Source organism: Colwellia sp. MEBiC06753, assembly GCF_053470325.1.
In genome coordinates this window covers 57,672-115,342 of record NZ_JBQMTM010000008.1, presented here as the reverse complement: position 1 = coordinate 115,342, position 57,671 = coordinate 57,672, and the positions used below count along the sequence as shown (strand labels likewise).

Genomic DNA, 57,671 nt, shown 5'->3' with positions numbered 1-57,671 from the left:
TCGGTTCTTTGCTTTATTAATATTTTGCCGAGTATTTTTGCTCAAGCTGGCAAAATAATCATCAAAATTGCTTGGTACATTAAGCGCACCAGTAGTGATATAAGGTAAATAATCCAGCTCAATATCAGCCTGCTGAAACCAAGCGCTATCTATTTGCGTAATATCAAGTAGCCAGCAACTAGTAGGTAAACACTTGCTGATGTCATCAAGTAGTGAACGACTCAATTCAACCCGAGACAATAATGCGCCAAGAGGCGCTTGAGACGGCTGAAAAACCATCCATCGTCTAGCCGACATTTGCTTAAAAATCCCAGCAAATACCATTTCTTGACCATCGAAACCTTGAACAATAACTTCGTCACCGGTTGCAAATACATTGATTAATGATTGAATGAAGCTAGCGCTTAACACCGCTTGGTTGTTGGTGAGATTGTTTAATTCATTCCACGGCTGAGCGATTTGCGAAAATGCTGTTATTGGGTAAATTTGCCAGTTTATTTTAGCCATTATTTACTTAAAACCTTTGCGATAAGGGCAATTTGTTCTCTAGTGAGATCCTGATGACAGGGAATTTGAATTAACCGCTCTCGGTAACTTTCTATCATCTGGTTATCGCTGTGACAGAATTCCTCCCAGCGTAAAATTTGTATACCTTGCTGTCTTATCGTATGAAATTCTTTCGGATCATGCAGTAAAAAAGGCAGCACGTAAGGCACAGTGTCTTCATCTAATGGAAAAAGCGGTACCCCTAGTGTTGACTCCATGAGTAGATGATAGAATTTCTGGTATAGATATCGACGTTTACTGACAGCAAAGTCAAAGTTCTCAAATTTAAGCTGAATTTTACTTGAGGAATAGCAACTTTCGGCTAAGTCTTGTTCGTCAAAATAGCGAAATGTCTTGTTATGTTGTTCAACGTTAACTGAAGTATCAGCATTACTTAATGCTGAATGTGGTGTTGTACTGCCTCGAGATTTAACAAGGCTCGCTATGTTCGATACTACATCAAATCTTCCTAAAAATTGCTTAATATCTTTTGCCAAGTTTGGTCTTGGTAACTTTTCAAAGCTATTAGACAATGCTTGATTGGCAAACCTTAACTTGCCGCCATCAACGCAACTAAAGAATTTATTTAAACTACAAAAGCTAGCGTCTGACGTAATGTTGCCATTGGTCAGTGGGGTTGAAAAAAACGCGTGGGCACAATCTTCAATCACACGAATATTTTCATTAACGCTAAGTTGCATTGCTTCAAAAATATTGGTTGGAAAACCGAAAAAGCGCACTAGCACAACAGCGGACACATCTGATGAAATAAGTTGTTTAAATCCCTCAATATCAACCGATAAGTCATCATTTAGTGAATAAAAAACGACATTTAGTTTTGCCCAAAGAAATGGTTCTATCATTGCAGGACAATGGTATTCCGGCAATAGCACCGTTTGACCTTCCTCTAATCCTAATTGCTTAATAATTAGAGCCAATGCTGAACGACCATTTTTAGTAAAAACACTGTTTTGAACAAATTGCCAAGTTATAGCTCGCTTACTTTGCGTAAAACTAAAATGCGCTTGGCTCGGCGTTGCCGTAACACTAGGTTGTGGGTAATTGCTGGAACAAGCAATAGGAGGATGAAATTCTAGCGCCACCGACATTAGACCATCCCCAATTGGTTCATGGTTAAACGTAAATGAAATTTTAACGGATTGCTGTCCCAAGGGGTAAAGCGCTTGAGTTGCAGTCGATCAGCCACCTTATTATTAACGCCCCAGTGTGTTGACACAGCACTAGCAAAGCCAGCATTTTGTACTTGCGTTACCGTTTCTTCACTGTAATCGTCGTGCAATTTACCATTGGGGTAAGCAAAATGAGCAATGGATTTATCCGCCCATTGCGCTAGCTGTTGTTTCGATTCTAGTATTTGCTGAAACTGCTGCTCTGCTGGCAACGTTCTTAAAATTGGGTGGTCTGTGGTATGAGCGCCAATGTCGACACCTTTATCTGCCAACGCTCGCACTTGAGCAGGGTTCATCATCCGACTTGGATATTCTGTTGCCTGATTGTCTTGATAAAGCTGATCAACCACGGCTTGTCGCTTTTGGAAATGTAAATATTTCACTTGAGCAATCAGCTTGTGTGCTAAGACAATACGTTCTTGCGTTGAATTAACGGCTTGTTGTTCCATGTTTAGCGCCGACAAATTAAACAAAGTACGCTGCTCGTCGCCAATTAAATCAAGGATGCGATCATTAAACATATTAGTGCCGCCAGCAAAATGCGTGGCAACATAAACCGTCGCGGGGATTTGATACTTAGCTAAGATAGGCTCAGCAACTTCAAGATTATTTAAATAACCGTCATCGAAAGTCACACATATGGCATTTACCGGCAACGTATTATTGTCTAACGCTGCTAACGCGGTGGTTAATGAAATTGGCTTATAGTATTTACTGATAAGTTGCATTTGCCAGTCAAACATTGCCGCTGTCGGTTCGCTCGGGCGCATTCGATCAGGCTCAGCAAGCACTTGATGATAAATTAATATCGACAAGCTTTTACTCGCCAACAATTGTCCCATTCCTTGTAAAGCTATATGTAATGGCTGCAAATTAGTGTTCCTTACTCATTGCCTTGTAACCATAATTCCAACACCACCATAATCCAAATAAGCTCGCCATAATAGCCAGCGTGAACGCTTTGGTGGGCAGACAATGCTTTGTTAATTAAGCTTTCGGACACTATATTACGGGCTTTAAATTGCTCTAATGCATCTTGCGCTATTTGTTTAAGCTGCTGATTTTCTTTAAGCCACACCCCAAACGGCAAACCAAAGCCATGCTTACTTTTTTCTAGGGTTTCATCAGCTAAAAAGCCACGACACGCATTTTTATAAAAATCCCGCAGCTTATTGCCTGGTAATTTTATATCTGCAGGAATCTGACAACTAAAATCAACCAACGACTTATCCAGTAGCGGATATTTCACTTCAACACCTGCGAGTTCACACATTTTATTGACCTTGACCAAATCATTATCGGCCAAGGTGAATTTCCAGTCTAAAAACAACATGTTGTCGACTGGGTGCTGCCCTTTAGACTCTGAATAACGTTGCTCTAATTGTTTAATTGGTAGCGATGTATCAACTTCCGCTAAAAATTCTGGAGTGAACATTTCGTTCAAGCCAACAATATTAATAAAGTTGTAGCTTTGCAGTCGTGCAGGTAACTGAACTTCTGCTTGACGAACATAGCTTGCCGCCTTACTTACCCCAGGAATACTCGCCATTACCGAATTATTTAAGGTGAAATTCATTACCTTGCGCAGTGCTGACGGTAATTGATAATACAATTCAAATTGCTTCTGTTTAGCGTAGCGTTCGTTACCAGCGAAAAGTTCATCGCCACCATCGCCAGCTAATAACGTGGTAATACCCTGCTCTTTGGCAAATTTTGCACAAAAGTACGCAGCCATTGATGAGGAATTGCCAAACGGCTCATCAAAATACTGCGCCACCTCAACAAATGCATCAGCGGCCTGTTCCGGTTGCAAGTAAAGTACCTGATGGTCAGTATTAAAATGTTTCGCGGTAATTTTGGCATATGGGGTTTCATCGTAGCCTTCTGCCTCAAAACCAATAGAGAAGGTTTTAGCTGGCTGCTGATGCTTGGCTAACATACCTGCCACGGTTGAGCTATCGAGACCGCCACTTAGAAACGCACCACAGTTGTCGGTAATATTGGCTTGAACGGCGCTATCTATTGTATCTAAGCATTGTTGGTATAGCTGGGCTTCATCATTAATGGTTTCAGCAAAGTTAGGCGCATATAACACTTGCTCAGTTTTATTGCCTTGGCGATCAAATATCACCGCTTTACCAGGTTCAAGCTTGTAGACATTTTCATAAATCGTCGTGGGTGACGGAATACAATGAAAATACATGTAGTTGAATATGGCTTGTTTGCTTAAAGTTAAAGGAAAACCCAATTCCCGCTTTAATTCTTTTAAAGATCCTGAAACAAACAATTGGTTGTTTTGAATAGTGTAATAAAATGGTTGTGACCCTACACTATCATTAAAGAACAAAACTTTATTAAATGACTTATCAAAGATAAAAAATGCAAAACGACCATTTAACACTTGATAGAAATTCTGAAGATTTAACTTGCAATATTGAGATAGTATTTCTTCCAGTTCAGCTTCCGAACACTTTGAAAAAGCGAATATCTTTACCTCGCTATTTTCCGCCAAGTTCATAAATCCTGAACAATGTATTTGCAATTCTATATCACCAAACTGAAAATTTTCGCAAATATAATTTGGTTCTTTCATTTCAGTGCTGTTAATGGAAAACATACTTTTAACTACTATCGTCCTTGGTTAACATATTGTTAAATAACCGTGCTAATTAGGCAATCAAAATATATAGTAGTGCTTTCAAAGTTTGAAATAAACGACAATATCTAATATGAGTCATTAAAATGGAATTAGTGAAGTGGACCTTCTATAAATCACTTTTGTTTTTCGCAAACAAATTTGTAAAATCACAAAATAAACAAATAGTCACTCTCTCTGCAAAAGAGTATTCGAGCTCATTTCAATGGGTGTTTTGTTCTACAATTGGTGAACTCAATGCTTGTTTAAATATTATAAAAGAAATAGACAAGCGAGGCTGTTTAGTATTGCTCACTGATAGGCAATGTTACACCGAAATCTATCAAACTAAATTTCCCAATGCTATTGTTATTGAACTTACAGGAAATTTTTTAGAGCCAAATATTCTGATTAAGCAGTTACCACCTGAAAATTTTTACATATGTGAAATTCCATGCCTACCAAATGATGCTCCTTGTCGACTTTCATACCACCTATTGCGTACTGTAAAAAAGAGCGGAGCAAAATTATTTTGTATAAATGCTTGGCTATATGAATATGAGCCATCTTGCAGACAAGATGCACTAGAACGTAAGTTATTTAGCACTGACTATGTCCAATTATTTGATTTAATTCTAGCTCAGACAGAGGATGTTAAATCAAAGCTTATTGCCAATGGCGCTTCTCAAAATAGAGTTAAGGTTACAGGTAATATGAAGCTTGACGCTTTAAAAGAAGTGCAGTTAATAAAGGGTGACTCTAAAATTTGCCAAGTTGTTGGATACTTTCAATCAATGAATAGTAAAGTTTTTGTTGCTGGTAATTTAAGTGGAGAATTTGAATACAAACTGATTATTGAAAGCTTCGCAGCACTATTAAAACACCAATCAAATTTAAAACTAATTCTAGCCCCCAGACACCCTGAAAAAAAAGAACAATTAGAAAAAATAACTACACTATTGGAGATATATAATTTGACCTTTGAGTCAATGTCACGTTTAACAGGGTTGCCTCAAGAAAGCAATGATGTTTTGCTGTTAGATACCTTTGGACAGCTTGGTGCTAGCTATGCCTGTGCTGACATAACTTATGTGGGTAAAAATCACAATATATTGGAGCCTTTAATATTTAAAAAACCAGTAATTGTATTGCCTAATTGGAACACGATGTATCCAAGTTATCCAATATATGAAATTGCCAAAAAAAATGACGTGCTTATACATGTAGAATCGGCTGAAGAGTTGGCAGCAGTAGTGTTAAAAATCATAAATAATACAAATAAATTGGATATGTTATCTACATTGGAAAAGTTAATCCCAAGTAGCTCTATAACTTCCAAAAACCTAGAGCTATTGTTTAAATAAACGTTATTAATTATTAGTTTAAGGGGAATTAGAATGATTTACTTTGAGTGTTTAGTGCTATTGAGCATATTGATTATCACGGCACTAGTTTTTTATAAGGTGAGAAAAATTCATCTTTTTTGTTTTGAGATTAACACAAAGCAAATGAGTTTGGATAAGCACCTATATGGACAAATAACTGCGTATTTAGAATTACAACAATTGGTACGCTTAAAGCATAGATTATCGCCACTTCGTGGTTGGGCTGCATCGCCTGATTTCCTACTAGAAATTGCCGAAAGCGCATTGCTTAACAAACCTAAAACTATCGTCGAATGTAGCTCTGGCTCTTCGTCGGTGATACTTGCACGCTGTTGCCAACTAAATAGCACAGGTCACGTATACAGCTTAGAACATGACCTCGAATTTTATGAAAAAACTAAGTATCAAATCGAAAAACATGGATTAACTGACTATTGCACTGTGCTCCATGCTCCACTTACGCCTTTAGAGAATTTTAATGGTCAGCCCTGGTACGACATTAGCCGATACAATGACCTACTTAAAGGGATTGATATGTTGATTATCGATGGACCACCTAATCAACCAGATATGTTAGCTCGGGAGCCTGCATATAACATGCTTAAAAAAAGCTTTAACAAAAATATCAAAATCTTCTTAGATGATGCTAATCGCGATGAAGAAAAAGAAATGCTAACTAAGTGGCTAAAAAAAGACAGTAATTTAATAGCAGAGAATTTACATTGCGAAAAAGGCGCTAAATTAATTTATTGGAAGTCATGATGCTGTTTACGATTGTCTATTCTACTATATGGATTTATTGAGTTAATGGATATTTTAATTATTACGGACAATAGGTTTTGGCGCCAAAGCTTAGGCTCTCAACAAAGAATCTTTGCATTAATGTCATACCTGAACCAGTTCTCTACTCTAACAATTTACTTTATTGGTGAGCCATCAGAAGATGATAGAGCACTGATCAGCACACTAGATATGGCAGTTATAATATCTCAGGAGCTCACTGAAGAAGAATTTTCGTTCATCGATAGTTATCGATTCGCTAAATCGTTTTGTGCGCTAGCAATAAATAAGCTGAAAAAAATAATTAATAAACCCAGAAGATTTACTCCTAGTTTAAATCACTACATAAAACACCATGAAATGAAAAAACTAAGGGCGTTTATCAATAATAAGCGCTTTGATGCCACCATAGTCGAATACCTTCGTCTAAGTTATTTAATGCCTATAGCAAGCAGCAAATCGAAGCTATCCATTATCGACACTCATGACGTTAGCTTTCTAAGGCACATCGCCTTCAATAAAAATAACGCTGCTGATGACCTACAAGTAAGTAAGCAAGAAGAAATCGCTATTCTAAAGAACTTTGATGCCACGCTCGCCATCCAACAAGAAGATCAACGTACTTATCAAAACGAAGGGGTCACAAATGTGATATATACTCCGCATGCTGTTGAGTTTTATCAATTACCACCTAATGTCACTGGTAAACTGAAACTTGGATTTTTGGGCTCTACGATGTCTTCAAATGTAGATGGTATTAACTGGTTTCTTAAGAGCATATTGCCATCGATAGAGGCTAAGCATGTTGAAGTATATATAGCAGGCTCTGTTTGTAAATATATTGAAGATGTTCCCCAAAATGTTTATTTATTAGGATTTGTAGAAAAGTTATCTGATTATTACAACAACATTGATATCAGCATCAACCCTATACGATTTGGTAGTGGATTAAAAATAAAAAGCGTTGAATCGATTTGCCACAATCGGCCTTTGATCTCTACCAACTACGGTGTGGAAGGTATGCCCGACAATGACGATTCTCCTTTTATCGTATGTAATCAAATTAATGAATGGGTTGATACACTCAACAAATGCCAGTCGGTTAATCTAATGCGGCAGTTAACCAACAACTGTGAAACGTATGCGAAGCAACATTATTCCATTCAAGCATGTTACTCAAACCTCAAGACCTTTTTAACTGAGGACACTCTTAATTAATCATGAAGACCCTTATTAATACTCTAAAAATCTACTTTAAGTGGTTTAGTTTCGAATTGAGAGGAATAACACCAAACACACAACAGCTTCCTCCAAATTTAAAGAGTGCATTGCTCACTTCTTATTGTTTACCGCCTCAATTCAATTCAGGCACACACCGTCCGGCTTCTTTGTTGAAGTATGCACATGAAAACGACTGGTGCCTAACGGGCATGACTAATCCCAATGAACAAGACATCTCTGAAGCTGGCACTGAATTATTCAACGAGCTCCCATCAAAGACCCAAATAGGCCTTTTTGTTAGCCATTATGAGCCCTCTAGTTGGCGATTTACACCAGAAGTTGATGGTGGCTTTGCTAAAGCAGTAGCATTAGCTAGTGCAATAATCGAGAAAAAACCAAGTATACTTATTGCCTCCGGACCACCATTTTATTTCTGGATAGCCAGTTTATGGGCAGCGAGAGTACTTAAAATCCCTTTAATTTTAGACTATCGAGATGAATGGTCATTGTGCCCTTTTAACTTTGTACAAAAGACCCCTTTTAATACATGGTTTGAAAAAAGGTGCATTAAACATGCAAAGCTAATTATATATACAACCCAAACACATCAAGAGGCACATGCAAATCAATTTAATATACCTAGCAATAAGCAAGCCTTGATATTTAATGGATGGGAAAGTGATAAGCAGCAAAGCCAATCTTCCAACGCGCTAATTTTAGAAAAAGATCGGATCAATATCAGCTATCTGGGTAAACTATCCGGCCATGTTGACTTAGCACCATTTTTTTCCTGTTTAACAGAAGTACTTGAAAATATTAAAAATAAACACTTTAAAATTTCAGTTAACTTTATTGGCGACAAAAGCCCACAAAAAATAAAAGAATTGAATCAATATATCGAAAATAAAGATCTGAAATTTAATATTAATATTTACCCGCAAATTAAACAATCTCAAACGATAAACCTCATGAAAGCATCAGATTACTTATTGCTACTTGGTAATAAAAATTTAGCTTCCTACATTCCTGGAAAAATTTACGATTATTTATCAACCAGAACTCCAATTATTGCCTACGGTTATGAAGGAGAGGTATCAAAGATATTATCTCAATTTAATCATTGCCAATTTGTTACAAATAACGACGCACACTCTCTTCAGCAGGCCCTAGCAATAACGAAAAATATGGATAAAGATAATGAGAAAAAGCTAGCCAGATGGCTAGATACCAAAACAAGAAAGAATCAGGCAAAGCTGTTTTTTAACGCGATAGAACAATCACTATTCACTAGTCAAACTTAACCATATTTCAAATTTTTCAACCTACTAGCGTCGTAAGTACTTTTTCGAATAATACCGCCTGCGCTCCACGTGAGTACTTTATAGCTGGCTTTTCTTGATTGATAAGAGACCCATCCATTAAATCAACAAACGCTAATAAACCTCGTATAATATCATTTTCATCTTTTAAGGATGAAATTTGTGATAATACATGGCTATTTACAATTAACTGTGCGGTATCTCCCTCTAATGGTGTTAAAGCTAGTATAGGTTTATTTACCCTTAAGTACTCATAAGCTTTCGCAGGTATTTGATAATTGCACCCCTCTGATTGCATTAATAACAGTCCGTCAACTTCGAACATTTCTCTTAGTGCCGATTTATAATCAATAGAAGGTTCAAGTTTAACAATATCATCAATAGCCATTTCCTTAAGTTTCGGCAAATATAGTGCATCATGTCCTGTCGCCCTAAGCCTTAATTCAAGTGAATTTGAAGATATAGTTCCTTTCTTCTTCAGCATGCTTATGGCTTCAAATAACGCCGTTGGATCACGCTCATGAGGGTAAATTACCCCACTATGCAATATCACTTTTTTCGTATTAGCTTGTTTTACCTGCTGAATCTTTTCGGTAATTTCATCAAATATCACTTCATCGTAACCATTAGGTATTATTTGCCAAAAACTTTCTTCTATTTCAGGAAATTTTTCTAAATAAAAAGCTTTGGCACCAGGTGCTGTTACAACGGCAGCTTTGGCATGCTTAACTATTTTTTGTTCAATCCACTTAAACAAAAACAGCTTCCTTTTATCCGCTGGATAACCTGGTTGAGCCATTGGATCTCGCAAATCAGCAACCCAGGGGATACCGGTTATTTTATGAAGTATATAGCCAATAATATGAGCTGAAGCTATAGGGTAGGTAGATACAATCACCGAAGGTTTATTTTTTCGTATAGCTTTTAAGCCACTTAATACACCACCAATTACCCAAGACTGCATATTGTCGGGCAACGCCATCCAAGAGAAATATTTACCTTTAAATGAGAAATGTTTAGCCGTATCTCGTGCAAAAGCCCTAATCACTTCAACCTTTTCAGGGATAAAATTATATTGAGCAGGCGACCATTGGTCATAGGCTTTAATATCGGCTGTTAATACACGTACTTGCCAACTATTTTCACTTAAATAGCGAGTAAAGGCTAAGGTTCGATGTACACCACTGCTTCCAAGTATAGGAGGGTAATGATAAGCAACATAAAGAACTGAATTTGAATACAAAAGCTTTACTTTCCGAACTTCCATTTAACGTTATATAAATGTTAATCTATTTATGGAAGTAAAAGAAGTGTATATTCCTGCACTGATGTTACTCAAATTAAACATCGAGTATTTTTTACTCAATCAGGCCAAATAGATAAATACTATAATCAACAGAGCCACTGACATGCAATTAAGAACATATATCGCTTTTTTATTCACCATTGCAATTTCTTTTGCTGCCAATGCTCAAAGAGACAATGAGTCATGCGGAATAATTTTAGGTAAGCCACTAACTAATGCATATGGCCCTTATGATTTTAGAGATCCTAATTATGCATCAAATGTTAATCTTGTTGTTGGTGCTCATTTCAAAAAAAACATAGAGCAATTAAAAAGCAATAAAGCGGGTACTGGGACAGCTCATGCCGATTTAGACTATACACTTAGGGCGTTACCAAATCATCACAGAGCTTTATATGCTATTGCAAAACTGGAGCGTCAAGACAGGGCTAAAGTAGCCGCAGATGGTATCTTTAGGCGTACAGAAATATATACCGCTGAATGTTATTTTAAAAGGGCGATATATTTTAGACCTCAAGACCCAATTCCACATATGCTTTTTGGAATGCATTTGCACTTAGTTGGGAAGCTAGCTGAAGCTGAAATAAATTATTTAAATGCTCTCAATATTGATCCAAATAACCCTGAGATCCTATATAACATAGGATTATTATATGTTGACTTGGGTGATATCGATAACGCGAAAAAATATGCGAATCTTGCATATGAAATGGGATTTCCCTTAGAAGGCCTTAAGCTGAAGCTTCTTGAAATGCAGCAGAAGAAATAGAGCTTAATGCATGATACGAAAAGCACTAGTTTATTCTTTCACTTCTAAATATATCACTTTAATCATTCAAATAGCTTCGACATTAATATTAGCTAGAATTTTAACACCAGAGCACATAGGTTTATTTACAATAGCATCAGCATTAACTGGTATAGCGCAGATGTTTAGAGATTTTGGAATCTCAGAATATTTGATAAAAGAAAAAGTAATAAATAGAAGAGTTTTATCTTCGGCATTTACAGCTTCAATTATTATTGCATGGCCAATAGCAACATTATTGATAATAGCATCGCCACTATTGAGTCTATTTTACGAACATAAAGATGTCGGTTATTTGATTACTATCTTATCGCTAAATATGTTTTTATCACCATTTGGTTCTATCCCTATGTCTGTGATGCGAAAGAACCTCAATTTCAAACCAATTTCTATCGCTAATGTCTCAAATACATTAGTCAATACATCAGCTTCTGTGGCCCTAGCATTTCTTGGTTTTGAAGCATATAGTCTAGCTATTGCATCAGTTCTCGGTACAGTTACGACAGTAACAATTATAACTCTGCATAAAAACGAAAAGACTCAATTCGGAATTGAATTTAGCGGAGTAAAAAAAGTCCTTAGTTTTGGAAAAAATGTTGGTGGTAGCAACATTATCGCCTATATCGCTAATAATATGTTGGAATTAGTAATAAGTAAAAATAATGATTTAGCCACATTAGGACTCTATAGCCGAGGTAAGTCAACCATAACGCTATTTAAATCTGCAGCAATAGACGCCATACAACCATTGATTTCGCCTTACTATGCTTCTGCCAGGAATCATCCAGAAAAAGCAGAGGGATATATATTAAGCACAAAAATTGTTTTGTACTTGTCGCTACCGTTTTGCATTACTACTGGAATGTTATCTGAAACGATAATTCAAGTTCTCTATGGCGCGCAATGGATGGACGCCAGCGTATACCTCAGATATATAGCAATTTCTTTTGTAATTTATACTATGAGTATGTTTTACGAACAAATTTTGACGACTGAAAATCAAAGTAAATTATATTTAAAGTTCAAAATTTCAATAGCAACTGCAAACATAATGATTGCATTAAGTTCTTTTTTACTTAGCTTAGAAGAAGTACTGATTTTACTTATCTTTTTATCCATCTTTCGATTACTTTGGGTTGTAAAATCGCTATCTAACATCATAGGGTTAAGTTATAAGGCATATATTTCGATGCTCAGTAAGCCTTTATTTATTTCAGGCATTTATACGTTAGTAGCTCTACCCCTTCTGTATTTGAATATAGAAAATAGCTTACTAAAACTAACTTTACTTATATTCCCCTGTTTGGTTTGGTTGTTCATGCTTTATATAGTTGACCGAAAAATAATTAATAAAATTTTTAATTTAAACCTTTAATAAAATTGATATTTAAACTTCATAATCACCATATATTAATGGAGCGTTACTCCTTTTTATTTTTAATTTTCGGTACTGCTAAAGCTCACGGTGTTGTTGAACATTTAATACGCTGATGATGGCCAACAATGCATAGAGCAATTCAAAATAGGCTAAGCTAACATTGAGTCCAGTAATTCCGTAAGCAACTAAAGCAAGAGATATTGCATTTGCTATATTTTTTAACCACTCAATATCATCCTTCTGAGCTTGCTGTGCAATCATTCTAACTTTTAAGTATCCTACTAATAACATTACTAAAAAAATAAATAATCCTATAAAACCAGCACTACTCAAAACTTGAAAATAAATATTGTGTGCTGCTTTTGGTGCAATGTATTCTGGAATTGGCGGTGTTTCAATAGGACCAAAATTCGGTGTTACTAAGCCATATGTGTGCCATAACACGGGATCAGTAGTTGCTTTAAATCCCCCACCTGTAAACGGGTTGTCAATAGCAATTAATGTAGCTATTTTCCATGCCCATAGCCGGCCAATAAATGAGCTGTCTTCGGCAGCCGCTGTTTCTACAGTAGCTTGACGTTCTTTCCAATCAGCTGGAGCGTAAGTATACATTACTGGTAATGCTATAACCGCTAACATAGCATAAAGTAGTTTTCGTTCAGAACGCCACCATAAAGCGATAGAAAGAATGGCTAATCCAATAAACCCACCTCTAGAATATGTGCCAACGATGGCAATCACATTAAGACCTGCTAGGGCCATCAATCCAAATTTCAAATATTTATGTTTAGTGGTATTCCATAGATATAAAATCAATGGAAGTGCCATATTTATAGCCACAGCTAAATCATTTCTATCTATTAATATTCCGGAACGACCAACAATGCGATGACCGCCCGCAGATAAAATAAACTTAACCGCCTCCATCCCCGCATAGGCTGAAAGACCCAGCACTATCGCCCAGATAAACGCATCAACATCTTTTTTAGTTTTTAAGGTAAGTGTTATAAAAAGAAAGATTGCTAATACTTTGGCAAACTCGTTGAACTTAAACCAAGCATAATCACTATCAACACGAATATTGAAAATTGTAGAGACCAACATCCAAAAACCAAAAAGCAACACCCAAAAATGGATTTTGGTAAAGGTGAATTTAGGCTTTTCCTTCCAGACAAAATAAGAAAGTGCCACCATTAATACAATGGTGAGGTTCAACCGAAAAATTTGCGAAAAACCAAACGCCCAGTTGGTAGGTGCCATTAAGGCAATCCAAATCCAAGCGGCCATACCGGCGGCGGGGCGTTTAAATGTATAAAAAATCGCAATGAATAAAAAAATAACCAGTAGCAAGTCACGCATTAATCTTGCTCCTCGTTTCCATTTTCATCTGGTTGTGCCACCCAGCGCATCAAGATCACCATAGCGACGATATCGGCCAATAAAAACAAACTATCAATCATAACTAGCCCACAACCTTACTGATCACATAGCGAAACTTACCCGATTGTTCAGCAGCAATTGAACTCACTTGCTCAACTTCAATCTCCACAGTATCACCAAGACGCTTTTTAAAACCTTGTGTAATTTGTTCTATCATTTCTTTAGTCAATTTATTAGTTGGCACCACTTGTACTGTAGTTAAGTCTAAACTTTGCTGAATAATTTTAAACGCTTCAATACCTTGCATTTCGCGCACAATATAAATTAACGCCAAACCGTGCATCATAGTGCCATCTTTAGCAACAACGAAGTCTGTAGTTCGCCCTTCAATATTTTCTAAAACAGGCAATCCTCGCCCGCATGCACAGTGCTTGGTACTGATAGTGCCAATATCACCGGTTTTATATCGAATAAATGGAAAATCTGACGTTGCTAAATGGGTAACAACAATTTCCCCACTTTCACCATCAGGTAAAACATTACCTTGGCTATCAATGATTTCAACAATAATATCTTCAGCAGATATATGCATACTGCCACTTGGGCACTCATGAGCAATAAAGCCAGCATCTCGGCCACCGTAGCCATTGGCAACAGGTGCGGCAAATACTTGTTCAATCAGTTCACGTTGGTACGGGTATAACCGCTCAGAAGTCACAAAAACCACTTTAATTCCTAGCTGAGTAAGGTCTATTTGATGGCTTTGTGCTGTCTTAGCAATTAGCGCATATACCGACGGGTAGCCGAACAGCATTTGAGGCTTTATCTGTTTAATTTGGCTAATAAACGCTAATAACTTAGCCTCGTTCATATCAAAAGCTGGCACTAAGGTAGAACGAAATAGTTTATCGCGCATTATCCGCACTTTATCTTGTGCGCCTAATTCAATTGGGGAACCCCAAGCAACAATTTCTTTATCGCCAATATCAACACCCCACCAACGAGTAGCGCGCCATTTTTCAGCAACATCATGACTAACTCGCTCATTAGTTAATAAAAAAGTGAGTGGCGTACCACTAGAACCACCCGTGGTAAATGGTTGAGTTGCGCCGGCTGTCGTTGATTTAATTGAATCAAAATTTGCTCTGATTGCTGCTTTATCAAGAAAAGGAAGTTTAACAAGATCGGCTTTAGTTTTGATATTACTAGCGGTTAAATCCAATTCCTTAAATACTTGCTGGTAATAAGGAACGTTGTTGATAACCTTGGCGATAAAGTCTTGCAAACGATATTCAGCGTCATTTGTAATTTCGTCTTTAGTTTGCCACTGACTTTGTTCTAATTTTTTCCTAATGCGAACGGTGTCGTGTTTTTTAAGCCATTCATGCAATGGAAATAGCACGGTAGATACTAGTTTAGTGTACCAATTAGCTAACATAATTCACCTGCTTAATGGCTTGTTGATAGCTTTGTTGTAATTTTTGCCAAACATTTGACCAAAAGAATTTTTCTACAGTGACTAAACCATTGGCCACTAATTTATCGCGTAAAGCCTTATCTTTTAAAGTGGATAGCGCTAAAGCAGACAGCTGATCTACGTCTTTAATATCCGCCAATAAAGCGTCTTGCAGATGACGCACTAATTTGGGAATGCCGCCGACATTGGTGGTTACCACTGGAGTGCCACAAGCAAGCGCTTCAATAATTGAATTCGGTGAATTATCAACAATACTGGTATTAAGCATTAGGTCGGCCGATTTATAAAGTGCACTTATGTCATCAGGCGCTAACCTGCCTAAAAATTCAACCTGCGAGCGAATAGCAAGCTCATCACATAAGGCCACTAGTTTGTCTAACTCAGGACCAGTTCCTGCCACTTTAAGTTCAGCCTGGGGAAACTGCATGAGTATCTTTTCGAAGATTTTAATTGCAGTCTCTACATCATAAATCGCTTCTAAATTTCGGGTAATAATAATGGTAGGCCGCATGACACTGGTGCGATTTTCGCAATTAAAGCGCTGCTGATTTAATACATTCGGTACCACACTAGCCTGTATACCATACTTGGCAAACACTTCTTGTAGAAAGCTTGATGGCACTAGAATTTCATCAACCAAACCCATCGTTTTTTTGACGCTTTGCCAAGACTTTGCAAAAAATTCATCGGCATAACCGCCGCGATAATTTAGGATCACTGGCTTGTTCAATTTTTTCGCAATACGAATAGCAGGTGCGGCAAATAAATGCCAAGACCAGCCAGAATTCGCCATAACGTGCACCACATCAACATCAGCTAAGCGTTTCTTTAGCTGCTTTTTATAGTCAAATAACCTAAACACAGCGCGCAGCATTGGTATCTTACCTACCCACGCCGGTTGATACGGTGCATTTACTTGGATTATCGATACGGTAAGCCCTTCCAGCTCTAGGAAATTGGCTAGTTGTTTGGTTTGGTTAGCCATGCCACCTGCTGGTGGCGCTAATGGCCCAACGATAGCGACGTGATTAACTTGCATTTAACGCCGCCAAATCATGATACACAGGTAAGTAATTACTTACACTTTTTTGCCAATTTCTTATTTTCTCTACATAGTCACGGCCATTATCTAACAACGCCGGCCATTGCGCTTGTTGAGCAAATATTGCGACAATTTTATCGGTTAATGCATTGATATCACCAGCTTCAAACAAATAGCCATTCTCGTTATCGGTAATCAACTCATGATGGCCACCAACGTTTGAAGCTAAAAATAATCGGCCCTGCGCCATTGCTTCTAAAGGTTTTAACGGGGTAACCAGTTCGGTAAGTCGCATTGATTTTCGCGGGTAGACCAATAAATCAATTAGTGAGTAATAATCACTAACCTCACTATGTGGTACTCGACCAGTAAATTTTACTTGGCGCTCTAACCCCAACTCTATAACTCGTGCTTTTAAGTGGGCTTCCTGTGGCCCGCCACCTACTAATAATAAAAAGGCATCGGGAATTTTTTTGAGCAACTCAGGCATGGCATCAACTAACAAGTCTAAGCCCTCATACGCATAGAATGAGCCAATGAAACCAATAACGGTTTTCCCGTGCAAATTATGCTGGTTGGCTAACGTCTGATTTTTTTCAGTGATCCGCTCAAACTGTTCAATATTAACTGCATTGGGAATTTCAGTGATTTTTTCAGGATTTACCCCCCGTGCAACCAAGTCATTTTTTAATCCTTGGCAAATAGTGGTCACAGCATCAGCATGCTTAACAACGCAAGACTCCAACGCTCTAGTTAGTTGATAACGCAAATCGCCTTCTTTACAGGTGCCATGATCGGCAGCGGCATCTTCCCAAAATGCACGAATTTCATAAACCACAGGTATGCCATATTTCCGTCCTGCTTTGATTGCAGCTAAACCGTTAAGCGCAGGAGAATGAGCATGAATAATATCTGGTCGTTCTTGAACAATTAATTGCTCAATGCGTTGTTGTAGTGGTTTAACAAGCGCTAACTGATTAAACCCAGGCAGTTTTGTCATTAAGCCGTTAGGTTTTTTGGTTCGATAAAAGGTCAAATCATCAACGACATCAACTTCTTCGTCTACATTGCCATGTTTGGGGCTAGTCACCTGAATAGTGTCAATACCTAACGCTCGTTGCTGATTTAATATTGAACGAGTGCGGAAAGTGTAACCACTGTGCAATGGAATAGAATGGTCTAATACGTGCAACACTTTCATTAGCTATGCACCTTTGCGTTGTCGTAAAAACGATTCAAACATCATTAACGTCCACAATGAAGCACTGTTGTCGCGCACACCTTTTACATGCTGACTGATCAAAGTTTCTAATTGCTGCTTTGAAAAATAACCTGATTCGGTCATATGCTTGCCAAGCAAGCCTTCATATAACCGCTCTTTTAACGGCCCTTTAAACCAGTTAGCCAGAGGTACGGAAAATCCCATTTTTTTACGATAAAGCACATCATGCGGTAAGTGCGGCTCCATCGCCATTTTTAAGCTCTTTTTACCGACGCCATTAACTAAATTCAGGTTAGTTGGAGTATGAAAGCCCCATTCAACAAACTTGTGATCCAAAAATGGCACCCGCACTTCAAGTGAATGTGCCATACTAGCTCGGTCTACCTTAGTTAAAATATCGCCCACTAAATAGGTTTTCATGTCTAAATATTGAGCTTGTTTAATTGGATCAAGTTTGGCTAACTTATCTCGATATTGGTCAAACACTGCCAGAGATGAATAGTCACCCAATTTAGTTTTAAAGTCTTCAGAAAATAACTTCTGGCGCTCGTCACGGCGCAAGATAGACATAGAGTTGTGATAGCCTTCAACGGTATCCATTGCCATCGACTGAAAAGTAGTTTTCGCTCTAAATACTTTTGGTGCCCAATCCATTTTTGGGTATAAGGCACCTAGCGGACCAAATATTGGCTTACGAATGGCTAGCGGTAATAAGTTACGAATTTTATCTTCATGACCATGTAAACGGTAACGGCCATAACCAGCAAATAGCTCGTCTGCACCATCACCAGAAAGTGCAACCGTGACATGCTTTCTAGCCAGTTCACAAACCCGATAAGTTGGCATTGCGGAGCTATCGGCATAAGGTTCGTCATAGAGAAACGCTAGTTTATCAATGAGATCAAAGTCATTTTGGTCGACCATTTCAATATGATGATTAGCTTGATAACGCTCTGCGACCATTTTGGCATAATCGGTTTCATTAAATTCTTTAACGTCAAAGCCAATCGAGCAAGCATCAACCGGTTCATTTTGCAATTGCGACATCAATGCAACCACCGCACTTGAATCAACGCCCCCTGACAAAAACGAGCCCAACGGTACATCGGCAATCATCCGAATGTTAACCGCTTCTTTTAACCGTTCTACTAATTGCTCTTTAATTTCTTTATCGGTAATGCCTGTGCCACCATCCGTTGGAATATCCCAATATTCTTGCTGCTCTGGTAATTGCGTTTGACCTTTATGGATGGTGAAGTAATGTCCAGGGCGCAGTTTATAAGCATGTTGATAAATAGTATGCGGCTCTGGCACGTAGCCAAACGTAAAATAATCTTCAATGGTGGTATCACGTAAGGTGGAGTCAAAACGCGGATGTTGAGTCAGCACCTTTAATTCAGAGCCGAAGGCAAAATGCCCATTATCAAGCAATGAAAAATAAAGTGGCTTAATTCCTACGCGATCACGTGCAACAAATAGGCTTTGTTTCGCTTTATGCCAAATTGCAAATGCAAACATGCCGCGTAAATAATGAACACATTCCTCGCCCCACTCGAGATAGGCATTAAGAATAGTTTCAGTATCGCCATCAGTATTAAATTTGTATCCCTTGTTAGCCAGCTGAGTACGCAAAAGTTGATAGTTATATATCTCACCATTAAATACGATTACTGCTTGGCCACAAGCACTCTGCATAGGCTGAGGGCTGCCTTCTAAATCAATAATCGATAATCGACGATGTGCCAATGCTAAGCCAGGTTCAAAATAGTAATCGCCAGCATCTGGACCGCGATGTATTTGTTTATCATTCATCGAGGCAATCAACGCCGGATCTATTGGTTGTTGATCGGTCACATGGAAAATTCCGGCTATTCCACACATTATTTCGTCTTCCTATCCATTATTCTGACTAAAAGTTTGATAAAGCCGATGATATTTTCCAACCATGGCTTCAATACTAAAATTTTCAATACAGTGTGCTCGTACCAACTGGCTATCGGCAGCAACACGATGGCTATCGTGACAATACATCAACATAGCAGCCTTCAGCGCATCAATGTCATTGACCGTAACCAAATGACTTTGTTGATGTTCAGGCATAATTAAATCACTGTTACCACCAACCTTAGTGGCAATAACGGGCAAACCTGATGCCATTGCCTCTAAAATAGTATTAGAAATACCTTCAGCTAATGAAGGCAAAATAAAGACATCCATTGCCGCCATCAATTCGGGGATATCACTGCGCATACCGGTAAACCAAATATCTTGAATAAAACCAGAAGCATGAGCCTGCTCTGTTAACTCTGCCATGAGAGCACCATCGCCAACAATAATTAATTTGGCTTTTTCGCTGCCGACTGATTTGCTTTGTTTTAAGGCAATAAAACTTGCTAATAAAAAACCTTGGTTTTTAATCGCGGCTAAGCGACCAACTGTACCAAACACAACGCTATCTTTAGCGATAAAGCCTTCAGGTAATATTGCTTTTATTTGATCAGCGCTATTATTTTCACCATTACTTTGTTCTGGATTTAGTCGCTCGGTATTAAACTTTTTAATATCTACGCCATTGCAAATTTGATTTATTTTGTCAGCGGGAACCTGAATTTTATTGATTAAATATTCTTTTGCCTCGCTTGATAACGCAACATAGCTTGTGATCAAAGGCTTAAAAAGCTTACGTAGTTTCTGATATTTAACATTTGTACCGCCAATATCGCTAGTGTCCCAGCCATGCTCACCATGAATACGAAATTTTATGCCAGCCAAGAACGCTGCTATCTGCGCTTCCAAAGGGTTAAGGTTACGAGAGTGACAGATATCAGGTTTTAATCGTCTTAATAACTTCCAACAACGGTACAGCCAACCTACCCCTCGCCCTGGCGCTTTATGTAAATTAAATATTTGATAGTTGTCAGTGTGAATTCGCTTAATAAATTCAATATCATGATCGGTTATACAAATAATTGAATGGCGATATTGATCCTGTGGCAATTGATTTATTAGATTTACTACGCCATTTTCTAGACCGCCCGTAGCAAACGAATAAACCACATGGGCAATATGTACTACTTGCTTGCTCATTACTGGCTACCCATCGCCAGTTGATAACCGCGATTTGCCTGGGCTAGTAAACTTTGGATAAGCGCTGGCTGCTCAGTATTTTTTGTTGATACCGCAATTACACTGGCCTTATTTGCCGCTCCCGACATGAGTGCAAATGCTTGGTATAACTTCACGTGAGTCTCACTAATTAATCGCATATCGCTAACTTGATACCAATAAACTATCGCTCGTTCTCGACCTTGAATATCACGAAGCAATAAGTATTGGTACGTATCTTCGCCACCACTGTTGGCAACATTATCTACTACCGTCCAACGTTCAGCGTCATATAACTGATTAGCATGATTAATCAGTTCGCCAACGTTTTGTTTATTAGCATATTGGGCAAAGGCTAATTCAACATCATCGTTTAGTAATACATGGCCATACGCCAAAGGCTGATTAAAAGCTATCCCCCAATCAGTTTTATCAACCGAAGGAAATTGCGTTAGTACTTGTTTGGCATGCGAAGGTACTTCAACCACAGGCATACGCCATTGCAGCAAGAAAGTTAAGCCGAGAATAAGCACTAAACTAGTCACCGAAGTTATCGGAGACACACCAAATCGACCTAAATTCTTAATTATGGGTGTTTGCTGCGTTACCTCTGTTTCGGTTTTATTACTATTACGCTCTGGATCCGCAAACTTACCGCCTATCCAAAACATCAACATAATCACAAAGCCAAAAAATACCCAACCATAAACCAAATGATCAGCCCCTGTGGCATATTTCATATCGGAATAATGAGCAATAATAACGATAAGATAGGCGCGGATACCGTTGGCAATAATTGGTAGCACTAATGAAAATAAGATGAAAATTAATTGTTTTTTGAAACTGTTATAGGTGAGGTAAGCAAATAAAGTACCGACTGCCAGCGAAGCAATTAAATAGCGAATGCCTGAACATGCGACTGCCACTTCAAATAGGCCAGTAGGGATTTGGATATAAAGCCCATCACGAAATACCGGAATGCCATGAACTTTCAACAGAAAAACGGTGATCCATGCAGTAATATCCTGCAACATAGGGATCAAGTTTTCGCCCATAGGCACAGCAAAAATTAGGTAAGCCAACGGGAATTTATACCGCCACGCTAACTGGTTGCCCAACATCATCCACAATACAGCAATTAATGCGACAACTGCAGACAATTGGCTTAGTACATTAATATCTGCTGCGTAGCTGAATAACCAGACAACACAACAACCCAACAAAAACGGTAAAGGTAACCAAGTGAACTGAGCGTGAGCGGATTGCAGATAATTCTTATCGCGATACAGTAACCATAAAGCGATTGGCAATATAAAATAACCATGTGCAAAAGTATCGGAGCGCCGCCAAATAGACTCCATACCTACTATTGCAGGCCAAAATATTGTCAGCCAACAACTAATCGCGACGAGTAAAAACAAGGCAAATCGTAAACTAAAAACTTGCATGTTTAACTCCTTGCTGCAACTGCTGACATTCTACGTCGAAAAGCTCGGTTAACGGCGTTAATGTTTGCTGCCAAGTAAAGTGCTGCAGTATCCAATTACGGTTGTGACAAACCTGTTCAGCGTGATTAACACAATCAACTACCGCTTGTGCAAAAGCATGCGGTTCATCGGCAATTTGGCATAGTGTGCTAGCCGAGGCATTAATGCCTTCCATTGCCATTGTCGTTGAAACAACGGGTTTATTTAACGCCATCGCCTCTAAGACTTTATTTTGAATACCGCGCGCAATTTGTAGAGGGGCGATCACGCAGGCAGACTCTGCGATAAACGGCCGCATATCGTTGACCCTGCCAGTGACAATAATATCAGGCTGTTTTTTTAGCGCCTGAATTTCTGCACTTGGGTTACCACCGGCAACGACCAGTTTAAGTGCCGGTTGCTTGCGCTTAACATCAGGCCAAGCATGTTCAACAAACCAAAGTACCGCATCAATATTAGCCCAATAATCCATAGCCCCGGTAAAACTAATAAATGGTGTTTGAGGCACTAATTCTTCAGGTGCATAAGCAGCACTCGGATCAAAGTAGTCAGTATCAACGCCATTTAAGATGCCATGAACTTTCGACTGATGCGCTTTATCTTGCCGTGCTTTAAATAACTGAGCTTCATCTGGAGAAACAAATAACGATGCATCAAACTGCTGACAAATATCATCTTCATATTTTGCCAATGTTCGATATTCGCGATTAAAGACATATTTCGCTAAAGCCGCTTTTTTCTCAGCATATTGTCGCCATTTATCAGAATCAACATCGACAAAATCAATTACTCGCTTAGCTTGGCTAAATAACGGGTTATCGCAATATTGCGCCATCGAAGATGAATAAATAAACACTTGTTCAAACTGATGTTCTTGCATTTTCTGCTGACACCAAGCGGCCATTCGCTGGTCGTAATAATATGGCAAGGTTATTGGCTTTCCCGTGACAAATGCCGACAGGCCTTTTAACTTTGATACCAGCTTATTTTGGTTCAAATAGAACAGTTCTTTACAGTGGTTCTTTAATTCAGTGACATAACGCTCATCGTAAGGGTCATCTATAAAGCAACCTAAATAAACATCAAAATGTTGATTAAGCGCCTTTAAGATATTAAAAGAGCGGATTTTGTCACCTTTATTCGGCGGGAAAGGGATACGATGACATAAAAATAATAGCGGTTCCTTGCTCATTTTTTCCTTCATATAAACATCTACCCTAAGTACTTGGACAAATGCGGCCCAAGCCACTGACTAACTTTCAGCGGTAACTTTTGCCACATTTTGATAAACAATTGATATTTTGGGTTATTCGGACTTAAGTTCGGCAAGCTATCCGCTTTCACCAAATGATAGTAATAGTGCAGAGGCTCAGGTGTCATGCCCCAATTCTTTTTATAGTTATAAGGACCACTATTATTTTTACTACGACCAAAGTCAAAGTAAGTAAAGCCTTTACTTCGCGCCTGACACATCACCTGATAATACATAAAGTCAGCACTTTTTAGGCCACGAGCTTTAGCGTTACCACCACCATAATAAGGGATAACCTGATCTTTAAAATAAAAATTCATCACGGCATTTGATGGCTGCTGAGCCTCATCGCGAATCAAGGTAATGTCAATTTGGCCATCAAAATAATGCATTAAGGCGTCAAAATAGCGTTTAGTAAATATTGGCGTACCAAGGTTGCGATAGCTGATCGACAACAACTGATAAAATTCATCGGTTTGCTGAGTGTACTCAGCAGTTAAATTATTTTTCAATGAATGACGAATAACAGCACGTTGCTTCTTTTTAACATTCGCTAAAATTGCTTCATCAGTATCGGCAAGCTCACAACCAAAAGTACTGTGCGCTTGTTTTAGTAAAAAATTATTTTCTTGCGGCTGGCGATAACGCAATTCCAAATAATCAACCGTTAACTTTTCCGCTAATTTGCAAGCATATTGCTCTAGTGCTTGTTTGATTGGCTGGCTATCAGCAATAGCGCCACCATAAACGCAGAATGGCGTGGAAATTAGCGCATGACCAAATAATTTACTTTTCACTTCCACTAAAGGCAGCACACCGACAATAGCATCTTCCTGTTTAGCAAAAAGAAAATAGCAGGCGTGATTAAACACCTCGCTGGCAATTTTCTGCCAATTACTTAAATGAAAAAAGCTCCCATCATCATGGCCAGTGACATAGTCATCCCACGCTTGGTGCTCTGAAACTAAATGCTGAATAATAATATTGGCTGACAACTTTACTTCTCTTTAACTTCCATTGTTTAAATAAACGTCTTGCATGGTAGACCATTGGTAATCTTCCAATAGCCTAACGATTTTTCGTTCCATTCTCGACAGGTTGATATAGTGCCTAATTTTAGACTTCAAAGGCAGCCCATTAATCCTTGGTTGCTCTGGATCTATCTCCCAAGGGTGGAAATAAAAACTATAAGGCTGTTGTTCTTGTGCAATAAATTGATCGATGCGCTTTTTAGAAAAGTTATAAGGGTATAAACGAAAATAGCCACCGCCGCCGATACCGGTATTTACACTGCCTTTACGAAGTGTAGGAATTGGAATTTCAATAATGCCTTCATCACGCTGATACTTAAATCGCGGCCAATCTGGCACACCATATAAATCATGTTCAATGGGGTAGGTACTAGAGCTATAAACAAAGCCAAGTTCAACTAACGTTTGGTAAGTCCATTGATTGGACTGATTAATCGAAAAGCTCGGTGCGCGATAACCAATAACTTCAACACCAGCGGCATCTTCTAACAGATGTTTGCTTTTAGTCACATCCTGCTTAAAGGCTTCAGGCGTCATTGCTATCGCTCTTTGATGATCATAACCATGGCTTGCTAGCTCATGACCTTGATCTGCGATAGCCTTGATCAGTTGCGGACATTGCTCAGCAACCCAGCCTAAGGTGAAAAAGGTTGCTTTAGCATTATGTTGCTCAAAAATTTCCAATAGGCGGTAAGTATTGCGCTCAACCCTTAACGGTAATTTTTGCCAATCACTTGAGGTAATGGTTTTTTCAAATGCTGAAACATGGAAATAGTCTTCAACATCCACTGTCATCGCATGCTTGCTACTAACCGACATTTTACCCTACCTACCTTTACCAAAAACAACGATTTCAAAGGTACGTATCAAAATCAGCAAGTCCAAAAAGAAGCTACGATGTTTAATATAGTAAAGGTCGTACTTTAACTTTTCCATGGCATCTTCTTCGGTGGCACCGTACGGATACTTTAACTGCGCCCAGCCAGCCAGCCCAGGTTTTACATTATGTCGCTCGTTGTAATATGGAATTGATTTAACCAAGTTCTGGACAAATTCAGGACGCTCTGGTCGTGGTCCGACAAACCCCATATCGCCACGCATCACATTGTAAATTTGAGGCAGTTCATCTATGCGATATTTACGGATAAAGTGGCCAATTCGAGTGGTTCTATCATCATTTTTCGATGCCCATTGCGCGCCATTTTGTTCAGCATCAATACGCATACTTCTAAATTTAATAATATGGAACGGCTGACCATCTAAGCCAACACGCTCTTGGCGATAGAAAATAGGAGCAGACCAGCCTTCATCAAGCTTGATGAAAATGGCTGTCAGCAACATTACCGGCCAGGTCAGTAAAAATAGTACAAAAGCAATAACGGCATTAAATAACCAATCTAAGGTATTACGTAAGTAGTTGGTTGAGGTAAAGCCATTGGAATAAATAACCCAGCTAGGGTAGATTAAATTGACGGCTATTTGCCCAGTTTCGCGTTCAATGAAATCTAAAATTTCGGTGATTTCAATGCCACGAATTTTGCAGGCAAACAGTTCATCGACGGGTAAGTTATTACGACGCTCATCACTAGCGACAACTATCTCATCAATATTATTATCTATAACGTAATTAACCAGTGAGCCATCTAATAAAATTTTGGTTTCACGAGTGATGCCAGTTTCATCATCGCCCTGCATTTGAACATAGGCATGTACTTTAAATGCTTGTCGATCGACATCTCGACGCATTCTACGCTCTATAATTGATGCTCGCTCTCCTGCACCAAGCACTAATACATTACGTTTATTAAAGCCAAAAAAGTCGATTCGAAAGGCGGCAAACCTTAAAGAAAGCATTAGTAATAAGCTAATCAATGAAGACAAGCCTAAGATTTCGATATCTAAAGAGAATTCACCATAAAGCGGATTTATAACAGTTGCAACCGTAAAACCAATGGTAATGGCTAATAAAATTCGACGAAAAAGCCCGCGAAAATTTTCCCGTAATTTCGAGTTATATAAACCTAAAGCAAGGCAGGATAATTGACAAATAAGCGCAAACACTAGGCCATAAATGGCCAATACATTTATCGGTACAGTAATAGGATCTGAAATGTTCAGCCAAGTATTGACATACACAGCAAGAAAAAAGCTGGCAATAAAGAGCAATAATTCAAATATAACAAGAGACTTGCTGCCCTTGGATAGATCTCGAAAAGTAGTGCCTGGCATATTGCTTATTTATTCCTTTAAACTTCAATTGGTACCGCTGATAAACATATTAATTTCAGCACGGCTAAAACTTTAACAGAGTTAACAGGACATTTACACAATTTAAATACTGTGTTGGTAATATTAAAAAATGTGCAACATTGAAAAAAATACAATACAATCGATTGGCGATAAAATTAAAACACCGGGTACAAAAAGGTATTAACCATGGAAAAACGATTTATCCACGCAATGAAAGCACTAATAGTTCTAGCCTTAGGTCATCTGTTAATGGCTTGTTCATCTGCGTCTTTGCCACAGGCAACCCTCCACCCTTCTAAAACAACTGATATTAACTCATATCGCTACCTAATTGGTGCAGGCGATTCTGTTAATATTTTCGTTTGGCGCAACCCAGAAGTTTCAGGCACCTTTGTGGTTCGCCCTGATGGTATGATCACCACTTCTTTAGTGGAAGATATTCCTGTTTCGGGAAAAACTCCTACTGAATTAGCACGAGAAATCGAGCAGGTGTTAGGTACTTATTTGCGTGATCCGATTGTTACAGTGACTGTTGGTGGGTTTGTTGGTCCGTTTAGTGAACAAATTCGGGTCATTGGTGAAGCTACACAGCCACAGGCAATCAACTACAAAAAGAATATGACATTACTTGATGTAATGATCCAAGTAGGTGGGTTGACCGAGTTTGCTGACGGTAATGATGCTGTGCTAGTACGTATCGAAAATGGTGAACAAAAACAGTACGCACTTGCTATTGATGATTTGCTAAAAGATGGAAAAATAGCAGCAAATGTCGACATGTTGCCCGGCGATATTATTATCGTTCCTGAAACATGGTTTTAACAATAAACGCAATTACCTGTAAGTAAAGAGGTCGGGAATGCAAGAATTACTTGAACAGATAGTTGACTATCTAAAAGGGATTTGGATTAAACGTCGTTATATTATTATAGCGACGTGGATTGTCTGTCCAATTGGTTGGTATGCAGTAGCGCAAATGCCTAATGTTTATGAGTCATCAGCACGGGTATATGTTGATACTCAATCACTGTTACGCCCGTTATTGCGAGGGTTAACTGTTGAAACCAACCCTGATACCCAAATACGTCTGATGGTTAGAACACTACTTAGCCGTCCAAATCTTGAGCGTATTTCTCGCATGACCGATCTTGATGTTCAAGCGACCACTAACGAGCAATATGAGGCGATTTTAGATAGCTTGAAAAAAGAGCTCACCATAACAAGTGCTGGTCGAGAAAATATCTATACTTTGTCAATTGAAAATAAAGAAGCAGAAGTGGCTAAAAATATCGTTCAAGCGGCCTTGACTGTATTTATTGAAAATACGCTAGGTGAAACGCGCAGTGACTCCGATGAAGCACAAAAGTTTTTAAATGCCCAAATTAGAGAATATGAAAATCGTTTAATTGCCGCGGAAAGCCGCTTAACCGACTTTAAACAAAAGTATGGCGGAAAAATGCTCGGCAATAGTGGCGGCTTTTATGCAGCGCTTAATCAAGAAAAAGAACAATTAGAGCGCGCAGAATTACAATTAGAAGAAGCCAAAACTCGATTAGCTTCAGCAAAAGCTCAACTTGCCGGTGAAGAGCCGGTCTTTGGCTTGTTTTCAAGCCGAGTACAAAGTAACAGCAGTGTCACCACCACTTATGACAGCCGAATTGAACAACTTGAACAAAATATGGATTCGCTGTTGCTTCGCTACACTGAAAACCATCCTGATGTGCGTGAAATGCAACGCCGATTGGATGAGTTGACAGAGTTACGTAAAAAAGAAATTGAAGAATATTATGCCTCTATTCAGTCTAGTGCTGAAGAAAGTGGTAGCGCCATTTCGAGTATCGACAAAAATCCGGTTTACCAAGAATTAAAAATTCAAGCAAACCAATATGAAAATGAAGTTGCATCACTAACCGTTCGCGTGAACAACTTTAGGTCTCGAGTACAAGAAATCGAAAGTCGTATTCACTCACTGCCGGAAATTGAAGCAGAATTAACGGCGTTGAATCGTGGCTACAATATTACCAAAGCTAAATATGAAGAATTATTGTCGCGTAAAGAAACGGCACAATTAGCACAACAGGCTGACGAAACCACAGACAAGATTCAATTCCGTGTGATTGATCCGCCTAGAGCAGCTACACAGCCTTCTGGGCCGCCTCGCTTATTATTCTTCTTAGGTGTGACTATTGTCGGTGTAGGTGCTGGTATAGGCTTATCTCTTCTAATGAGCCAAATCACACCAGTGGTGACCTCAGGACAACAGTTAACGCGAGCCACTGGTATTCCTGTATTTGGTACAGTGTCAGCGAATGAAAATCTTGGCTTACATCAATGGCATAAAAAGAAAACTATTTTATTCATGATATCGAATTTAATTTTATTAATGATTTTAATTGCGCTACTTAGCTATTTCGCTTTTCCTAACGCCATTCAAGCGCCAATAAAAGGAATTTTTAGTTAATGAGTACTATTGAAAAAGCACTGGCCAAACAAAAAGAAAAGCAAGCCGCTACGCAAGTTGAGCCAAAAGTTTCTCAACCAGAAATTAAGGAACAAGCAGCTTCACAGCCTACGGTTGCTATCGAAAACGATAGTGCTCAACCGGATGGAAAACTAGAAATATATATTGATAATGAAAAATTAACCGAACGCGGCTTTTTGCACAGTGGTGGCGATGCTCATCATCAGCAAGAAGAGTTTCGTCATATCAAGCGTAAGTTGATTAACAATGCTTTCGGCCCGGCTTCAAAAACTTTGCGTCGTAGTAACCTTATTATGGTTAGTAGTTCTAATCCAAACGAAGGTAAAACCTTTGTCTCGATTAATCTGGCATTGAGCATTGCCTTAGAACAAGATAAAACCGTACTACTAATTGATGCCGACGTATTACGCCCTAGTCTTCACCGTGAGCTAGAGTTTGAAAATAATACTGGGTTACTTGATTTTCTGTGTGGCGACACGACTGATGTTGCCGATATTATGTATCCAACGAATCTGACTAACCTGAAAATTATTCCCGCAGGTAAAGCCCATCATTTGACTAATGAGCTATTAGCCAGTGATCGCATGGTAAAACTTGCCGAAGAACTTTCTGCCCGTTACCCTGATCGTATTGTTATTCTTGACTGCCCGCCACTGCTTGGCGTTACTGAAACGCCGGTATTAGCGAGTTTAGTGGGGCAAGCGGTACTTGTTGTAGAAGAGTCTAAAACCAAAGTAGATGACATCAAACGAGCGACAGCACAACTTGACGAAGAGTTAGCCGTCGGCTTCGTACTTAATAAAACAATAAAATCCAGCAAGGAAGTATATGGCTATTATGGATATGGCTATGGTCGGAAAAGATAAGCTTGGTTATCTTTCCGTACTCGGCCTTCTCGTAAGCAATTTTTCATTAGCTGCTGACAGTAATATTGCGCCTTACATTAGTATTGAAGAAATTTTTTCAAATAATGTTGGCCTAGTTAATATTGACCCTGAGGATAGTTTTGTTACTCAAGGTAATGTTGGTATTAATAGCTCTTTCGATACGACGATAATCGAAGGAAATTTTGATGCTGCCTACTCCCACTTATTTTATAGCCATGATAGTAGCTTAGACAAAGGCTACGAATCTCTTGATGCTGATTTAAAAATCACGCCTTGGCGTAAGGGGCCAGCGCTAACCTTAACAGGTGGAGTCGCCAATGTTCCTCGAAGTCTAGGGGAAAATAGTTATTCCGACTTAATTTCAGGTGATACCGTACGCACGACCAATTATGGTGCAGGGCTTAGTTATCAAGTAACCAACTCTGATTTCAACCTCTCAATTTCGGGCCAATATGACGACCGACGTGCAGAAGATGGCATTGGCGAAAGCTATGGTTCAGGTGGCTCACTAACCTTTAGTAATGGCAGTGGCCATCGTGTGATTTTTTGGGACACTTCTGGCAGCTATAGCGATAGAAAAAATCAAGGTAGAAATGCCGAAAGTTATCAAATAGAAGCTAAATTAGGTTTAATTACCGGTTGGAAATTTAATCCATTTATTCGCTATTTTGATGAGGATTATAAAGGGCTTACCGGAAATCAAACGCTTAGCCAAGGAGCATCATTAGGTATTGGTTTACGTTGGGAACCCGTAAGCCAAATGAATATCGACCTATCATACAACCAAGTAGAAGATGATGAGCGTGGTGATGACTATGCTGCTGCAAGCTTTAACTGGCAACCAACCACTAGAACCTCAATATTCGCCAGCTATAATCAGCGTTTCTACGGAGATTCATATGGGCTTAATATCTCACACCGTAATAAGCGATTAACTAATTCAATTAGTTACAACGAAACAGTTCAAGCATTCCAGCGCGACTTTTTCGAAACGTTTATCATAGATACCTTATTTTGCCCGATTGATCAGCCACTTGTCGCTGAAAACTGTTTAGCAAGTTTGGATAATGTCTCAGACCCTGATCAATACACAGAATTAGCATTGCTTGGTGTAAGACCAATAGAAGATGATCAATTTTCATTGTTTAAAACCTTGTCATGGAATACAAGTTTAGCCTTACCGCGTACCACTTTATCGATGACTATTTCAGGTAATCAGCGCGAAGATCTTAATACTGGCGACACCCAAGAGTTTAACTCGATCAACCTGTCTGCTAAGCGACGGGTAAATCAGCGCAGTGATATTAATATTTCTTGGCAATTTACCCGGAATGAATATTTCACCTTACAAGATGATATTGGCGATCAACGTAACGATTATTATCGCAGTTATAATTTGGGCTATTCGCGCCAATTAGGTGAAACGCTGTCACTAGATTTCAACCTGAGGCATTTAGTTAGAGATTCGAATAGAGATGGCAGAAGTTACGACGAAACTCGCGCGACCTTATCAGTTAAAAAAGATTTTTAATCATGTATGAAAGTTACTATGGTTTTACTGAGCGACCGTTTCAATTAAGCCCAGATCCTCGATTTTTCTTTGCCACCAAACACCATCAACGAGCATTATCATATCTACAATATGGCCTTGATCAAAAAGAAGGCTTTATTGTGATCACTGGCCCTATCGGTACCGGCAAAACGACTATCGCCCGCAATATGCTAAACAGTATTTCGGATGCCGATATTGTTGCCGCACAGTTAGTGACAACTAAGCTGAATCCGGAAGAATTATTAGAGTTAGTATTAGCCGAATTTAAAATTCCTTATCAGGGCAATAGCAAAGCTGAAATGCTAAAAGCTATTGAAAGCTTTTTAGTGTCGCTCCATGAGCAAGGCAAGCGTGCATTGTTACTAGTTGATGAGGCACAAAACCTGCCTTCAGAAACCGTTGAAGAATTGCGAATGTTGTCTAACTTTCAATTAGATAACAAACCATTAATTCAAAGCTTTTTACTCGGTCAGGAAGAGCTAAAAGGCATCATTCAAGCGCCAAATATGGAGCAATTTAGGCAACGAATTATCGCGTCTGCGCACTTACAGCCGCTAAGCGTCGAGGAAGTTAAAAATTATATCAACCACCGCATTGCACAAGCAGGATACGACAAAGAGCCACTTTTTTCCGAAAAAGCATTTGAGCTTATTCATGAAAAAACCCTAGGCGTACCGCGTAAAATTAATATCTTTGTTGACCGTATTTTACTGTTTGGCTTTCTAGAAGAACTGGAAAGTATTGATATTGATGCCATCAACACCGTAGCTGAGGAAATGGGTGTAGAACTTACTGGTTCACTAAATGGCAACTTACCGCAAACAACACCAAGTAGTGACCAAGCGGTGGTGAATTCAACTGAAAACGTGGAAAATATTAAAGAAGTGCTAAGGGAAATTGAGGAAATTCTAGAAACATCAATTAAGCAAAAAGTGAAAATGGCACGCTATGTAGATAAATTGCTCAAACAGAAAAATCGTCAATTTGCTGAAGCCTCAGTCACTAGTGATAAGAATACTGACAACTAATGCAACACGGTTAGTTTGTCGTTGCGACAATAGTGAGGAATGGTGTTAAAATACCATTCCTATTAAATCGTTACGAATACCTATGTTAGTGCTACGTTCTATTTTCTACCGCTTATTATCTCTTCCAATCAAGCTACTGGTAAGGTGCAAAATTGTCCCCGACAGTTTGCCAGAAATTGACGCAACTAATGCCCACCAGCCAATTTTCTATATTGTGCGTCACCAATCAGCCAGCGATCTATTGTCGTTGCAAAAAGCCTGTAAAATAATGAACTTGCCTGATCCGCTAGGCAAGATAACTTTAAACGGTGAAACGTTTAATCGGACATTATGCTTAGAAAAACCAACTTCACTATTTTTCGGACGCAAGCACAACAAAACCGAGGCACTTAGCCAAGGTATTAAATTATTACGATTGCACGCTAAAGACCCAAATCTAGATGCTAAGCTCATTCCTGCTAACTTAGTTTGGGGCAGAAAACCCGCCATAGAGAAAAATAATGCCAATGTCGGTACGCTGCTTGCCGATCAAGAATCGCCAACACCGCTTAGAAAATTCTTCATTGTCTTGTTTTTAGGTAGACACACGCTGGTGAGGTTTAGTGAAGCGTTATCATTGCGGATAATGGCTGATGATCATGGCGCAGATAAAACCACAGCTCACAAGCTATTACGAGTTGCTCGCTTTCATTTCCATCGTCAAACCATCGCTGCTACAGGCCCAAGATTAATGCATCGTCAGCAAATGTTTACCGCGTTATTTGCTAACCCGTCGGTAAAACGCATGCTGGCTGATGAAGTAAAGTCTAAAAAAATCACAGAAGCACAAGCAAAAAAACAAGCCTTAGCCATGATGAACGAAATTGCTGGCGATTATCGTGAATCAATGATTCGTGTCGGCGAGCGCATTTTAAGCTGGCTTTGGAACCGATTATATAAAGGCATAGAAGTACACAATGCCAATAAGTTACGAGAAATCGCCCAAGATGGTCATGAAATCATTTATGTGCCTTGTCATCGCAGTCATATGGATTATTTGTTATTAACCTATGTGATTTATCATGAAGGTCTAGTAACACCGCGTATCGCTGCTGGAATTAACTTAAACTTCTGGCCAGCTGGTCCTATTTTTAGAAAGGCCGGCGCGTTCTTTATTCGTCGTAGTTTTGGCGGTAATCGTATGTACTCTACGATTTTTCGCGAGTACCTAGGCTTACTGTTTGAACGTGGCTACTCGGTAAAATATTACACGGAAGGCGGCCGCAGTCGCACTGGTCGCTTATTGCCGCCTAAAACTGGCATGTTAGCAATGACAATTCAAAGCTTATTGCGTGGCATCGATCGACCATTAACCTTAGTACCTGTTTATATTGGCTATGAACATGTAATGGAAGTGGGTTCATACCATAAAGAGCTCAGCGGTTCGAAAAAACAAAAAGAATCGATATTCGGTGTATTAAAAGCCGTTAAAAGCTTACGTAACTACGGTAAGGGTTATGTTAACTTTGGCGAGCCGATAAACATCAATCAATATTTAAATACGCATGTTAGCCAATGGAAAGATGCCATTGACCCAATTGACCCGCAAAAGCCTAGCTGGTTAACACCTACGGTTAATGCGTTAGCAGATGAGGTAATGACGGCCGTCAACCGCAGTGTTGCCATTAATGCGGTATCACTTACTGCGCTTATTTTATTAGGGACAGAAAACAAAGCACTAACTGAAGCCGCACTTAAAGATCAACTGGCATTTTTTATTGCGTTACAAACGAAAGCGCCATATAGCGCGGCCGTTACTTTACCCAATGAAGATGTTAACGGCCTAATTGACCATGTTAAAGCGTTGAATAAAGTCACTATTGAGCAAGACAACCTGGGCACAATCTTATCGCTAGACGAAATGGCAGCACTGGAAATGCGTTATTACCGCAATAACATACTGCACGCCTATATTATTCCATCTTTGGTGTGCCGTATTTTAGAGCGTAACGCCAAAGTTAATGCCGATAGTATCATTGACCAAGTACAAATGATTTTCGCACTAGTACGCCAAGAGTTGTTCTTATGGCAGCAGCCGGAAGATGTATCAGCACAAGTTACTCAATTACTTGAAACCTTGGCTGAACTTAATATTGCCAAAGAAAGCAAAGCCGGTTTTTGGTCACTCAATGATAGCACTGATGCTAAAGCTAAAATTCGCGTTATGGCAGAAGTGGTTGATGAAACATTGCAGCGTCTAGCCATTATTACCACCTTAGTGTCACGCTTAACCCCAGTTAGCAAAAGTGCGCTAGAAGATCAGGTAATTACTATCGCTAAGCGCTTATCAAAGCTTAACAATATCAATGCTCCTGAGTTTATTGATAAGAAAGCACAGTCATCATTAATTAATGTGTTAAAAGACTTGGGTTACACCCAAAATAATGAAGAAAAATACTTGATTGATACGCCGAAATTAAATGAACTAAAAGAAGTGATCACTAATTTAGTCGATATTCAGGTATTACAGAGTATTGCTCGTTAATTAGCATTAATTAGCGTTAACCATCAATAAAAAGCAGCTAACTTATGCTGCTTTTTTAATATCCCCAGTATTCAATCAAAATACCAATAAACACCACTAAACCAAAGTAGTGATTATTTAAAAATGCCTGAAAACAGCGCTCACGATTGCGATCTTTAATTAACATTTGCTGATAGCTGAATAAACCAGCGCCAATAACTAAAGTTAAATAATAAGGCCAGCCAAAGGCTAAAAGCTCTCCGACAGTAAATAAAATAGCTAGCACGCTCAGTTGTAATAAACCAATAATGCGGGTATCAAACTGGCCGAATAAAATCGCGGTTGATTTAACACCAATAGCTAAATCATCATCACGATCAACCATAGCGTACATAGTGTCATAGGCGACAGTCCACAGCAGGTTTGCTAAAAATAATGACCAAGCTATATAGCCCACTCCGCCGCGAAGTTCAGCAAACGCCATAATCATGCCCCAGCTAAACGCAGCCCCTAACACTACTTGCGGCCAATGGGTATAACGCTTCATAAATGGGTAGCTAGCGGCAAGCAATAGTGCAATGACTGAATACTGAATCGTTAGCCAAGACAAATTCATTACCAGCGCCAGCGCAATACCTATTAAAAAGCCAAACAGCATAATCGCCTGTTCACTGGTCATTTGACCCGAAACGAGTGGCCGCTGCTCTGTACGCTTTACTTTGCCGTCAACATGGCGATCTGCAAAATCATTAATCACACAACCGGCACTGCGCATAACAAATACACCCAAAGTAAAAATACATAGCAATATAAACGAAGGAAAACCATCGGCGGCAATCCACAATGCCCAATAGGTTGGCCATAGCAACAAATAAGTACCTATTGGTTTATCCATGCGAGTAATTTGCTTAATCGCTTGCCAATTTAAGGCGACACTACTCACGCTGTTACCTCCGATTGACTGTAAGCTAAGGCATCGGGTAAAAAGATTTCAGCAACGGCTAATGGCTTATCATGTAAAAAGAAAATAGAGCGGCGCCCCCAAAGTGATTGACTAGCAACACATCCTAAATCGCTCGCTAAAGAAGCTACAGTGGAATCAGCATCAAACTGTGCCACTGAAAACTCACCTCGAGTTAAATAAGGACTATTAAAAATTGCTTGCCCTAAAGGCATATTGCCTAAACCTGCGAGTTTGGCCTCGTCACCCGTCAGTGTCGCTAATGGCATAATGCTACGAGCAAATACTTGTGGCTTATCATCACAAAACAGTAATACTTCGCGAACAATTACTGGCTCACCAACCTTAATATGCTGACAAGCATCTTGCGGTAAACAAGCTTGTTCAACTTGACCAATGACTTCAACACGAAAATTAGTAAAATGGCTTTTTAACCGGGCAGTAAGCGAGCCTGCATCGTATAACCATGAATGCAAAACTGACGGCATGGAAATATCAGTATTGTCTTGCCATTGAGCAGATAAGGTAACTGGAAAAAAACGACTAAAATCTAACATATAAACATAAATCAAATGATGCTGGCGTCATAATAACAGGCTGAGCCTTGATTTCACTAGCTTTAGCGTAAAAATTGCTACCTATTCACAACAAATATCCACAGATAACTACCCTATTTTTTGTCATGCCGTTACAATAAGTTACATCGTCCCTAATTTTAATTTTGCTTGTAGTTATTTGTTATGAAAAAGCTGTCATTATTAATTGTTCTGCTGTTCAGTACACTTTCGGTAAAAGCCTACGATTATGTATATTTTGGCTTCCAGCCAGATATCATTACTAACTACGTCGCTGTAAAAAAGAAACTGGGCTACGTTCGTTTAACTGTCGAATTAATGATTGACGGTAGCAATAATTTAGAAGTGGTGGAGCATCATGCACCGCTATTGCGCGATGCCATTATTAATATTATTGGCCAGCAGCCAGAAGAAAAAATTAAATCAATTAACGGTCGCCATGAAATTCAGCGGGAATGTGAAGAGCAGGTTCAAGCGTTATTAAAGCAAGAAACCGGTCAACAATTGGTTAAAAAATTAATGTTTACTCAGTGGTTAGATAACTAACCACTGAGTTCTTTAACCAATCATTTATTAAGCCACTGAGTTATTTAACGCGTTTTGCGATAACCAACGCCATTAAGCAGCCCACCACTAGCCCCATTAAATGCGCGGTATTTGCCATATTAATTGGTAAAACATCAACATAACCTAATGCCAACCATATCAATAAAAAGCCCACAATAGGTTTAGACAGTTGCAAGCCTTTTTCAGGCATTAGCCAACCACTCCACCAAGCAAAACCAACAACGGCATATACAACGCCTGACAAACCTCCAAAGTTGGGGCCACTGACCAAAAACTGCCCCAAATTCGAAACAATTGCCGACAACAGAAATAAATTAATTATCACCGCGCGGCCAAACAACTTTTCAATAGCACTGCCAAGTTGCCACCACCACATGGTATTGAACGCTATATGCAGTAATGAAAAATGAAGAAAGGCTGGGCCAATTAAGCGCCAAGGTTCAGTTAACAGTTGCTCTACTGAAAGCTGCTGGAAAAAAGCTAAGGGCAAATATAGCGCCCTTGCAAAACCAAATTGAGCGCCAAGGTAAACCAGCCAGCAAATAGCAAAAACAATTAAGGTAAAAGCGCCAGCTTGCTTAAAAAACTGACTAAATAAATCACCAAAAGCAGATGTTGGCAGGGCTTGCGATACTTCAGCGTTTTGCCAAGCAGCTTGCTGATATTTAGGGTGATACGGTTGCAAGGCGAACTCGTTAAAAAGCTCAGCCGCCTGATGCAGTTTGCTTTGCTCGACTCTGATCCAAATGCCTGACGTGTCTTGCAAGACATCGGCATTAATTGTCAATGATTTGAGGTATTGAACAAAAAGCTCAGCAATGCTGCGTTGATCAACTTTAACCAGAGGCTCAAGATGCAATTCGTTCATTAGCGCTCAATATGATCGGGATATAAGGTCTGCCAACCGACAAAGCCACCATCAAGCGAATACACATCGCTAAAATCTAAGCTGACTAAATATTCCGCCGCTGGCTGACTTGAAACGCCATGATAACAACAAACTACCGTCGGCTTATCAAAATCGGCTTCTCGCACAAAATCCTGAATATTATCGTTGGTCAAGTGCACGGCACCAGGAATACGCCCTTGACTAAAACTGTTCGCATCACGAATATCTACCACCACAAAATGATCAGTATTAATTTGATCAACTAACTGGGCAGCAGATAAATGGGTAAAACTATTTTGCTCTGACATCGCTAAACCTATTAAACAAATATCAACATTATACGGGGAAATACCCGACACACAAAAAAGGCAAGCTTACGCCTGCCTTAACTAATTTCCACAGCGGGTTATGTTCAGGTTATTCCAGATTAGGTCCAATCTAAAATCACTTTGCCCGACTGACCTGAACGCATAATATCAAACCCTTGCTGGAAATCATCCACTTTAAACTGGTGAGTTAAAATTGGCGATAAATCTAAGCCAGATTGAATTAAACTCGCCATTTTATACCAAGTTTCAAACATTTCTCGGCCATAAATGCCTTTGATGGTTAAGCCTTTGAAAATCACTTGGCTCCAATCAATTGCCATGTCTTGACCAGGAATACCCAACATCGCAATTTTGCCACCGTTGTTCATGTTTTTTAGCATATCTTGGAACGCCATTGGCACGCCTGACATTTCCAAGCCGACATCAAAACCTTCTGTCATGCCAAGCTCGGTCATAACATCAGTCAACTTTTCTTTCGAAACGTTAACGGCGCGAGTAGCGCCCATTTTTCTGGCAAGCTCTAAACGATATTCATTAACGTCAGTGATCACGACATGACGTGCGCCCACGTGTTTAGCAACCGCAGCCGCCATAATACCTATCGGGCCAGCGCCGGTAATTAATACATCTTCACCAACTAAATCAAATGATAATGCGGTGTGCACAGCATTACCAAATGGGTCAAAAATCGCCGCCATTTCATCCGAAATTTCGTCCGGTAATTTAAAGGCATTAAATGCTGGGATCACTAAATATTCGGCAAAACAACCACTACGATTCACACCAACACCTATGGTATTTCGACACAAATGGGTGCGGCCACCACGGCAATTGCGACAATGACCACAAGTAATATGACCTTCGCCAGATACGCGATCACCTATGCTAAAGCCCTTAACTTCTTGACCAATACCAACAACTTCACCCGCGTATTCGTGGCCAACAATCATAGGCACAGGAATAGTTTTTTGTGACCATTCATCCCAGTTGTAGATGTGAATATCGGTACCGCAAATCGCAGTTTTTTTAATTTTGATTAGTAAATCATTGTGACCAAGCTCCGGCTTCGGAGAATCAGTCATCCAAATACCTTCTTTGGCATGTAATTTTGCTAACGATTTCATCATCAACTCCTAAATAACGCCTAATGATTTACCAATGCGAGTAAACGCATCGATTGCTTTATCTAATTGCGCTTTGGTATGTGCCGCTGAAATTTGTGTACGAATACGCGCCTGGCCTTTCGGCACAACTGGGAATGAAAAGCCAATGACATATATGCCTTCTGCTAGCAATTGATTCGCCATATCGCTAGCTAATTTAGCATCCCCTAACATAACGGGAACAATCGCGTGATCGGCGCCTGCACAAGTAAAGCCAGCGGCTTCCATTTTACTTCTAAAATAGCTTTGATTGTCACGTAATGTTGCGCGTAGCTCGTCGCCTTCAGCTAATAGCTCTAATGCTTTAATTGATGCTGAAACAATCGCTGGCGCTAAAGAGTTCGAGAATAAGTATGGGCGAGAACGCTGACGCAACCACTCAATCACTTCTTTTTTGCCAGAAGTATAACCACCAGAAGCGCCACCCATAGCTTTACCTAGGGTACCTGTGATGATATCAACACGCCCCATTACATCGCAAAATTCATGACTACCGCGACCTTTATCACCAACAAAACCTACGGCATGAGAGTCATCCACCATCACTAACGCATCATATTTGTCTGCTAAATCACACACAGCTTTTAGGTTGGCAATCACACCATCCATCGAGAACACACCGTCAGTGGCAATTAGCTTAAAGCGAGCGCCAGCTTCATTGGCTTCAATTAAACGCGCTTCCAATTCCGCCATATCATTGTTGGCATAACGGAAACGTTTAGCTTTACAAAGACGAACACCATCAATAATTGATGCGTGATTTAATGCATCAGAAATAATCGCATCTTCTGGTCCTAATAAGGTTTCAAATAAACCAGCGTTGGCATCAAAACAAGAAGAGTACAAAATGGTATCTTCCATGCCTAAAAATTCACTTAGCTTCTGCTCTAATGTTTTATGGATATCTTGCGTACCGCAGATAAAACGTACCGACGCCATACCAAAACCATGGTCATCTAAACCTGCTTTTGCCGCTGCGATTAGTGCAGGATGATTTGCTAAGCCTAAATAGTTGTTGGCACAAAAGTTAATAACTTCTTCGCCTGATGCGACAGCAATTTCAGCTTGCTGAGCAGTAGTAATAACGCGTTCCGCTTTATATAAGCCTTCCGCCTTAACTTGGTTAATTTGCTCTTGAATATGTGCGTAAAAAGTCGATGACATGTATTGCCTCGGTATTGTAAAGGTTGCGATGTTCATTAGCATTTCGCTAATGGCGGTTTGTTAAGCATTAGCTTAGCGCTGCATTTTTGCAAGCAAGCTGTTAATTTGGCGGCTATTTTACCCGTTTATTATTAGAGGTACAGTCCGATCAGTTAAATTTAGTAGCGCCAAGTGAAAACTTTTATTTGCATATACCTACACCAAACATGTGTTAACGCGTTATTTGGTTTGGTCTTTTAACCACATGGCAATGTCGGATGTTAGTGTGCGATTACCTTTTAGTAGACTTAGGCCAGTATTATTGCCTTTAAACAATTGTAGTTTACTTCGGCTATGGCCATTCCAGATAAATAACTCTTTGGTGGTTTCAAAGCTAGGGGTGTGATGGTATGAGCTAATAAAATACGTGGCGATATCATTTAAATTTTTATATCGCTCGGTATAGGTGCGGTCTAATTCTGGGGTTAACAATACCAAATTGGCGACATAGAAACTCTCTGCCGTGGTTATAGCGAAAGGCACTGAACAACTGCTCGCTATCAAGGAAATATGATTACTAGCATCTAAATGCTTACGTAAAAATTCATAAGCTAATATTACATCTTGTTGCCAATAGCTTGAAAGCTGCCCAAGTTTTGCTTGATAGTCAATAATATCATTGGTGTGACGCTTCATAGTATGATGTGAAAATTCATCAGATACGCTACGACCAAACCCTCTTAAGTCTAGCAACAGTGCATGATAGCCCTGTTCATTTAATTGTTGAGCAATAGTGGCAAACTCAGAACGGTCTGAATGACAATCATGTAAAAATAAAAAGCCATCTTGATGTTTTTTACCCACTAAATAATCAGCAGTAAGGGTAAACTCATCAACGGTTGTTAACGTGATTTCATGTTCAGGTGCTTTTTTAGTTGAAAGTGCAATCGCTTCTTGTGCATGAGTAATGCTAGCAAAAATAGTTAAATTAACAGCGACAACCAACAGACTTGATAAAGTAAAACGCATGAACATCAATAAACACTTCTTTCCATCAACATGGCTGTCAACATAACAAAGTCATAGCATTAGGGAAACTCCTATTCCCTACTTTTATTTGCTTGCTGATACATAGTTTGCTCGATACTAAGGTTGCTCGTTATAATGCCTTGTCTTTAACATTGCCCGTGTGAATATTTTGGCGTTATTTATTTATCGAATTGTTCTAATTTTATTATTACCCGTTATATTGTTAGCTGCCCTAATAAGATCGTTTAAAAATAAAGCGTATCGCCAACGCTTAAATGAACGGTTAGGTATCATTACGCAGCGTATACAAACTGGCGGTATTATTATTCATGCCGCAAGTGTCGGCGAAGTATTAGCATTAAAGCCTTTTATTGAACACTGTTTAAGTCAATTTCATCAGTTGCCAATTACAGTAACCACCTTTACCCCGACTGGCTCTGCTCAAGTCAAAAAATTATTTAGCAAAAAAGTTCAGCATTGTTACTTACCGCTCGATATTTGGCCTTGTACCAGTTTCTTTCTTTATAAATTTAAGCCAAAAGCCATTGTCGTGATGGAAACCGAATTATGGCCAAATCTAGCAGCTCAAGCCCATAATAAGAATATCAAGCAACTATTAATTAATGGCCGAATATCCGATAGTTCTTTCGGCAATTATCAACGACTTTCAGCATTAATAGCGCCATGCCTCAAAGCATTTGATCAGGTATTAGCCCAAAGCCAAACCAATGCTGACCGATTAATTGCACTTGGCGCACCTACAGCAAAATGTCAGGTTGCAGGGAACTTAAAATATGACCTAAGTATCAGTGCTGATGTCGTCGCTAAACAACAGCAACTTGCAGAGTTTTTGCCAACTTCAAGGCCGTGCTGGTTACTTGCGAGTAGCCATGATGGCGACGAAAAACTGATTTTAACCGCTTTTCAGCAAGTACTTAACACAACACCAGAAACATTATTAATCATAGTGCCTAGACACCCTGAGCGCTTTAATGCCGTTGAACACTTAATAAAACAACAAAATTTTCGCTACCAAAAGCGCAGTAACGAACAAAGTGTGACCTCTGATACTCAGGTTTGGTTGATGGACTCATTAGGGGAATTAATGGCGGCCTATCATTTTGCCACGGTCGTCACTATCGGCGGCACCTTCTCAACCATAGGTGGTCACAATCCACTTGAACCCGCTCTTTATAAAAAGCCCATTATTGTTGGTGATGATATGGCTAACTTTAAAGAAATTGCTCAGCTCCTTAGTGAGCACAATGCAATGTTAACACTACCGACATCTGATATTGTAGAAATAAGCAACACGCTGGCAAGCCGAGTGACTAAACTCATCAATTCACCCGAACTAGCACAGACGTTAGGGACAAATGCTTATAATATTGTTAAGCAAAATCAAGGAAGTAGCCTAAAAGCTATTCAAGCCTTAAGAAACTTATTAAATCTTTAGTTACCATTAAATAGTAGTCATTAGAAAGGCGCCGTTAAAACGTGACTTCTGGATAAAGATCGGCAACCAGCTGTTTAATTTTATTCATTACTTGCTCAATGGTGATGTTATCCATTAAATCTTCGCCTTTAGCACGTATACCCCAAGGCAATTTAGCTAACGGTTGATGATGTTGTGCTTGAATCACGTGCTGATAGCAACTAACGACATATTGCTGATACAAATAAGGACCTGTGCGCATTGGATTACTATGAGCATATAACCCCACCACTGGCGTGCCTACCGTTACCGCAATATGAGCAGGGCCCGTATCAGGCGCAATAACAAAGTGAGCTAGCTTTAAGCATGCCGCCAATTGCTTTAGTGACGTTTGACCCACTAAATTAAGCAAAATATCCGGACAATTCGCCTGAATCATTGTAGCAAGCTTTTTCTCCAAAGCCGTTGGCCCGCCACAAATCACAACAGTAAAGCCTTTTTTAACTAATTGATGAGCAACCTCACCATAACCCTTGGCATTCCAATTACGCTCGGCTTTACTCGCTGCCGGACAGATAATCGCAATCGGCTTACTGCCACTTAGTTGCTCTGCCGCCCATAGTTGATCATCATCGGTAATCGGCATTTGCCATTGCGGAGTAATATTTTTAACACCTATCGCTTGAGCAAAACCCATAAAGCCATCAAGTACATGTGGTTTAGATTGCGCTGCAATTTGTCGATTGGTAAAAAGCCATTGCCCTTCTTTGGCCCTAAACCGATCAAAGCCCACTTTCACTTTAGCCTTGATCATTAAACTGGCGATGCTGGCTCTTAGTGCTACCTGCATATGTAGCAAAACATCGAACTTTTCTTTGCGAAGGGTTTGGCGTAATTGCCAGTAACCTTTTACACCGGCTTGTTTATCAAACTCCACAAACCGAACATTCGGCAAACCTTCTAACAGCATGGCTTCTACTTTGCCAACCACCCAAGTGATTTGACACTGCGGATATTGTCGTTGAATTGCCTGCACCATTGCAACCGCATGACACACATCACCGATTGCCGATAAACGTAAAATACAAAGTTTTTTAGGTGCAATTATTTGACCCGACATAGAGTTATCACCACAATAGGCAGCTGTCGCTAGCATTTAATTTGGGCCTATTATCTTGAACCTCGACGCAATTGTAAATTCTGGTCAAGCAATCTTAAAACAATCACCTCAACATTGGTGGTTAATTAATGCAGAAATCGCCAGTGATTTTGACCCCAATATGTTTAGTGCCGACTTCTGGCAACAACGCAATGCAGTTACTGGTACAGCAACGGGCCGGGGAACCACTTATTTTGTTCAGTTTAATAATCGGCATTGGGTATTAAGGCATTATTACCGTGGTGGTTTAATTGGCAAAATTATTCACGATAGCTATTGGTTTAGCGGTTTAAAAAATACTCGTGCCATTGAAGAATATTTATTGTTGGCCTACCTCAACCAACAACAACTTCCTGCCCCCAAACCTATCGCCTGCCAAATCATAAAATCAGGGATGCATTATCGCGCCGATTTAATTTCTGCGCGCATTGAGCATGCGGAAGATTTATCGACCTTGCTTACTAAACAGACGCTGTCCGAGACTTTATGGGGTAAAATTGGTGAAACTATTGCTAAGTTTCACCAACATCAGGTTTATCATCACGATTTAAATATTCACAATATTTTAATCGATAACAATCAAAAAATTTGGTTAATTGATTTTGATCAAGGCGCGATAAAATCAGGCGAGGGTTGGAAACAAAGTAATATTGAGCGATTACATCGCTCATTTGTCAAAGAGAAAAATAAGAACGCTCAACTTAATTGGCAACAAGCGCAATGGCAATATTTGCTTAATGGCTACCAGAGCACTGCAATTTAACGCGAACCAATAAAGCCTTGTCGTTTAACCTAGCTGGCTAAACGTGCTTCACTATGACGAGCAAGGTATAAATCTCGCGCTTTTATAAATTCCGGCAACGCGCTTTCAGTCGTATATGGGCGAATAATCGCTAAGATTTTTAACACGCCTTCATAAAATACTGACGCATCAATTTCCGCTTCTAAGGCCTGAGTTTGATAAAAGCTTAACCAAAACGTATTGACTATACGTAACACACTAACAATATCAGGCAACTCTTCATCCGAGAATTTAATCATCTTGGCATCACGTAGTGAAATCATCATATCGCTCACGCGAGTGCTGATAAGGTGTTGTACTTCAACATATTTTTCGCGCAATATCGGATTTTTTGATAACAAAACTGGTAAGTTTGCATAAAAGAAACGAAATTTAGACATCGCCTGAAATACTGCATCCATATAATGAATAATCGCATCTAATGGCTTCACATCAGGTTTTACCGTCGGAAACGTATCAAGTAACAAGTTACGTGCATACTCTTCATAAATTGACAAAATAATGTCTTCTTTATTGCGGAAGTGGTAATAAAGGTTGCCAGGGCTAATGCCTAAGTGAGCAGCAATATGGTTAGTTGTGACATTTCGCTCACCTTGCTCATTAAATAATTCAATACTCGCTTGAATAATTTTATCCCGCGTTTTCATGATCAATTGATACCCCTTTATTACCTATCGGACTATCATACTATCAAAATGAAATTAACTTAAAGTATTTACTCAAAAAACTTCATGGCTGACGGCCAAAATGTTTACAACTACATAGAAAATCAACGCTTGTTGCAAGAGCAGATAACTTAACTAATACTTAGTGGCAACAAGATATTGATTGCAGCGACTAAAATACTCACCAGTATTTCTGCTTGATAGCAGCCCACGATGGCATAGGCTAACCATGATATTTCGAATGATAGGCTTAGTGATTTGGCTTATTATTAGCCCTGTATTTGTTGGTTACGCGCCAGATGAATCAATGAAAGAATTGCGCCACGCGGTGAATACTCCTGACTCTTTGCCCTACCCTTATTGTGATCATCAAGAGCTACAATACAGCAATCATACAATATCTAGGCATTAAGAATTGCTATTTACTCAAACACCGCATATCTTGACACGTGTCAGTATTATTAATGAGATAAGGAATAATCATGCTAGAACAATGGCATAAAATGGTCACCAATCGCGATGCAAGCCAACTTAGTCAACTAATTGCCGAAAATGCAGCATTACACTCTCCTGTAGTTCACCGCCCAATTGAAGGCAAAGCAATGGTTAAATTATATTTAACCGCAGCTTTTCACACTTTTTTAAACAAACACTTTCAATATGTTAGGGAGTTTCAGGCAAACAATAGCGTAGTTTTAGAGTTTACTACCGAAATTGATGGCATCTTCATTAACGGTATCGATATGATCACTTGGAACAATGAAGGCTTAATTACCGAATTTAAAGTGATGATCAGACCGTTAAAGGCAGTTCATTTGATCAACGATAAAATGACCGAGCTAATCAATCAATTTAAAGCCACGCAATAACTTTGAAATTAATATCTGCCGCCACTAAAATATATTCACTATTTTAATTAAGAACTTAATCATGTCTGTAAAAGCAATTTATCCCGGTACTTTCGATCCTGTCACTAATGGTCATACTGATTTAATTCATCGCGCCAGCAAATTATTTAGTGAAGTGATTGTTGGTGTAGCCTTTAGCCCAAGTAAAAAACCATGCTTTGACTTAGATACTCGAGTTCAAATGATTAAAGAAGTGACTAAAGATTTAGATAACGTCACTGTCGTTGGTTTTACTGGCTTGCTAGTCGATTTTGCCAAAGAACATCAAGCCAAAGTACTAGTACGTGGCTTACGAGCGGTGTCCGACTTCGAATACGAATTTCAATTAGCCAATATGAACCGCCGCTTATACCCAGAGTTAGAAAGCGTATTTTTAACGCCTGCTGAAGAAAATTCATTTATTTCTTCAACCTTAGTTAAAGAAGTTGCTCTGCATAAAGGCGATGTCAGTGAATTCGTTCATCCGGTAGTAAAAACTGCCCTTGAAGCCACCATGAAATAGCATCAACTAGTAACAATAAGCTATTGTTGGCAGCTCGGACAATAAACCGAGCTGCGGTTAGACTGTCTGACTTCTTCAAGTAAGGTTTGACAATTAACACATGGCTGACCAGCTCGACCATAAACATTTAGCGATTGTGCAAAATAGCCCGGCTTACCATCAGCCTGAGTAAAGTCTTTTAGCGTAGTTCCACCTTGCTTAATCGCCGCCGCCAGTACTTGCTTGATAATATCGGTCAGCTGATTATATTGCTGCTCTGATATTTTATTCGCAGGCGTCGTTGGCAAAATACCCGCCAAAAATAATGCTTCATTCGCATAAATATTGCCTACACCAACCACCACTTGATTGGTCATGATAAAGTTTTTTACTGGCATGGAGCGCTTGCTCGCCTTGCTAAATAAGTAACCATGACCAAAATCATCAGTTAACGGCTCAGGCCCTAAATGCGATAAAATACCTTGCTCATCTTTATTATCTGCTAGCCATAACACCGCGCCAAAACGTCTTGGATCGTTGAGCCTCAATGCCTTGCCATGGTCAAAAACAATATCAACATGATCATGCTTAACTGGTGCTAAGCCCGCATCAATCACTCGAATGGTACCCGACATCCCCAAATGAATTAAGATGCTACCTGAAGCCAGATTTAACATCAGATATTTTGAACGACGAGACACTGATATCACGGTTTCGCCTTCTGCCTCAGCAATTGCTTCTGGGATTGGCCAACGTAATTGACGTTGTCGAACAATAATCTGCTTAATTTGTTGATCAGTTACGTGCGGGCTTATGCCCAATTTGCAGACTTCAACTTCAGGTAACTCTGGCATAACTACTCCACTAATAAACCCGAAGGAATTAACTGCTTATACATAGCTTCAACTAAGGCGAAATAATGATTGGTTTGATGATTATGAATAATCAGTTGTTGATCAACGAGATACAAACTAAATAGTTGAATACCTTGCTTGCCAGCCAATACCATGCTGATAAATAATCCAGGCTGCTGACGATCAATGGTAATGTCTACTTGCTGACCTTGTAATTGCTGCCATGCCGCCATCATTTGTTCGACACGCTGCATACTAATTTGCGGTTCTGGCAATACATGCCAACCTTGACCAACCCGCTCTATGGTCAGTTGCTGATCAATATTCATGGTTAAAATAACTGCGTGCTCACCAAGAACTGACTGTAAGCCATAACTCGCAGTAGCACTTTCTTCATCTTTATTAGGTTGTGTCAGGTTAATCAATAATATGAAACCCATTACCGAAAAGATAATAACATTATTCCAAGCAGCGCGAGACAGTCTCATAATCAACTCATTAAATATTAATTGCTACTATCATACTGAAACTTAACAATTAACAGTAGCAATGAAACAAGAGTTCATAATTTTCAGGCAATAAAAAACCCAGCGATAAGTGCTGGGTTTTCGTTATTCGAACAAGCAAAATTACTTAATTTTAGCTTCTTTATAAATTACGTGCTTACGTACTTTAGGATCGAACTTTTTGATTTCCATTTTCTCTGGCATTGTCTTTTTATTCTTGTCAGTAGTATAAAAATGACCTGTGCCAGCAGAAGAAACTAAACGGATTTTATCACGCATGATGATTCCTTAAACTTTTTCGCCACGTGCACGGATATCAGTTAATACTGCATCAATGCCTTTCTTGTCGATAATACGCATACCCTTAGGAGTAAGACGTAATTTAACAAAACGGTTTTCACTCTCAACCCAAAAACGGTGAGATTGAAGGTTAGGTAAGAAACGACGACGAGTGGCGTTTCTCGCATGAGAACGATTGTTCCCTACAACTGGTTTTTTGCCAGTTACTTGGCAAACTTTAGACATTTGAGTCACTCCAAAATTAATTTCAGCTCGAGCTATCTTTCCCCGCGGCCGTCGCCTTGGGATCCTGAAAAAGGTGGCATATTATAGTGAAAGTAAAAACTGATTACTAGTACTAATCAGTTTTTAACCGAATCTTTGCTAAAAATTCTTATAATTCAATTTGATATATAATTAATTGAGCTTTCAATTTCGCTTAAAACAACAGCAAGCTGCGGGATTTACCAACAATTTTAGATCGTTTTTGATCCAAGCAAGGTTGCTAATTGTTGTTTTTGATCTTGTGAAGCTAAGTGCTCAATCAAGATTCTAATGATATGAGATTTTGCTAAATTAGACTCACGGGCAAGCTCATTAAGCTGTGCTATCGCATCTTCACTTAAGGTAAATGTTGCATGCCTAAACGGACGATTACTTTCTTTAGATTGCTCTTTTTCAGCAACTTTTTTCTCAGCAAAAGCAATGGCCTGATCTAGGTTTAACGCGTTTGGTGCTTCTTGCTCTCCACGTTTAACCAGCTGAGGCGTACCTTTAGCATAGTTTTCAGCATCAGAGATAAATTCATCGACGGTAAATTTTTTCTTCTTTACCGCCTTACCCTGACCTTTTTTAAGATCAGTTAAACTCATGAGAGTCATCCGGTTTCATGGCAAGCAACTCTTCAGCAATCGCAATCATTTCTGCTGCTGCTTTACCGCTTGGTTCATTTTCTAACACTGAAGCGCCAGATTCTTCACTGTCATCATAAATATTACGACTATAGGTCACCGCATCTAGTACGTTTATACCATATGATGAACACACTTCTTTCGCTTCAATAATGCGATTGGCTTGCGTTGGGAGCGCTGGACACTGAGTAATAACAAAAGAAGCCAGCATTTTTGGGTTAACCATTTTACAAGTACTTAGCATATCTTCCATATGTGGCACTGTTTTTAAATCGCGGCGCTTTGGTCTAAGTGGAATAATCACATGATCGGCCACCGACATCGCTGCACGTAGTGCTAAGTTATCTTGACCACCACAATCGACAATCACGTAATCATAGTGTTGATTTAAACTTAGTAAGTCATTCCGGATTTTACCGTATAACTGAATACAATTAATTGCGGGTAATGACGGATCAGTATTTCTCGCTTGGATCCAATCCGAAGTCGTACGTTGAGGGTCACAATCTACCATCAAAACAATGGCGTTTTTATGTTTTGCAAAATAAACGGCTAAATTTTGCGCTAGACAACTTTTACCACTACCGCCCTTTTCACCGCCAACTAATATCATCATGATGCTTATTTCCTATTACTACACGTAGAAACATCCGCGCAGGATCTACTTAACTATAGTTCAAAACTCTAATTTTTCTGAGTTTATGCTTGCTCGTCCAATATAAAAGCCACTTCAAACCAACCGGTATCTTGCTTAATACAACGTAATACCTTGCCGGCTAATTGCGTTTTTTTCGGGGTATTTGGTTTAAAAATAACCTTCACGGACGCATCTTCAATAAATTCAATATCACTGTCGATACGAAGCCCACCTCGCGAAAAATCGAGGCACGCGGTAGTTTTATGACGAACTTGGCCATTGGCGTCCGTCCAAACGATTTCAATCAGCTCTTTTTCCATATCAAGGCGAAAAGACTGGCGTCGTTCTATCTCATGGTTACTACTGTCGGTCATAAGATGTTCCTTGCTTATTCCATTAGTTCAATGGGTTGATTGCTCTATCGCACTAAAATTAACTGTCATTGTCTTGATATGCAACACTTAGTTTATATTAGTCCATGTTCAGCAAATGAATAGCATTGATTATCGGCAATAATAAAGTGATCCAGCACTTTAACCTCAATCAATGCAAGCGCCTGAATTAGGCGCTGAGTTATTTGTTTATCGGCCAAACTTGGCGTTAAAGTACCCGAAGGGTGATTATGAGCGAGTATTACTGCCGCTGCTTGTTGCTTTAATGCGCACTCGACAACTATCCTCGGATATACCGCCGCTGCATCGATTGTACCATTGAAAAGTCGCTCAAACCCCAAAACATTGTGTTGGCTATTAAGTAATATCAACCCAAACACTTCTCGTGATTCTGCTTTCAACTCTGAGACAAGATAGTGCTTAGTCGACTCAACACTTGATAAATATTGCCCTTGGCTAGCCTGTTCCTTTAAATAACGCTTAGCCATTTCTAAGCAAGCCTGCAATTGCACATATTTCGCTTGCCCTAAGCCATTGTGGCTACAAAACTCACTCTCTTTTGCTCGATAAATAGCGCTGATACTGCCAAAGCTGTTAAGTAATTGCCGTGCCAAATCGACAACATGGCAACCTTTAACACCAGTACGTAAAAAAATGGCTAATAATTCTGCATCGCTCAACGAGGACGCCCCCTGCCGCAATAGTTTTTCTCGCGGTCGCTCACTAGCAGGCCAAGACTTTAACATCCCTTTCTCCTTTAACAACTTCCCTGATATACTGCCCATCATTGGCATTAAGGTAATGACGCCCATCACTTTTTTAAGATTAGCAGCATATGCAAAGTTTAGAGAATAAAAACATCGTATTAGGTATTAGCGGCGGAATTGCCGCGTACAAAGGGCCAGAATTGGTGCGTCGCTTAAAAGAACAAGGCGCTAATATTCGGGTAGTATTGACAGAATCAGCAAAAGCATTTGTCACACCTTTGTCGTTACAGGCAGTATCAGCTAACCCTGTTGCGGATGACTTACTCGATCCTCAAGCCGAACTTGCGATGGGACACATTGAACTAGCAAAGTGGGCAGATTTATTATTAATAGCGCCAGCAACAGCAAATACTATTGCAAAGCTAGCCCATGGCCTTGCCGATGACTTGTTATCAACTATCGCCCTTGCCACTTCTGCACCCATCGCCATTGCGCCAGCTATGAATCAGCAAATGTGGCACAACCCAATAACCCAAGCCAATATTGGTAAATTAGCCCATTTTAGTATTAAACAATTAGGCCCAGGTGCTGGCGAACAAGCTTGTGGTGATGTTGGTTTGGGCAGAATGCTTGATGTTGGGGAATTAGTCGAACAAGTCACAGCGATGTTCAGCCAGCAAACGCTAAATGGTCAACATTGGGTGATTACCGCGGGGCCAACCCAAGAAGCGATAGATCCCGTTCGTTATATTTCTAACCATAGCTCTGGGAAAATGGGCTATGCCATTGCCCAAGCTGCGATCAATGCTGGCGCGAAAGTCACGTTAATATCTGGCCCAACTAAGCATACAGCTCCTTTAGGTTCAAAGGTTATTCACGTTACTAGTGCAGCAGATATGCATAAGCATGCGCTTGAGCAAGCACCCACAGCAAACATCTTTGTTGCCTGCGCCGCTGTCGCCGACTATCGTGTTGCCAAAATTGCCGATCAAAAAATTAAAAAGCATGAAGATGCGATGCAAATAAACTTAGTAAAAAATCCTGATATTGTTGCTGACGTTGCGGCTTTAACTGAAAATCGTCCGTTTACTGTAGGCTTTGCTGCTGAAACTCAAGATGTCGAAGTTTATGCAAAAGGTAAATTACAAAAGAAAAACCTCGACTTAATTGCTGCCAATAACGTTGCGGTTTCTGGGCAAGGCTTCAATAGTGATGACAATGCGTTAACCTTATTTTCTAAGACCGATACAATTGAGTTACCTCTGGCCAGCAAGACAGCTTTGGCGCAACAGCTAGTCACCGTTGTTGCAAACCATTACCGAGACAGAGCGTAAGTATTGACTTACTAACGTACAGTGATTACCGTCCCTAAAATAGTAAAAGTGGCTTGATGTTAAATACATGAAGCCGCTACAATCAAGCTCTAAAAAGATCAAAAATCGACAGAGAAGTCATTCATGACGACAAATGAAAAACCTAATCGCAAACAACAAATTCTTGAATGTTTAGCGTTAATGCTGCAATCAAGCCCTGGCCAACGTATTACTACAGCAAAATTAGCCGCAGAAGTTGGCGTTTCTGAAGCAGCGCTTTATCGTCACTTCCCTTCAAAAGCCCGTATGTTTGAAGGACTTATTGAATTTATTGAAGAATCTATTTTTTCTCGCATCAACTTAATTTTAACCGATCATAAAGAAGCACTTATCCGTTGCCACCACATATTGCACGTATTATTGATATTTGCAGAGCGTAATCCGGGCATGTGTCGCATTCTTTCTGGCGATGCATTAATGGGTGAAAACGAGCGTTTACGCGCACGTGTAAACCAATTTTTCGAAAAATTAGAGTCACAATTTAAACAAGTGTTGCGCGAGCGCAAACTTCGTGAAGGCAAAAGCTTTAGTATAAACGAACAGGCGTTAGCCAATTTGCTAGTCGCCTTTGCAGAAGGTAAAATTGGCCAATATGTTCGCTCTGGTTTTAGTAAAAAACCCAGCGATGACTTTAATGAACAGTGGCAATTTTTAATGGCCTCGAAATAATGTTCTTAAACGCCAGCTTGCTGGCGTTTTTATTGATACGTTTTTATAAACATAGGTAACCTAATGACGCAACTTGCGAATCTTACCCCCGCACCACTTTGGCAACTTTTTGAAAAAATATGCAGTATTCCGCATCCTTCTAAACATGAACAAGCGATTTCCGCTTGGATCCAGTCTTGGGCGAAAGAGTTAGGGATCAGTGTAAAAGAAGATAGCGTTGGCAATTTAATTTTGAAAAAGCCAGCAACTCAAGGCATGGAAGATCGTAAAGGAGTTATTTTACAAGCTCATATGGATATGGTGCCGCAAAAGAACAACGACACTGTACATGACTTTTTAACCGACCCAATCAAACCTTATCTTATTGAAGAGCAGGATGGTTTATGGGTAACTGCACAAGATACAACATTAGGTGCAGATAACGGCATTGGCCTAGCATCGGCACTTGCAGTGCTTGCCAGTAATGATATTGCCCATGGTCCACTTGAAGTATTAGTAACCATAGATGAAGAAGCTGGCATGACTGGCGCATTTGGCCTACAACCTGGTGAATTTGACGGTGAAATATTAATTAATACTGACTCTGAGCAAGAAGGTGAAGTATATATGGGTTGTGCTGGTGGTATTGATGCCAATGCCAGTTTCACCCTTGAATTTGTCCCTGTGCCAGCAGATTCACAAGCGTTTAATTTATCGCTATTTGGCTTAAAAGGTGGTCATTCCGGTGTTGATATTCACACTGGCCGCGCTAATGCCAATAAATTGTTAGTGCGCTTATTACTGCAAGCAGTAAAGCAGTTCGATATCCAATTAACCGAATTAAACGGTGGTAGCTTACGTAACGCTATTCCTCGTGAAGCAAACGCCAGCTTTATTGTACCTAATCAACATGTTGAAGCGCTAAAAACTGCAGTTGCTGACTATTTAACACAAGCTAAGCAAAACTTGAAAGCGATTGAAACAGACATTGATATGCTGTTAATTTCACCAGAAACCTTTGACGAATGTTGGAGTAAAGCAACGCAACGCAATATTTTAAATGCGTTAAACGCTTGTCCAAATGGTGTGTTACGCATGAGTGATGACATTGAAGGCATTGTAGAAACGTCACTTAACTTAGGTGTAATGCGCTGTAAAGGCCCTAAATTTGTCGCTCAAACGTTAATTCGAAGTCTGCATGATGATGGCCGTTTATCCGCAGAGGAATCAGTGCGCTCTGTATTTGAATTAGCTGGCGCGGCAATTGAGTTCTCAGGAGCTTACCCGGGTTGGAAACCTGATACCAGCTCACCGATCATGAAAGTAGTACGCGAAACTTATCAAAGTGAATTTGGCAAACTACCTGAAATTATGGTGATTCATGCTGGTTTAGAATGTGGCTTATTCAAAACCGCTTATCCACACTGGGATATGGTGTCATTTGGTCCAACTATTAAGTTCCCACACTCGCCAGACGAAAAAGTAAATGTTGAAGCAGTCGGCCAATATTGGCAATTACTGTTAGCAGTCTTGAAAAATATTCCTGCCACATAAACGCCTACACTCGACATCAATCAATGCTTGCTAGGTAGTTGATTGATGTCGTTTATTTTTCCTAAATCACCTGTTATTTTTTCAGTAATAGCATAGACTAAGGTCTAATGTTTCGAGTTTTTCGTCCCGAGTTATACTTAACTGGGAACAACTAAGCACATGCAGGTACAATAATAATGATTCAGCCTGATCAGATAATAATAGCTGATGATCACCCTTTATTTAGACAAGCTTTACTATCAACATTAACGCCTAAATTTGTCGGCTGTCAGTGGCTTGAGGCCGAAACCATTGCAGAATTAGAACAACAACTTGCTAGCCACAGTGACACTGATCTACTGATATTAGATTTAAATATTCCAGGTGGTCATGGTTTTAATAATTTAGTTAATATCCGCAAACATTACCCACATATACCTGTGGTGATCATTTCTGCGCATGAAGACAACGATACCATTGGTAAAGCCATCTCTTTAGGCGCCGTTGGTTTTATCCCCAAATCAACGCCAGTTGATACTATTTATGCTGCGATTATTGACGTATTAGCAGGGCAACAATGGCTACCCAGTCAATTTAATCAACAAAGTAATAGCGATGAATATAATGATATTGCTGAGCGAGTAGCGAGCTTAACCCACCAGCAATACAAAATTTTAATGATGTTTGCCGAAGGCATGTTAAATAAACAAATTGCTTACGATTTAAATGTCTCTGAAGCCACCATTAAGGCTCACGCTACGGCAATATTTAAAAAATTAAATGTTAGAAACCGCACGCAAGCCGTGATCGCCATCAGTCATTTAGATTTATCAGAGCTCGACATCAATCACTAATATTTTTGACCGCCGTGAAATGACTTTGCCGCCACAAATTACTTTGCGGCCACATAACGGCGATGTAATTTTTCAGCCAATTTTGCGCTAATCATAGCTCGCAATGCTGCAGGCTTCACCATTTTCCGCATATAGCCCATATCTGCGGCATTCGCTTTTTCACTAATATCCATTTCATTAGTAGCAGTAATTAAAATTGCAGGTAAATAAACATTAGTTAATTTGCGTAAGCGCTCAATCAAGGCAATGCCGTTCTCTGTTGGTGATAGCTGGTAATCAACTAATACAATATCTATGCTATGTCGATGCTGCTCAAACATCTGTATCGCGCTTTCAGGCGTATCTGCTGCTAAGACATTACAGTCCCAACTTGAAAGCATTTCCACCATACCACTTAACACATCTTCATCATCATCAATACAAAGTACGGTTATATTCCTTAACGTTACACTTGGTTGAGGTTTCTGAACCGGCACTTTACGAACAGCCGCTACCCGCGCCAATTCAATACTAAAACAACAGCCTTTACCTGGCTCTGACAGTAAATCGAGCTTATGTGATAGTAACTTACTTAGTCCTTTTGTAATGTTAAGCCCTAAGCCTAAGCCCTTTGTTGACAAGGTTTGCTCTTCTGTAAGTTGAGTGAACTCATCAAAAACTAATTCTTGCTTATCAAGTGGAATACCAGGGCCATTATCAACCACTTGGACGACGACATTTTTACCTTTTCTGCGGATACCCAATAACACTTTACCAGGGCTAGCATAACGAAAGGCATTACTTAACAAGTTTTGAATCATACGACGCAGCAATTGTTTATCGGAGTAAACCCATAACCGCGTTGGCACAACAACAAAATTAACTTTGTTATTCGTCGCTGACACCGAAAATTCATTGGCAATTTCTTGAAACAAATCGCTCAGTGCAAAGGGTTCACATTGCGGCTTAATATTACCACTTTCAATACGGGCTATTTCCGCAAGCTCTGCCAATAAATCATTAGCGACCTTTAACGAATGACTAATACTTTCAACCTGATGCTGCTGCTGATCAGATAAGTTTTCCTGATTCGATAACGCTTCAGTAAACAATCGGGCCGCTTCCAATGGCTGCATTAAATCATGACTACAGGCCTTTAAATATAGACTTTTTTTAACATGAGCTTGCTCTGCTTTCTGGCGGGCTAACCCTAATTCTTTATTGGTTTGTGCCAGTTTAACCGTACGCTCATTCACTAAGGCTTCCAAATCAACATTTGCTGCTTTTAACACTTGCTCGGCTTCGCGATATGGCGTGATATCTGAAAATAACATGACAAAACCACCATCGGGAAGCGGATTACCTTCTATGCGTATCACTTTGCCATCTAGCGCCCGTTCAGACTGATGCGAACTGCCTTTACGCAAATAATTTATTCGCTTCTGTACTTGCGCTTCGACCTCTCCTTCACCACATAGACCTCGTTCAACATTAAAGCGAATTAATGAAGCTATCGGGCAACCAATAAACACCAACGCATCAGGGTATTCAAAAAGATCGATATATTTTTTATTCCACGCCACTAAGTTGAGATCTTTATCAATAATTGAAATACCTTCACTGGCG

Annotated in this window: 56 protein-coding genes (2 of these 56 cut by a window edge); 22 read left to right on the top strand and 34 right to left on the bottom strand. The window is 39.6% G+C overall.

Features of this window, described 5'->3' with window-relative positions; genetic code table 11:
• The 4 genes in view from ACOB82_RS08510 to ACOB82_RS08495 are tightly spaced (at most 11 nt apart) and all read right to left on the bottom strand, a layout consistent with a single transcriptional unit that may run on beyond the window.
• A protein-coding gene (locus tag ACOB82_RS08510; protein WP_448212549.1) for a GNAT family N-acetyltransferase crosses the window boundary here: on the bottom strand, positions 1–507 show its start. Its footprint begins 519 nt before the window's first position; the window shows 507 of its 1,026 coding nt (coding positions 1–507); the start codon lies at positions 505–507; the stop codon falls past the left edge of the window.
• Positions 507–1,655, bottom strand: coding sequence for an aminotransferase class I/II-fold pyridoxal phosphate-dependent enzyme (locus ACOB82_RS08505; RefSeq protein WP_448212548.1), 1,149 nt, complete (start codon positions 1,653–1,655; stop codon positions 507–509). The genes ACOB82_RS08510 and ACOB82_RS08505 overlap by 1 nt, the downstream gene beginning before the upstream one ends.
• Positions 1,655–2,608, bottom strand: coding sequence for a polysaccharide deacetylase family protein (locus ACOB82_RS08500; RefSeq protein WP_448212547.1), 954 nt, complete (start codon positions 2,606–2,608; stop codon positions 1,655–1,657). Before ACOB82_RS08500 ends, ACOB82_RS08505 begins: the two co-directional genes overlap by 1 nt.
• Before the next feature lie 11 nt (positions 2,609–2,619).
• Positions 2,620–4,254: an asparagine synthetase B family protein gene (locus ACOB82_RS08495; protein ID WP_448212589.1), complete on the bottom strand. Its 1,635-nt coding sequence runs from the start codon at positions 4,252–4,254 to the stop codon at positions 2,620–2,622.
• A 224-nt stretch (positions 4,255–4,478) separates the two neighbouring features.
• Between ACOB82_RS08495 and ACOB82_RS08490 the strand changes: the two genes are divergently transcribed.
• From ACOB82_RS08490 to ACOB82_RS08475, 4 genes are all read left to right on the top strand, one after another.
• Positions 4,479–5,735, top strand: coding sequence for a 3-deoxy-D-manno-octulosonic acid transferase (locus tag ACOB82_RS08490; protein WP_448212546.1), 1,257 nt, complete (start codon positions 4,479–4,481; stop codon positions 5,733–5,735).
• A 150-nt stretch (positions 5,736–5,885) separates the two neighbouring features.
• On the top strand, positions 5,886–6,518 hold the full coding sequence (locus tag ACOB82_RS08485) for a class I SAM-dependent methyltransferase (RefSeq protein ID WP_448212545.1): 633 nt from the start codon (positions 5,886–5,888) through the stop codon (positions 6,516–6,518).
• Positions 6,519–6,563: 45 nt separating this feature from the next.
• On the top strand, positions 6,564–7,754 hold the full coding sequence (locus tag ACOB82_RS08480; RefSeq protein WP_448212544.1) for a glycosyltransferase: 1,191 nt from the start codon (positions 6,564–6,566) through the stop codon (positions 7,752–7,754).
• A gap of 2 nt (positions 7,755–7,756) precedes the next feature.
• A complete protein-coding gene (locus tag ACOB82_RS08475) occupies positions 7,757–9,058 on the top strand; it encodes a glycosyltransferase (RefSeq protein ID WP_448212543.1) in 1,302 nt (433 codons plus the stop codon).
• Positions 9,059–9,074: 16 nt separating this feature from the next.
• On the opposite strand, the gene ACOB82_RS08470 is transcribed toward ACOB82_RS08475, so the two are convergent.
• Positions 9,075–10,343, bottom strand: coding sequence for a glycosyltransferase (locus ACOB82_RS08470; RefSeq protein WP_448212542.1), 1,269 nt, complete (start codon positions 10,341–10,343; stop codon positions 9,075–9,077).
• Positions 10,344–10,485: 142 nt separating this feature from the next.
• On the opposite strand from ACOB82_RS08470, the gene ACOB82_RS08465 reads away from it, so the two are divergent.
• Together ACOB82_RS08465 and ACOB82_RS08460 are read left to right on the top strand one after the other, a co-directional pair.
• Positions 10,486–11,151: a tetratricopeptide repeat protein gene (locus ACOB82_RS08465; protein ID WP_448212541.1), complete on the top strand. Its 666-nt coding sequence runs from the start codon at positions 10,486–10,488 to the stop codon at positions 11,149–11,151.
• Positions 11,152–11,161: 10 nt separating this feature from the next.
• Complete coding sequence (locus tag ACOB82_RS08460) at positions 11,162–12,565, top strand: oligosaccharide flippase family protein (protein WP_448212540.1); 1,404 nt, start codon at positions 11,162–11,164, stop codon at positions 12,563–12,565.
• 78 nt (positions 12,566–12,643) lie between these two features.
• Here ACOB82_RS08460 and ACOB82_RS08455 read toward each other — a convergent pair whose 3' ends face one another.
• From ACOB82_RS08455 to ACOB82_RS08405, 11 genes are all read right to left on the bottom strand, one after another.
• A complete protein-coding gene (locus tag ACOB82_RS08455) occupies positions 12,644–13,927 on the bottom strand; it encodes a putative O-glycosylation ligase, exosortase A system-associated (RefSeq protein WP_448212539.1) in 1,284 nt (427 codons plus the stop codon).
• Positions 13,928–14,030: 103 nt separating this feature from the next.
• Positions 14,031–15,386 (bottom strand): phenylacetate--CoA ligase family protein, encoded by a 1,356-nt coding sequence (locus ACOB82_RS08450; protein ID WP_448212538.1) that lies wholly within the window; start codon positions 15,384–15,386, stop codon positions 14,031–14,033.
• The gene (locus tag ACOB82_RS08445) at positions 15,376–16,464 is read right to left on the bottom strand and encodes a glycosyltransferase family 4 protein (RefSeq protein ID WP_448212537.1); all 1,089 of its coding nucleotides are present in this window, start codon (positions 16,462–16,464) and stop codon (positions 15,376–15,378) included. The genes ACOB82_RS08450 and ACOB82_RS08445 overlap by 11 nt, the downstream gene beginning before the upstream one ends.
• Entirely contained in the window at positions 16,454–17,668 is a 1,215-nt protein-coding gene (locus ACOB82_RS08440) for a TIGR04063 family PEP-CTERM/XrtA system glycosyltransferase (RefSeq protein ID WP_448212536.1), read from the bottom strand. Before ACOB82_RS08440 ends, ACOB82_RS08445 begins: the two co-directional genes overlap by 11 nt.
• Positions 17,669–17,671: 3 nt before the next feature.
• The gene (locus ACOB82_RS08435; protein ID WP_448212535.1) at positions 17,672–19,570 is read right to left on the bottom strand and encodes an XrtA/PEP-CTERM system amidotransferase; all 1,899 of its coding nucleotides are present in this window, start codon (positions 19,568–19,570) and stop codon (positions 17,672–17,674) included.
• Positions 19,571–19,582: 12 nt separating this feature from the next.
• Positions 19,583–20,776, bottom strand: coding sequence for a TIGR03088 family PEP-CTERM/XrtA system glycosyltransferase (locus ACOB82_RS08430; protein ID WP_448212534.1), 1,194 nt, complete (start codon positions 20,774–20,776; stop codon positions 19,583–19,585).
• Positions 20,776–22,242, bottom strand: coding sequence for an exosortase A (gene xrtA / locus ACOB82_RS08425; protein ID WP_448212533.1), 1,467 nt, complete (start codon positions 22,240–22,242; stop codon positions 20,776–20,778). Before xrtA ends, ACOB82_RS08430 begins: the two co-directional genes overlap by 1 nt.
• Entirely contained in the window at positions 22,229–23,473 is a 1,245-nt protein-coding gene (locus ACOB82_RS08420; RefSeq protein WP_448212532.1) for a TIGR03087 family PEP-CTERM/XrtA system glycosyltransferase, read from the bottom strand. Before ACOB82_RS08420 ends, xrtA begins: the two co-directional genes overlap by 14 nt.
• Positions 23,474–23,493: 20 nt before the next feature.
• Complete coding sequence (locus tag ACOB82_RS08415) at positions 23,494–24,528, bottom strand: FemAB family XrtA/PEP-CTERM system-associated protein (RefSeq protein ID WP_448212531.1); 1,035 nt, start codon at positions 24,526–24,528, stop codon at positions 23,494–23,496.
• A gap of 12 nt (positions 24,529–24,540) precedes the next feature.
• Positions 24,541–25,383: an XrtA system polysaccharide deacetylase gene (locus ACOB82_RS08410; RefSeq protein ID WP_448212530.1), complete on the bottom strand. Its 843-nt coding sequence runs from the start codon at positions 25,381–25,383 to the stop codon at positions 24,541–24,543.
• A gap of 6 nt (positions 25,384–25,389) precedes the next feature.
• Positions 25,390–26,793: a TIGR03013 family XrtA/PEP-CTERM system glycosyltransferase gene (locus ACOB82_RS08405; protein ID WP_448212529.1), complete on the bottom strand. Its 1,404-nt coding sequence runs from the start codon at positions 26,791–26,793 to the stop codon at positions 25,390–25,392.
• A 207-nt stretch (positions 26,794–27,000) separates the two neighbouring features.
• Between ACOB82_RS08405 and ACOB82_RS08400 the strand changes: the two genes are divergently transcribed.
• The 6 genes from ACOB82_RS08400 (at position 27,001) to plsB (ending at position 35,287) form a co-directional block, all read left to right on the top strand.
• Positions 27,001–27,636 carry an XrtA/PEP-CTERM system exopolysaccharide export protein gene (locus ACOB82_RS08400; RefSeq protein ID WP_448212528.1) on the top strand — a complete coding sequence of 212 codons (636 nt, stop codon included), beginning with the start codon at positions 27,001–27,003 and terminating at the stop codon, positions 27,634–27,636.
• Between the two features lie 37 nt (positions 27,637–27,673).
• Positions 27,674–29,275, top strand: a complete 1,602-nt coding sequence (locus ACOB82_RS08395) for an XrtA system polysaccharide chain length determinant (RefSeq protein ID WP_448212527.1) — start codon at positions 27,674–27,676, stop codon at positions 29,273–29,275.
• Positions 29,275–30,162, top strand: coding sequence for an XrtA-associated tyrosine autokinase (locus ACOB82_RS08390; RefSeq protein WP_448212526.1), 888 nt, complete (start codon positions 29,275–29,277; stop codon positions 30,160–30,162). The genes ACOB82_RS08395 and ACOB82_RS08390 overlap by 1 nt, the downstream gene beginning before the upstream one ends.
• Positions 30,125–31,714 carry a TIGR03016 family PEP-CTERM system-associated outer membrane protein gene (locus ACOB82_RS08385; RefSeq protein WP_448212525.1) on the top strand — a complete coding sequence of 530 codons (1,590 nt, stop codon included), beginning with the start codon at positions 30,125–30,127 and terminating at the stop codon, positions 31,712–31,714. The genes ACOB82_RS08390 and ACOB82_RS08385 overlap by 38 nt, the downstream gene beginning before the upstream one ends.
• A gap of 2 nt (positions 31,715–31,716) precedes the next feature.
• Entirely contained in the window at positions 31,717–32,763 is a 1,047-nt protein-coding gene (locus tag ACOB82_RS08380) for an XrtA/PEP-CTERM system-associated ATPase (protein WP_448212524.1), read from the top strand.
• Positions 32,764–32,845: 82 nt separating this feature from the next.
• Positions 32,846–35,287 (top strand): glycerol-3-phosphate 1-O-acyltransferase PlsB, encoded by a 2,442-nt coding sequence (gene plsB, locus ACOB82_RS08375; protein WP_448212523.1) that lies wholly within the window; start codon positions 32,846–32,848, stop codon positions 35,285–35,287.
• A 55-nt stretch (positions 35,288–35,342) separates the two neighbouring features.
• On the opposite strand, the gene ubiA is transcribed toward plsB, so the two are convergent.
• Entirely contained in the window at positions 35,343–36,209 is an 867-nt protein-coding gene (gene ubiA, locus ACOB82_RS08370; RefSeq protein ID WP_448212522.1) for a 4-hydroxybenzoate octaprenyltransferase, read from the bottom strand.
• Positions 36,206–36,784, bottom strand: a complete 579-nt coding sequence (locus ACOB82_RS08365; protein ID WP_448212521.1) for a chorismate--pyruvate lyase family protein — start codon at positions 36,782–36,784, stop codon at positions 36,206–36,208. The genes ubiA and ACOB82_RS08365 overlap by 4 nt, the downstream gene beginning before the upstream one ends.
• A gap of 183 nt (positions 36,785–36,967) precedes the next feature.
• Here ACOB82_RS08365 and ACOB82_RS08360 point away from each other — a divergent pair, with 183 nt between their 5' ends.
• Entirely contained in the window at positions 36,968–37,348 is a 381-nt protein-coding gene (locus ACOB82_RS08360; protein WP_448212520.1) for a flagellar basal body-associated protein FliL, read from the top strand.
• A 40-nt stretch (positions 37,349–37,388) separates the two neighbouring features.
• On the opposite strand, the gene glpG is transcribed toward ACOB82_RS08360, so the two are convergent.
• The 5 genes from glpG to ACOB82_RS08335 form a co-directional block, all read right to left on the bottom strand.
• Positions 37,389–38,237, bottom strand: a complete 849-nt coding sequence (gene glpG, locus ACOB82_RS08355; protein WP_448212519.1) for a rhomboid family intramembrane serine protease GlpG — start codon at positions 38,235–38,237, stop codon at positions 37,389–37,391.
• Positions 38,237–38,566 (bottom strand): thiosulfate sulfurtransferase GlpE, encoded by a 330-nt coding sequence (gene glpE / locus ACOB82_RS08350; protein WP_448212518.1) that lies wholly within the window; start codon positions 38,564–38,566, stop codon positions 38,237–38,239. Before glpE ends, glpG begins: the two co-directional genes overlap by 1 nt.
• 119 nt (positions 38,567–38,685) lie before the next feature.
• Complete coding sequence (gene tdh, locus ACOB82_RS08345) at positions 38,686–39,711, bottom strand: L-threonine 3-dehydrogenase (protein ID WP_448212517.1); 1,026 nt, start codon at positions 39,709–39,711, stop codon at positions 38,686–38,688.
• Positions 39,712–39,720: 9 nt separating this feature from the next.
• Positions 39,721–40,914 carry a glycine C-acetyltransferase gene (locus ACOB82_RS08340; RefSeq protein WP_448212516.1) on the bottom strand — a complete coding sequence of 398 codons (1,194 nt, stop codon included), beginning with the start codon at positions 40,912–40,914 and terminating at the stop codon, positions 39,721–39,723.
• 219 nt (positions 40,915–41,133) lie between these two features.
• Positions 41,134–41,922, bottom strand: coding sequence for a serine aminopeptidase domain-containing protein (locus ACOB82_RS08335; protein WP_448212515.1), 789 nt, complete (start codon positions 41,920–41,922; stop codon positions 41,134–41,136).
• A gap of 160 nt (positions 41,923–42,082) precedes the next feature.
• On the opposite strand from ACOB82_RS08335, the gene waaA reads away from it, so the two are divergent.
• Complete coding sequence (waaA, locus tag ACOB82_RS08330; protein ID WP_448212514.1) at positions 42,083–43,378, top strand: lipid IV(A) 3-deoxy-D-manno-octulosonic acid transferase; 1,296 nt, start codon at positions 42,083–42,085, stop codon at positions 43,376–43,378.
• A 34-nt stretch (positions 43,379–43,412) separates the two neighbouring features.
• On the opposite strand, the gene ACOB82_RS08325 is transcribed toward waaA, so the two are convergent.
• Positions 43,413–44,477: a glycosyltransferase family 9 protein gene (locus tag ACOB82_RS08325; RefSeq protein ID WP_448212513.1), complete on the bottom strand. Its 1,065-nt coding sequence runs from the start codon at positions 44,475–44,477 to the stop codon at positions 43,413–43,415.
• A gap of 55 nt (positions 44,478–44,532) precedes the next feature.
• Between ACOB82_RS08325 and ACOB82_RS08320 the strand changes: the two genes are divergently transcribed.
• Entirely contained in the window at positions 44,533–45,279 is a 747-nt protein-coding gene (locus tag ACOB82_RS08320; RefSeq protein ID WP_448212512.1) for a 3-deoxy-D-manno-octulosonic acid kinase, read from the top strand.
• A 29-nt stretch (positions 45,280–45,308) separates the two neighbouring features.
• On the opposite strand, the gene ACOB82_RS08315 is transcribed toward ACOB82_RS08320, so the two are convergent.
• The gene (locus ACOB82_RS08315; RefSeq protein WP_448212511.1) at positions 45,309–45,965 is read right to left on the bottom strand and encodes a TetR/AcrR family transcriptional regulator; all 657 of its coding nucleotides are present in this window, start codon (positions 45,963–45,965) and stop codon (positions 45,309–45,311) included.
• Positions 45,966–46,212: 247 nt separating this feature from the next.
• Between ACOB82_RS08315 and ACOB82_RS08310 the strand changes: the two genes are divergently transcribed.
• The 3 genes from ACOB82_RS08310 (at position 46,213) to coaD (ending at position 47,393) form a co-directional block, all read left to right on the top strand.
• On the top strand, positions 46,213–46,395 hold the full coding sequence (locus tag ACOB82_RS08310) for a hypothetical protein (protein ID WP_448212510.1): 183 nt from the start codon (positions 46,213–46,215) through the stop codon (positions 46,393–46,395).
• Between the two features lie 70 nt (positions 46,396–46,465).
• Positions 46,466–46,852 (top strand): nuclear transport factor 2 family protein, encoded by a 387-nt coding sequence (locus ACOB82_RS08305; protein WP_448212509.1) that lies wholly within the window; start codon positions 46,466–46,468, stop codon positions 46,850–46,852.
• Between the two features lie 61 nt (positions 46,853–46,913).
• Complete coding sequence (gene coaD, locus ACOB82_RS08300) at positions 46,914–47,393, top strand: pantetheine-phosphate adenylyltransferase (RefSeq protein ID WP_448212508.1); 480 nt, start codon at positions 46,914–46,916, stop codon at positions 47,391–47,393.
• Positions 47,394–47,413: 20 nt separating this feature from the next.
• On the opposite strand, the gene mutM is transcribed toward coaD, so the two are convergent.
• The 8 genes from mutM to radC form a co-directional block, all read right to left on the bottom strand.
• Positions 47,414–48,226: a bifunctional DNA-formamidopyrimidine glycosylase/DNA-(apurinic or apyrimidinic site) lyase gene (gene mutM, locus ACOB82_RS08295; RefSeq protein ID WP_448212507.1), complete on the bottom strand. Its 813-nt coding sequence runs from the start codon at positions 48,224–48,226 to the stop codon at positions 47,414–47,416.
• A 2-nt stretch (positions 48,227–48,228) separates the two neighbouring features.
• Positions 48,229–48,714: a hypothetical protein gene (locus ACOB82_RS08290; protein WP_448212506.1), complete on the bottom strand. Its 486-nt coding sequence runs from the start codon at positions 48,712–48,714 to the stop codon at positions 48,229–48,231.
• Positions 48,715–48,855: 141 nt separating this feature from the next.
• The gene (gene rpmG, locus ACOB82_RS08285) at positions 48,856–49,011 is read right to left on the bottom strand and encodes a 50S ribosomal protein L33 (protein WP_136735743.1); all 156 of its coding nucleotides are present in this window, start codon (positions 49,009–49,011) and stop codon (positions 48,856–48,858) included.
• 9 nt (positions 49,012–49,020) lie between these two features.
• The gene (gene rpmB / locus ACOB82_RS08280; RefSeq protein ID WP_159822134.1) at positions 49,021–49,257 is read right to left on the bottom strand and encodes a 50S ribosomal protein L28; all 237 of its coding nucleotides are present in this window, start codon (positions 49,255–49,257) and stop codon (positions 49,021–49,023) included.
• A 230-nt stretch (positions 49,258–49,487) separates the two neighbouring features.
• Positions 49,488–49,883, bottom strand: a complete 396-nt coding sequence (locus tag ACOB82_RS08275; protein ID WP_448212505.1) for a ribbon-helix-helix protein, CopG family — start codon at positions 49,881–49,883, stop codon at positions 49,488–49,490.
• Positions 49,870–50,538 (bottom strand): AAA family ATPase, encoded by a 669-nt coding sequence (locus tag ACOB82_RS08270; RefSeq protein ID WP_448212504.1) that lies wholly within the window; start codon positions 50,536–50,538, stop codon positions 49,870–49,872. Before ACOB82_RS08270 ends, ACOB82_RS08275 begins: the two co-directional genes overlap by 14 nt.
• A gap of 83 nt (positions 50,539–50,621) precedes the next feature.
• Entirely contained in the window at positions 50,622–50,933 is a 312-nt protein-coding gene (locus tag ACOB82_RS08265; protein WP_448212502.1) for a PilZ domain-containing protein, read from the bottom strand.
• 92 nt (positions 50,934–51,025) lie between these two features.
• Positions 51,026–51,697: a RadC family protein gene (radC, locus tag ACOB82_RS08260; protein WP_448212500.1), complete on the bottom strand. Its 672-nt coding sequence runs from the start codon at positions 51,695–51,697 to the stop codon at positions 51,026–51,028.
• Between the two features lie 89 nt (positions 51,698–51,786).
• Here radC and coaBC point away from each other — a divergent pair, with 89 nt between their 5' ends.
• The 4 genes from coaBC to ACOB82_RS08240 all read left to right on the top strand — a co-directional run bounded on the left by coaBC (position 51,787) and on the right by ACOB82_RS08240 (position 56,066).
• Positions 51,787–52,992 carry a bifunctional phosphopantothenoylcysteine decarboxylase/phosphopantothenate--cysteine ligase CoaBC gene (gene coaBC / locus ACOB82_RS08255; protein ID WP_448212499.1) on the top strand — a complete coding sequence of 402 codons (1,206 nt, stop codon included), beginning with the start codon at positions 51,787–51,789 and terminating at the stop codon, positions 52,990–52,992.
• A gap of 123 nt (positions 52,993–53,115) precedes the next feature.
• The gene (slmA, locus tag ACOB82_RS08250; RefSeq protein WP_448212498.1) at positions 53,116–53,700 is read left to right on the top strand and encodes a nucleoid occlusion factor SlmA; all 585 of its coding nucleotides are present in this window, start codon (positions 53,116–53,118) and stop codon (positions 53,698–53,700) included.
• Positions 53,701–53,763: 63 nt separating this feature from the next.
• Positions 53,764–55,233, top strand: a complete 1,470-nt coding sequence (locus ACOB82_RS08245; RefSeq protein WP_448212497.1) for an aminoacyl-histidine dipeptidase — start codon at positions 53,764–53,766, stop codon at positions 55,231–55,233.
• A 176-nt stretch (positions 55,234–55,409) separates the two neighbouring features.
• Positions 55,410–56,066 carry a response regulator gene (locus ACOB82_RS08240; protein ID WP_448212496.1) on the top strand — a complete coding sequence of 219 codons (657 nt, stop codon included), beginning with the start codon at positions 55,410–55,412 and terminating at the stop codon, positions 56,064–56,066.
• Positions 56,067–56,104: 38 nt separating this feature from the next.
• Here the strand turns inward: ACOB82_RS08240 and ACOB82_RS08235 are convergent, their stop codons facing one another.
• On the bottom strand, positions 56,105–57,671 hold the end of the coding sequence (locus tag ACOB82_RS08235) for a hybrid sensor histidine kinase/response regulator (protein ID WP_448212495.1). 1,874 nt of this gene lie beyond the right edge of the window; 1,567 of the gene's 3,441 nt are visible here — the last part of the coding sequence; its start codon lies beyond the right edge, outside the window; it ends in the stop codon at positions 56,105–56,107.

Bases quoted from the DNA above. Each gene is read 5' to 3' on its own strand.
- ACOB82_RS08365 (WP_448212521.1), bottom strand. From the start codon at position 36,784: ATGTTAGATTTTAGTCGTTTTTTTCCAGTTACCTTATCTGCTCAATGG.
- ACOB82_RS08270 (WP_448212504.1), bottom strand. From the start codon at position 50,538: ATGATGATATTAGTTGGCGGTGAAAAGGGCGGTAGTGGTAAAAGTTGT.
- rpmB (WP_159822134.1), bottom strand. From the start codon at position 49,257: ATGTCTAAAGTTTGCCAAGTAACTGGCAAAAAACCAGTTGTAGGGAAC.
- ACOB82_RS08445 (WP_448212537.1), bottom strand. From the start codon at position 16,464: ATGCAAGTTAATCACGTCGCTATCGTTGGGCCATTAGCGCCACCAGCA.
- glpE (WP_448212518.1), bottom strand. From the start codon at position 38,566: ATGTCAGAGCAAAATAGTTTTACCCATTTATCTGCTGCCCAGTTAGTT.
- ACOB82_RS08360 (WP_448212520.1), top strand. From the start codon at position 36,968: ATGAAAAAGCTGTCATTATTAATTGTTCTGCTGTTCAGTACACTTTCG.
- ACOB82_RS08275 (WP_448212505.1), bottom strand. From the start codon at position 49,883: ATGAGTTTAACTGATCTTAAAAAAGGTCAGGGTAAGGCGGTAAAGAAG.
- glpG (WP_448212519.1), bottom strand. From the start codon at position 38,237: ATGAACGAATTGCATCTTGAGCCTCTGGTTAAAGTTGATCAACGCAGC.
- ACOB82_RS08505 (WP_448212548.1), bottom strand. From the start codon at position 1,655: ATGTCGGTGGCGCTAGAATTTCATCCTCCTATTGCTTGTTCCAGCAAT.
- ACOB82_RS08340 (WP_448212516.1), bottom strand. From the start codon at position 40,914: ATGTCATCGACTTTTTACGCACATATTCAAGAGCAAATTAACCAAGTT.
- ACOB82_RS08395 (WP_448212527.1), top strand. From the start codon at position 27,674: ATGCAAGAATTACTTGAACAGATAGTTGACTATCTAAAAGGGATTTGG.
- ACOB82_RS08455 (WP_448212539.1), bottom strand. From the start codon at position 13,927: ATGCGTGACTTGCTACTGGTTATTTTTTTATTCATTGCGATTTTTTAT.
- xrtA (WP_448212533.1), bottom strand. From the start codon at position 22,242: ATGCAAGTTTTTAGTTTACGATTTGCCTTGTTTTTACTCGTCGCGATT.
- rpmG (WP_136735743.1), bottom strand. From the start codon at position 49,011: ATGCGTGATAAAATCCGTTTAGTTTCTTCTGCTGGCACAGGTCATTTT.
- slmA (WP_448212498.1), top strand. From the start codon at position 53,116: ATGACGACAAATGAAAAACCTAATCGCAAACAACAAATTCTTGAATGT.
- ACOB82_RS08335 (WP_448212515.1), bottom strand. From the start codon at position 41,922: ATGCGTTTTACTTTATCAAGTCTGTTGGTTGTCGCTGTTAATTTAACT.
- ACOB82_RS08390 (WP_448212526.1), top strand. From the start codon at position 29,275: ATGAGTACTATTGAAAAAGCACTGGCCAAACAAAAAGAAAAGCAAGCC.
- ACOB82_RS08380 (WP_448212524.1), top strand. From the start codon at position 31,717: ATGTATGAAAGTTACTATGGTTTTACTGAGCGACCGTTTCAATTAAGC.
- tdh (WP_448212517.1), bottom strand. From the start codon at position 39,711: ATGAAATCGTTAGCAAAATTACATGCCAAAGAAGGTATTTGGATGACT.
- ACOB82_RS08460 (WP_448212540.1), top strand. From the start codon at position 11,162: ATGATACGAAAAGCACTAGTTTATTCTTTCACTTCTAAATATATCACT.
- mutM (WP_448212507.1), bottom strand. From the start codon at position 48,226: ATGCCAGAGTTACCTGAAGTTGAAGTCTGCAAATTGGGCATAAGCCCG.
- plsB (WP_448212523.1), top strand. From the start codon at position 32,846: ATGTTAGTGCTACGTTCTATTTTCTACCGCTTATTATCTCTTCCAATC.
- ACOB82_RS08315 (WP_448212511.1), bottom strand. From the start codon at position 45,965: ATGAAAACGCGGGATAAAATTATTCAAGCGAGTATTGAATTATTTAAT.
- ACOB82_RS08385 (WP_448212525.1), top strand. From the start codon at position 30,125: ATGGCTATTATGGATATGGCTATGGTCGGAAAAGATAAGCTTGGTTAT.
- ACOB82_RS08265 (WP_448212502.1), bottom strand. From the start codon at position 50,933: ATGACCGACAGTAGTAACCATGAGATAGAACGACGCCAGTCTTTTCGC.
- ACOB82_RS08450 (WP_448212538.1), bottom strand. From the start codon at position 15,386: ATGTTAGCTAATTGGTACACTAAACTAGTATCTACCGTGCTATTTCCA.
- ACOB82_RS08495 (WP_448212589.1), bottom strand. From the start codon at position 4,254: ATGAACTTGGCGGAAAATAGCGAGGTAAAGATATTCGCTTTTTCAAAG.
- ACOB82_RS08310 (WP_448212510.1), top strand. From the start codon at position 46,213: ATGATATTTCGAATGATAGGCTTAGTGATTTGGCTTATTATTAGCCCT.
- ACOB82_RS08325 (WP_448212513.1), bottom strand. From the start codon at position 44,477: ATGTCGGGTCAAATAATTGCACCTAAAAAACTTTGTATTTTACGTTTA.
- ACOB82_RS08430 (WP_448212534.1), bottom strand. From the start codon at position 20,776: ATGAGCAAGCAAGTAGTACATATTGCCCATGTGGTTTATTCGTTTGCT.
- ACOB82_RS08305 (WP_448212509.1), top strand. From the start codon at position 46,466: ATGCTAGAACAATGGCATAAAATGGTCACCAATCGCGATGCAAGCCAA.
- ACOB82_RS08420 (WP_448212532.1), bottom strand. From the start codon at position 23,473: ATGAGCAAGGAACCGCTATTATTTTTATGTCATCGTATCCCTTTCCCG.
- ACOB82_RS08240 (WP_448212496.1), top strand. From the start codon at position 55,410: ATGATTCAGCCTGATCAGATAATAATAGCTGATGATCACCCTTTATTT.
- coaBC (WP_448212499.1), top strand. From the start codon at position 51,787: ATGCAAAGTTTAGAGAATAAAAACATCGTATTAGGTATTAGCGGCGGA.
- ACOB82_RS08490 (WP_448212546.1), top strand. From the start codon at position 4,479: ATGGAATTAGTGAAGTGGACCTTCTATAAATCACTTTTGTTTTTCGCA.
- ACOB82_RS08465 (WP_448212541.1), top strand. From the start codon at position 10,486: ATGCAATTAAGAACATATATCGCTTTTTTATTCACCATTGCAATTTCT.
- ACOB82_RS08480 (WP_448212544.1), top strand. From the start codon at position 6,564: ATGGATATTTTAATTATTACGGACAATAGGTTTTGGCGCCAAAGCTTA.
- ACOB82_RS08435 (WP_448212535.1), bottom strand. From the start codon at position 19,570: ATGTGTGGAATAGCCGGAATTTTCCATGTGACCGATCAACAACCAATA.
- radC (WP_448212500.1), bottom strand. From the start codon at position 51,697: ATGTTAAAGTCTTGGCCTGCTAGTGAGCGACCGCGAGAAAAACTATTG.
- ACOB82_RS08245 (WP_448212497.1), top strand. From the start codon at position 53,764: ATGACGCAACTTGCGAATCTTACCCCCGCACCACTTTGGCAACTTTTT.
- ACOB82_RS08290 (WP_448212506.1), bottom strand. From the start codon at position 48,714: ATGAGACTGTCTCGCGCTGCTTGGAATAATGTTATTATCTTTTCGGTA.
- ACOB82_RS08410 (WP_448212530.1), bottom strand. From the start codon at position 25,383: ATGTCGGTTAGTAGCAAGCATGCGATGACAGTGGATGTTGAAGACTAT.
- ACOB82_RS08400 (WP_448212528.1), top strand. From the start codon at position 27,001: ATGGAAAAACGATTTATCCACGCAATGAAAGCACTAATAGTTCTAGCC.
- ACOB82_RS08405 (WP_448212529.1), bottom strand. From the start codon at position 26,793: ATGCCAGGCACTACTTTTCGAGATCTATCCAAGGGCAGCAAGTCTCTT.
- ACOB82_RS08470 (WP_448212542.1), bottom strand. From the start codon at position 10,343: ATGGAAGTTCGGAAAGTAAAGCTTTTGTATTCAAATTCAGTTCTTTAT.
- ACOB82_RS08475 (WP_448212543.1), top strand. From the start codon at position 7,757: ATGAAGACCCTTATTAATACTCTAAAAATCTACTTTAAGTGGTTTAGT.
- ACOB82_RS08440 (WP_448212536.1), bottom strand. From the start codon at position 17,668: ATGAAAGTGTTGCACGTATTAGACCATTCTATTCCATTGCACAGTGGT.
- coaD (WP_448212508.1), top strand. From the start codon at position 46,914: ATGTCTGTAAAAGCAATTTATCCCGGTACTTTCGATCCTGTCACTAAT.